Source organism: Shewanella algidipiscicola (assembly GCF_900380485.1).
Lineage (GTDB): Bacteria > Pseudomonadota > Gammaproteobacteria > Enterobacterales > Shewanellaceae > Shewanella > Shewanella algidipiscicola.
The window spans coordinates 1-57,671 of the sequence record NZ_OXJV01000021.1 but is presented as its reverse complement, the minus strand read 5'-3'; the positions used below and the strand labels follow the sequence as shown (position 1 = coordinate 57,671).

The following is a 57,671-nucleotide window of genomic DNA, read 5'->3' as shown; positions in this document are numbered from 1 at the left end:
CGAATCACGCAGGTCAAACACCTGAAACAGGCAAAAAGATAAGGTCGCCACACTGGCACCTAATAGAGCCTCATGTCGCATACGATTAGGACCTTTGCTGGGCGCAGTTGGCGCGGCTCTAGGGCTAACATCAGGAAACACCAGCATCATCAATAACGCTATCGCAATTGAGACGATATGTCCCCAAAAATTACAAAATACCAAATCGATTAAGTTTGTGTCTGGATAGCTGGCAAAATGCAGCATGATACTCAAACTAATGACGCCATTGGCACCAAACAGAAATAGGCTACCGCGCGACATACAGGCAAATCGATACAGAAATAACACGAAGGCCAGCAATGACATCACCACAGGTTGTCCGCCAAACACTCCTGCGATGAGGCTCACTTCAAGAATAGATAACACCGATGAGGCGATCACTTGGCGAGTCACATGCATCGACATGACAGGCACTAACCCCAGCAATAACATGGGCGTTACGGTAAAAAACACCCCATAATTAAAGCCCATCAGCTTGCTACATAAAAAGCCGAGACTGGCCCCTGTGGCGATACGTAAACATTGCTGCAGATCGTTGCTTGTCATCGGATGATGACGAATTAACTGCATAACCACCTCAATAAATATAGTGCAACAAGCTAATGAGCTTTATTTGCCCACTGGCCAACAAGCGATAGGCACCATTTTCTGGCTGCAGTTGCACTGTAGCTTTGGCACCTGCTGGTAAGGTATTGGGTTGTGATCCATTCATATCCAGGTGCAACCTAAAACGCTGCGCATCACGAACCCAGCGATTAGACTCTTCAGGTGTCGCTAAACGACCATCTGCAGCAAACTGCGCCACACTAACACCAGCATCAAGGCTACTGACTTTAGCCTCATAGACCTGACCAGGCTGACTATCAAAGGCCACCCACGCGTTGGCGCCGCGACTAACATGACGCAGGCTTTTCTCACGAAAATCGGCGATAACATCGACATCCTCAAGCACCAAGGCCATCACAGGCGAGCCATTATTGACCATGTTGCCAGACGCGAGCTGCACATTGGTAACGACCCCATCATGATCGGCGCGTATTTGGGTATAGCTCAGGGCTAAACGTGCTTTTTTGAGGTTATTGTGTGCTTGACGTAATTTAAGATTACTGTCTCCAGCATCGCCACGCAGCGTACTGACCTTGGCTAATTGTGCCTTAGCGGCGCGCAGCTGAGATAAACTGGCTTTCACTTGGGTCCGCGCTTGATCTATCATCTGTTGCGACACACTTTGCTGGGAATAAAGCGATTGTATGCGCTTAGCTTCGCGCTGCTTTAAGGCAAAGTTAATTTCACTGGCCGCCACATCTGCCTCTGCCACAGCCATAGCGGCATCGAGTTCGGCATTATCTTGCTTTGCTTGTTCAAGGGCCAACTCAGCCTGCTCTAACGCGAGTTGATATTCGGTAGGATCGAGCCTAAATAGCGGATCGCCTTGAGTCACTTGTTGATTATTATTCACATAGACCTGCACCACTCTACCGCTGATCTGCGGTGCTACTTGAGTTATGGTACGAGTCGCCATGGCCTGGGTCGTTAACGGCATTTTGATATCGGCAAGTAAAAAATAACTAAAAAGTAGCAAAAAGCCCACAATGGCAAATTTGACTAACCGCGTAAATTGTTGATCTGGCGTCATATACTCTAGATTACTCCTGTGCTTTAGTTGCGGTAGCCTCTAATCTAGCCGCCGCATTGTGACTAATTTGGTTAAGTGTTTGTTCAAACTGCGCTTGCATTTCAAGACTAACTCCTGACAGCAATTCGGCGCGTACCCGAATAATTTTAGCTTCCATTTGATCTACTACTGCAAGTCCCGCCTTGGTCAGTGCAACACGTCTGACACGTTTGTCATGCTCACAGCAGTGACGTATCACCAACCCCTGCTGTTCTAACTGGCCTAAAGTACGCATCAACGAAGCCAACTCAATTTCTAATGCCTCTGCGAGGTGCTTTTGGCTCACATCTTGACCGATACGGTACAGCTTCCACAACGCGGTCCAGCGAGAATGGGTTAACCCCAGCGGGGATAATTCGCCATCGGCAACCATTCGCCACAACCGATGCAAGCGGCCTAAACGTTCACCTAACGACAATTCTGAATGCTCGGCCATTGGCTGAGCAGAGTTTACATGTTCGCTTTCGGTCTTATTCACTGTACTCACCATTATTAAGTGGATGACAACTCATCCTCTGCATTATGTTGTTATCCGGCTGCATGTCGCCCAGCGCCAGTGTTATAGAGCATTAACCAGCCCTGAGATGAATTGTGCCTTTAAGGCAATATGACACCTACACACCATGTTGATATCCTTATGTCATGGGACTGGGCAGTCTTGAGGTTTTTTACTTAGCCTGCTAAGCATTATATTTACTTAGCAGGCTAAGTAAATAGGTGCGGTAAAAAATAATGCGGCGAGCATAAGCGTTACTGACAGGTGAAATACAACTGCAGCACATAAAGTGTGCGGCTTCGTCTATTGAGTCATTACAGATATGCCATAAGTACTGGATAACGTTATGAGCCCATTTGATTAGATGTTGGGGATGCGGCTCTGGGATATGACTTGAATAAAAACTGGAATCAAGCGTTTAAATAGAGAGCGTTAACACTAAGCTTGAAGCATGTTGCTTTATGCAAATAAGAGCCAAAAGAACACTCTAATGATCCAAGTTAAAAATAGATATTGATGTTGTAATAAACAAAGAAAAAGCGAGCATTGCTTAATACAATACTCGCCTTAGTTTCTTACCAAGAACGCTAATAGAGACAGTCTATCAACACCAACCCATAAAAACCTCTATTAACCCTGCAGAAGATACAGAGTGTCGCCCGATGCAACATATTCTGTAGCAGTGAGTTCAGTATAGACGCTACAGATAAAACGCCAATGCTCATTATAAAAAAATCTAAATGAGCACAGTTTTATGCCGTTTTTCTAATAACATACTAATGGCTTTATTGCTGCGCCACCACTAGGTCTGCAACAAAGGGATTAGCCTTAATCGGTTTAGCGTTCATCTTGTTGGCTTTGCTTTAAAGCCAACTTGTGTAAACGGCGCTGCTCTATCACAGAGTTAACGTCACTGCCGATATGAGTTTCACCGCGCGCTTTAGCCAGCTGAACTTGACGCTCTCGCTCAGCAAAACGCTCACGCTGCTTGTCTGATACTTTATCGACACAATATGGGCAGCTGATCCCTTTGACATAATGCTCACTGGCTTTATCAGCCTCGGTGATCGGTAAACGACAGGCATTACATTGATCGTATTCACCCTTTTCGAGTTGATGATTGACTGACACACGGTTATCGAAAACAAAACATTCACCCTGCCATAGGCTTTCTTCAGGCTGTACCTCTTCTAAGTATTTCAGCACGCCGCCTTCAAGGTGGTAGACCTCATCAAATCCCTGCTCTTTCAAATAAGCGGTCGACTTTTCACAGCGAATACCGCCAGTGCAGAACATGGCGACTTTTTTATGTTTAGCCGGATCAAGATTTTCCTTCACATAATCAGGAAACTCTCTAAAGGTTTGTGTCTTTGGGTCAACCGCATGCTTAAACGTACCAATGCTCACTTCGTAGTCATTACGGGTGTCGATAAGGAGGACGTCAGGATCTGAAATCAGTTGGTTCCAATCTTTTGGCTTGACATAGGTACCGACCACTTTGCGCGGATCGATCCCCTCAACGCCCATAGTGACAATCTCTTTTTTAAGCTTCACTTTGGTGCGATAAAAAGGCATTTCAGCATCAAATGATAACTTGTAGACAATATGGTCGAGCCCTGGCTGCTGTTCTAACCAGGCCAATAGTGAATCGATAGCCGCTTGGGTACCGGCAACAGTTCCGTTGATGCCTTCGCTGGCTAATAACAAGGTGCCTTTGATGCCCACTGATTCCATTTGAGCCAATAACGGCTGTTGGACTTCGGCAAAATGAGGCAGAGATACAAATTTATATAGCGCACAAACAACGACTTGAGACATACTTTCCTCTATATGCTGGCTGAGGCGTAATCCCCAGTGCATGTAAACCGCCTAAAAATGTGATTTCAGGCGCAAAATTGGAGCGTGATTCTACCTAAATCACACTCGAATAAACAGGCACAAAGAGTAAGGTTATTGCAAACAACCAGATCAAATCCGCAGGTTAACGACAAAGTGCACGCCCTCACCTTACCCCAAAAGTATTCCACCGTTATAAACGCCCCGCCCCTATTGGTCTATCGCCAGGGCCGACACCCAATGACAACCTCAGCCATAAACAATTGGGATTTTATTTGCGATCTGGCTCAAAACAGTGAAAATAGTCACTTAAGAAAGGAGAGAGTTATGCCCCGCGTCACCTTATATTCATTTCGTCGATGTCCTTACGCTATGCGCGCTAGACTCGGTATATGGCTTGCACAACATACAGTCGAGTTGCGTGAAATCATCTTAAAGCATAAGCCTCAGGCCATGCTTGAGGCCAGCCCCAAAGGCACTGTACCCGTGTTAATCCTGCAAGATGGCACTGTTATCGATGAAAGTCTCGATATTATCAAATGGGCATTACAGCATAACGATCCTTTAGATTTACGCCGTTTGGACCAACCAACACTACAGGCGTTGAATGAATCGCTTATCCAGCAAAACGATAATGACTTTAAGCCTTACTTAGACAAATACAAATACGCCGATCGTCACCCAGAGCAACAAGCAGAGGATTATCGGGAGCAAGGGGAGCATTTTATTGCCAGACTCGAACAGCAACTGCAAATCGGTCCCTATTTACTTGGCGAACGGTTGAGCCTCGCTGACATCGCTATTTTTCCGTTTATTCGTCAATTTGCCCATGTCGACCTACCTTGGTGGCAGCAAGCGCCCTACCCTAAGGTGCAAACTTGGTTGCAAACGCTGCTTAATAGCGAAATGTTTAACGCTATCATGGGCAAATACCCCACCTGGCTCGACAGTGGTGAGGCGGTTATGTTTACAGGTGATCCCTTGCTCTTAAAAAGTAAGACGCAATAAAAAGCCCAAATAAAGCATCCATTCACCCGCGATCCCTCGCTGACAATTATTCACATAGACGTCCCCCTGCTAATAAGGTTATATCGCTCACAAACCGTTAGCCAAATGGGGGCGCGATCTCGTACAATCAACCATCTTCCTCGATAACGCTTAACCAAGCGTTATCCGCTTCAATGTTAATTAATTTCGTATCACAAGAGGTATCAGTGAACACAGCGTCTGTCCCACCATCGCACGACAAGGCTTGCGTGACTCATTTAAATTTAGCGCTATTGATCCCCATGCTAGCGGCTATTGTTGCGATTACGCCGCTGGCTATCGACATGTATTTGCCGGCGATGGCAACCCTTGCATTGAGCTTTAATTCAAGCATTACCACAGTGCAGCAATCACTAAGCCTCTATCTGGCGGGTTATGCTCTTGGCATGCTCACCTTCGGCCCTATCGCCGACAAAGTAGGTCGTAAACCATTGGTGATTATCGGACTCAGTGGCTTTATGTTGGTGAGTCTTGGCTTAGCCTTTGTGACGAATGTCGAGCTGTTTTTAGGCTTACGCTTTTTACAAGCCTTTATTGGCGCAGCAGCAACGGTTGTAGTACCCGGTTATATTAAAGAGGTATATGGCAAAAATACTGCTAAAGGGATGTCGTATGTCAGCTTGATCATGATGTTAGCCCCACTTATCGCCCCCACGATAGGCAGTATTATTTTAGAGCTCGGAGACTGGCATTTAATCTTTTTTACGCTGAGCGGTTATGCGCTCTTATTGTTGCTCTTAGTGGTCACCAAACTCAAGATGCCCAGTGATGAGCGCGGCGCGCAGCGCAGTCAAAAAAGCTTCTTTGGCGCCTATGCTGTGGTGTTTACTAAGCCCGGGGTTAAACTCAATTTGGCCAGTGGGGTGCTCACCTCGTTTGCTTTTTTCTGTTATTTAACCGCCTCGCCCTTTGTCTATATGGAGGTGTTTGGCTTAGATAAGTCACTGTTTGCAATTCTCTTTAGCACTAATGTCGGCGCACTGATGTTAGCGAATGTGGTCAATAGCAAAATTGTGATGCAATATGGCTCACGACGTATGCTCAAAGTTGCCACCCTGCTGGCAAGCGTAGCTGGAGCTGCACTACTTAGCGTTAACTTAGCCGATTTAAGTTATCACTACACCGTCGCCATGTTGATCCCGTTAATGGGCTGCTTAGGCATAATGTCGGTTAATGCCGATGCCATAGTGCTGATGAAGTTTCAGCAAGAAACAGGCACGGCAACTGCGGTTATCGGCACCTTACGCTTTGGATGCGGCGCGTTAGCCGGTCCCTTGCTGGCGCTGTTTTATACAGGCACTGCGGTGCCCTTTGCTGCACTGATGTTAGCCGCTGTGATATTGGTGGGACTGTGCCAATTTTTAGCCCATCACATAAACCCAGCTTCCGATAAAGAACCAGAACAAGCTGAATAACTTAATCCCCTCAAGCTGGGGGGGATTCTGCCTATGAGCTTGGTGCATTATAGGCCTCAAACCATAGGTCCCAAATCATAGATCCCAGACCATAAGCTAAAAACCTTGCCCTAAAAACCATAGACCCCAAACCTTGCCCCTATTTAAAGTCAGGGGCAGCAATAACCGCCCCGCACGCAACCATAATGCAACAATTCACCTGATTTATTTCCATCTACCCAAAATATTTAAACAAAACGCTTGATTTAACAGCACTATTTTATATGATGAAATTCTGCTCAATAACGGCAGTCACTCAAGCTAACAAGCTAACACATTGATGTACGGGTGATTAACGAGTTTGAAGTACCCTTCAAACTTATCATTTCAAGCGATTACCGTCGCTGTAGCAAGATACTGCATACCGTAGCGGTAACTATTGAGGGATCAATAATGGAGAAGTTATCCGGCGCCAGCATGATCGTCCGTTCACTTATCGACGAAGGCGTTAAACACATTTTCGGCTACCCTGGTGGCTCTGTTCTCGACATCTATGATGCCTTGCATCAACAATCTGGTATCGAACATATCCTTGTTAGACACGAACAAGCCGCCGTGCATATGGCAGATGGCTACGCACGCGCAACGGGCGATGTGGGAGTGGTGCTGGTGACCTCCGGCCCAGGTGCAACTAATGCCATTACTGGTATTGCTACCGCTTACATGGACTCTATTCCATTGGTGGTGTTGTCAGGACAAGTGCCCAGTAACCTTATCGGTAATGATGCCTTTCAAGAGTGCGACATGATTGGTATTTCACGACCTGTGGTAAAACACAGTTTCTTAGTGACCGATGCTAAAGATATTCCAGAGATCATCAAAAAAGCCTTTTATATTGCCGCGACAGGCCGTCCAGGCCCCGTCGTCGTCGATATCCCCAAAGATTGCTTGAACCCACAGATATTGCATGACTATCAATATCCACAAGAGATCAACATGCGCTCCTACAATCCGACGACCTCGGGCCACAAAGGCCAAATTCGTCGCGGTTTACAAGCACTGCTAACGGCTAAAAAACCTGTGCTTTATGTTGGCGGAGGGGCGGTTACCGCTGGCTGCGATCAGCAAATTCTTACCCTATCTGAAAAACTGGGGATCCCAGTGGTGAGCACGCTAATGGGGCTGGGTGCCTTTCCTGGCACCCACGATAACAGCGTCGGCATGCTCGGTATGCATGGCTGCTACGAAGCGAATATGACCATGCATCATTCAGATTTAATCTTCGGCATTGGGGTGCGATTTGATGATCGCACCACTAACGCCGTTGAAAAATATTGCCCAAATGCCACGATTTTACACATCGACATCGATCCGTCCTCGATTTCTAAGACAGTACATGTGGACATCCCCATCGTCGGCTCGGCAGACAGTGTACTGGATAATATGCTAGCGCGTCTGGCAGAAGACAGTCAGCTTGATAACGATAAAACGGCGATTGACCAGTGGTGGAGCCAAATCAATCAATGGCGCTCACGGGACAGCTTAGCGTATGACAAAACCAGTGGCCGAATTAAGCCTCAACAAGTGATTGAAACTCTACATAAGTTAACCAATGGCGATGCCTACGTAACCTCAGATGTGGGTCAACACCAGATGTTTGCCGCGCTTTATTACCCCTTTAATAAACCACGTCGTTGGATAAACTCTGGCGGCTTGGGCACCATGGGATTTGGTTTGCCGGCGGCGATGGGCGTTAAAATGGCTATGCCCAATGAGACAGTGATCTGCGTGACAGGCGATGGGTCGATACAGATGAACATTCAAGAGCTATCCACCGCTTTGCAATACGATACGCCAGTTAAAATTATCAACTTAAACAATCGTTTTCTTGGCATGGTTAAGCAATGGCAAGATATGATCTACTCAGGACGTCACTCACACTCCTATATGGATTCGGTACCCAATTTTGCCAAAATTGCCGAAGCCTATGGCCATGTGGGCATGACCATTAGCGATCCCGCAGAGTTGGAGGCTGGCCTAGAAAAAGCGCTGGCGATGAAAGATAAACTGGTCTTTGTTGATATTAGTGTCGATGAAACTGAGCATGTTTACCCTATGCTTATTCGCGGCGGGGCGATGAATGAAATGTGGTTAAGCAAAACGGAGAAAAGCTAATGCGTCGTATTATTTCTGTGTTACTTGAAAACCAACCCGGCGCATTATCTCGTGTGGTCGGCTTGTTCTCCCAGCGTGGCTACAATATTGAGAGTTTAACCGTTGCACCGACTGATGATGTGACCCTATCGCGTTTAAACATCACAGTGGTGGCCGACGCAGCGGTGTTAGAACAGATAGAAAAACAGCTGCATAAACTTATCGACATCTTAAAGGTCGCTAATATCACTGAGTCCAGCCATATCGAACGCGAACTGGCGTTAGTGAAAGTTAAAGCCAAAGGCGCTGGACGCGCCGAAGTGAAGCGCACTGCCGATATTTTTCGTGGTCAGATAGTCGATGTCACCGCCGAGCTTTACACCATACAGATGACAGGCACCACAGAAAAACTGGACGCTTTTATCAGTGCTCTGGGCGAGGTTACCAAAGTGATTGAAGTCTCTCGCTCTGGTGTAGTGGGGTTATGTCGCGGCGAAAAGTCGATGCGTGCGTAGCACATTGCCCACAAAGCAAGCCATAAAAACGCCAGCAGAGTATTGCTGGCGTTTTGTATATAACAGATTTTGCGACACGCAAAAGATGATCAAATATCAATCCTAGATAATACGATTTTTGCTCAGCAATAAATCAGATCCATGGTATTAATATAGATACTTAATCGGTTAACTTAACCACTTCACCCGTTAGCGCCACACCAGCAATCAAAGCACCGGCACCACATTGAAATGTGGTTTCGCTTGAGGTCAGATTATTCTTGTAATTGGATTTAATCTTGACGACGGCGTTACCGCCGCGTTCAACGGCACTCTTTTTAAGCGCGATCATTGCAGAAAGAAATACCCATTCACAGGCTTCATTATCTGACTTATTAAAGGCATTCGTTTTTTTGTTTGTTCTAAGATCACCCAATTTTTGTATTGGCTCAGCATAAGCTTGTTCGCCAAAATAAAATTGCACATCGCTGCCTAGCTTGGCTTTCGCCGTTTCAGAGCTTAGTACTTTTGAAATAGAATAAGCACCAATATCATCCCTGGCAAAGGTAAGCGATGAGAAAAGCGTGAGGAAAGATAGACCTAGAATAACGATTTTTTTCATACTGACAACTTCCATTTTATGTCATATGACCATAGTAAAGGTCATAACAATTTGATCCAGTAAAGCCAGATCCTCCTATGGGCAGACAAGCTAATTAACAAGCCGCCCGCTTGTTACGGTTATGCTTTATGTTTGAGCTGCGGATATTGCGGATATAAAGTACGCTATAGCCCGACTCACCACACCATAAAAACCGATGGGTATAATACATATCTCAAGCCTTTTGGTAAATTCCATTTGTTAAGCGCAGCCTACAGAGCAGGTATTTAACAGATCGCCAGGTTTATTGCCTATATCGAAAGTCAGCAAAAATCGATATTATTCTTAACGTACTGACATCAAACGCTATTAGGAGCGGGGCATTGAAGCAATTTGATTTTAATTTACTTACGGTACTTGAGGTATTACTCGAGGAGCAAAGTGTCACCTCTGCTGCAGAGCGTCTCTATCTAAGTCAGTCCGCGGTGAGCAAACAACTCAATAAACTGAGGGAGTCTTTCGATGATCAGCTCTTTGAGCGCACCGCGCACGGCTTACGCCCAACGCCCAAGGCAAAACAATTGGGACCTGAAATTCGTCAAATATTAAATCAAGTAGAGCAATTAACTCGACCAAGCCATTTTGAGCCATCAAATAGTCGCCGTCGTTTTCGCATCGAGCTAGTAGAGACCGCCTATTCATTAACTTACCCATATTTTATGCCGCAATTACTCAAGCAAGCCCCCAATATCACGGTCGATAGCCATACATGGAACAGTGAAAGCATGGACCGATTATTGCGTTGTGATAATGATTTAGGCATAGCGTGCCGTGAATGGGATGACCGCTCTCAGTTACACATTAAAAACTTACCCGCCTCCTTAAATTATGCCGAACTAACCCGAGATCACTCGGTCTGCCTCGTCCGTGAAGGCCATCCACTACTCGATGAAGAGTGGAATGTAGAGACATTCTTAAAATATCGGCACCTGCAAGTCACGTTTGGCGGGATCGCCCATTGGTTACTCGATGATGTATTACAAATAAAACACCTGAAGCGCGATATTGCCGTTAATCTTACGGATTTTCATTGCGCAATGCAGCTATGTGAGCAAAGTGACCTCATTCTGTGTTCACCTGCCAAATATGCAAAAGAGATGCTACGCCATTTCAAGTTGATCACTCTTCCCGTTCCAACTGAATTAGTCCCTGGCACCTATGTGTTGTTATGGCACAAGCATTTTGACCTCGATCCCAGTCATCGCTGGTTACGAGAGATAATTATTGCCTCTACTCAAACCGCATATCGCCAACAGCTATGATATAGGCCATTTACTCATAAAGCATATTGCGAGATAAGTGGCACTATAAAACAATAGGCTTGCATCGATTGCCGACACTCATATCGAGACGGCAAAGCATTTAGGTGTACATGCAGTAACGGCGGATTTAAGCCCCTCATCATAAGCTAATTAAAAATAACCATACCAGCAAGTTTAGCTTGTTAGATTGAGATCCCCCTTCTGCAACCTAGATGGATAATGGGTCACTTAGCCTTGGTGCGACTGCTGCGCCCATTTGATTTTTTCCCGGCAAAGGTACTGGCTTTGGCTGAACTTGCCTTACCACGGCGCTTGATAAATTGGCCACTCGGGGCTTTAACCCCTTGCAGTGATGTGGGCAATTGAGCACCAGCTTGGGCAATTAACTGCTCGAGCGAGTCAATTAATGGCGTCATAAAACTCTGATACTTTGCCTCTTTACGACAAATGGCATCGAGATGACTTTCCCATAAGGCCGTCATATCGGGCGTTGTGGCTGAGGCGGGTAAACTGTTTATCAAGCCTTTGCCTACCTCGGTTGCGACAATCGATTTACCCTGGCGTTGTAAAAAGCCGCGTTTAAACAGCAACTCAATAATGCCTGCGCGAGTCGCCTCTGTGCCCAAGCCATCGGTATCTTTTAAAATTTTACGGATCTCAGGGTCGGTCACATAGCGGTTAATACCTGTCATCGCCGCCAGTAAGGTTGCATCCGAAAACGCTTTCGGGGCTTGGGTATTTTTCTCGACTAGCTCCGCCAGCCCCGAATGCAAGGTTTGCCCCTTAATCAAAGGTGGCAACTGCTGCAACGTATCGGCCTCATCCTGCGCTGCCGATTTGCTTGTCGATGTAGCGGGAAACAACTGTTTCCAACCAAGGGCACGGTCTTGCTTGGCTTTGGTGGTGAAGCGTCCCTTAACTATGTCCACTTCAACCTGAGTTTCATGGTACAGATAAGGTGGATAAAACTGGGCTAAATATTGCCTAGCCACATGCAGATAAATTTGTTGCTCCGCCTGATTCAAACTGCCTAAATTTGCGCGTTTTTCTGTTGGAATAATCGCATGGTGCGCATCGACCTTGCTGTCATTCCACGCCTTCGATTTTATTTTTGGATCGGGCGATTCAATGCCTTGGACTAACTCAGGTGCGCCGCCAATGATGGCTTTAATCACTCCGGGCGCCAACACCAACTGCTCTTTAGGTAAATGGCGACTGTCTGAACGCGGATAAGTGATCAGCTTGTGACGCTCATACAGCGACTGGCAAGTATCGAGCACCGCCTTTGCGCTCATACCAAAGCGTTTAGCCGCATCAATTTGAAGTGATGACAAGCTGTAAGGAAGCGGCTGATGTTGCTGTTTATCTTTACTGTTAAGCCTTGTAACTACAGCAGTTTGATGGCTTATACGACTGATCACATTTTGGGCTAAGCCTTTAGATAACACACGCCCTTCATCATCCATGTAGGGCAAGCAGGCTTCACTGGGTTGCCATTTAGCTTTAAAGCTCTGATCTTTGTCTGTGGTTAAATTAGCCAATACCTCATAAAAAGGTTTGCTGACAAATTGCGCTATTTCTGCATCACGGCGAACCACTAACCCTAGCAGTGGTGTTTGTACTCGACCAACCGATAACACGCCTTGATAGCCCACTTTGCGCCCTTGTAGGGTATAAGCTCGCGTCATGTTCATACCATAAAGCCAATCGGCACGTGAACGCGCTAATGCTGAAGTCGATAGCGGAATAAACTCGCGATTACTGCGTAACTGACCTAAGGCACGTTTAACTGCTTGCGGATTAAGGTCGCTCACTAATAATCGCATGGTCTGGTTAAGCTTATCGCCTTTGACCCCAAGATGCGCTATCACCTCATCCACCAGCAACTGCCCTTCACGGTCTGGGTCTCCGGCGTTAACTAACTGAGATGCTTGCTTTACCAGGCCGCGCAGCACGGTTAATTGACTGCGTGTCTTCGGCTTAGGTTTCATCTTCCATTGAGTAGGAATAATAGGTAAGTGTTCAAATTTCCATGATTTATATGCACTGTCATAGGTATCAGGCTCCGCTTGCTCAAGCAGATGGCCGATACACCAAGAGACACAATCCCCATTGGCGGCGGTAATGAAACCGTCGCCCTTTTTAAGCGGTTTGGGTAATACATCAGCAATGGCTCTGCCAAGGCTGGGTTTCTCGGCGATATATAAAATCATAGTACTCAGATAATCAGGGCTAACAACTGTATAAATTAACAGTAACTTTAACTCAGCTTACCTTATGCTGCAAACCTAAAACGCCGCTTTATTACTACGGCCATCAAGATTGTAAATTTAATTGAGAATGATTCTCACTTGGAGCTAGTATGGTGTACTTTCTTTGGGGGGCCTGATTATGAATACCAACACTATTACTCAATACCGATTAGACCAAGTACTTATCTACCAATTCCTCTTGGTAGCAGCATTACTGTTATTAGCCGCTCCGCTAGCGACAAAAACGTCAGGATTAGGGATGTTATGGATGTTTAGTCTACAGATCATACTGACCAGCATAGCCACCCTAGCGGCTATCATTATCAAACAACCTATTAACCGTATCTCGGTCACTGTTCTGTTTGGTATATGGTTACTGGTTTGGATTACACATTTGATGTGATAGCGATTAAGTACACTAAAAATAGCCAGCAGCTTGCAACAACTAGCTGTTAGTTATTATGAAAAGGCAGTACTGCGAGGTGTATTGCACTTACAAATGACGTTGTTCAAATGGCGTTAATGGTGCCATGAGCCATACAATCGTTAACGGTTAGGTCTCAAGAATGGGCGGCCAAATTACAATATCACTTGGCCGCCAAACTGAACAACTCAACCCTAGTTAGGTTTTAAGCTTACCTAATTGTTGATGTTGCTGCGCCACCAACTCTGCTAGGCTAACGCTACTTTGTTGGGCTTCATCCGCAAGACGAGCCAATTCGGCTGCAGAGTCAGAAATACCTGTGATGTTACGATTAACCTCTTCAGTCACCGCGCTTTGTTCTTCTGCGGCGGTAGCAATATGAGTCACTTGGCTCGAGACCTCTTCAATTTGCCCCACTATGGTATTGAGCGAGGATAAAGCGGACTCGGTTTGCTCTACGGCGCGCTGTGCTCCCTCAACACCTTGATCGATAATATGCGAGGCACTGTTTACTTCTTTCTGAAGCGAATCGATTAATTTACCAATGTCATCGGTCGAAGTTTGAGTTTTCGACGCCAACGCCCGCACTTCATCAGCCACCACAGCAAAACCTCGGCCCTGCTCGCCTGCTCGCGCCGCCTCAATGGCCGCGTTCAATGCCAGCAGATTAGTTTGCTCAGCAATGGCACTGATCACTTCCAAAATCTTACTGATATTGGTACTACTTTCGGCCACCTTACTTACCGCGTCCTTCGCTAATAACGACTCATGAGACATAGTCGTCACATAATTCATCGCTTGGCTGAGACTGTCTTCACCGGCTTTCACATTGGCACTCATCGCCTCTGTTTCCATCGCCGTTTGCTCTGAGGCTTTAGCCACTTCTAATGCGGTGGCGCTCATTTCATTTACCGCAGTGACGACACTTTCGATTTCGCTGTATTGACGATTAACACTCTCACGCGTCTGCTGCGCAATATTGGCAGTGGTTTGACTCTCTGCTTGTGAGCGTTCAGCCAACACTTTCATTTCGCCAATGAGTATACGTAACTTAGTAATGAAGCTATTGATACCGCCACCAAGGGCTATCAGTTCGGCGTGGGACTCTACATTAATAGTTTGAGTTAAATCACCTTCGGCACTGGCTAGGTTTTCGACCCGGCTTTGGATAACTTTTAATGGAGCAATAATATTGCGAATAACAAGGCTTATGGTCACCACGGCAATCACTGACACAATACTACCAATGATCAACAATAAGCTGCCAAGTGACGAGGCCATTTCTGTCATCGCGGTATCCATTGCGATGGCTTCTTTAAAGGCATCTTGTTTGGCCACTTCAATTAATAATGACCATTGTGCGTCAGCGAGCGGAATGTTAACGGGATAGGCGACCACAATATTATCCCCTACATCTAAATAGCCACCGTTACGATGTAAAGATTGATACTGTTTGGCTAGTGCGCTATCGATAGATTCTGCTAATGGACGCGCTTTTTTATTGTAATGACTAGCAGCTACCACTAACCCCTTGGCGCTGAGCAGTGTCACCTTAGCATTGCCCTTGTACAGTGTTTGCGACAACTCATCGATCATTGTTTGGAAAATGGGTAAGTTAACATCTGCTCCCACGACCCCTTTAAACTGATTATTGATAACCACAGGTACGATTAGCGATGTCATTAACTCGTTCTGACCAGGAGTTATCTCATAGAGGTAAGGCTCCATTAGGCAGGGTTTTTTAGTATCTCTTGCACATAGGTACCATTCGGCTTCTCTGAGGCCAAATTCGTTTAACGTGTCGATATATTTTTCATCGGCGTCGGTGACGGCTGAATGTTCTATACTGCCGCTATTGGTGCGGGTATAATAGATTTCCATGCTGCCAGCGTTGGGCACACTATGGCTAGCGCCTGCAAAGTATTCGCTGTCTTTAGTATCGTAGCCATTGGCTTCAAATTGAGCATACAAAGAGGACAATTGACGACTTTTTTCCAAAGAGCCCCTAATTGTCACTTCAACACCGTCGCGGCTTAGTGGAGTGAGCAAGGATGTTTGCTCTAACATGCCAGATAATGAATAAGGCACCCGGTAAGCCTCATTGATAAAAGCGGCCACCCGCTCTCCATATTCTCCAGCTCTTGCTGTCAGTTTAAAACGCGTTTCTTTTTGAATCGACTCCTGAACCTGATCGGCTAATACAGCATTTTTATCACTCAATGACCACCAGAGGCTCAATGATAGAATCGCCACAATGATTAAAAACAGTGCAGAGGTGATCCACAATAATTTGGTACTTATGGATAATTGCTTCATTCAGAGCTCCTAGGAAAAAGCATGTACATCATTAAATAAGGGCATAGGCTACCGATTAAAAATAGCACTATTGTTGTAAATGATCATAAAGATCGGGAATTTACTCATCCAATGAGAAAAAAACCGACTCACAAGGTAGTCGGTTTTAAATGGCACAGCTAAAGAGCATTATATGACTTGCTCATATTAAGGGTGACAAACATTATGCAGCTCGAGGTTTGTCCCTATATCTTTGATCCTATTTGCTTTTGCATCATCATTACGCAGTTGAGTCAGATGGTCTAAATAGGCTTGGTCGACATCATTGGTAATATAATGTCCATCAAAGACAGAGGTTTCGAAACGTGTGATATCAGGGTTTTGCTGACGCACAGCCGCAATTAAATCCTCGAGGTCTTGGAATATCATGCCATCGGCACCAATCAACTTAGTGATCTCTTCCACATCGCGACCATGGGCAATCAGCTCACTGGTGGTTGGCATATCTATGCCATACACGTTTGGAAAACGTATTTCTGGGGCGGCTGATGCAAAATAAACTTTTTTCGCGCCCGCTTCACGAGCCATCTCGATGATCTGCTCAGAAGTGGTACCACGTACAATTGAATCGTCAACCAGCAGTACATTTTTCCCTTCAAACTCGGCATTAATAGCGTTAAGTTTACGACGAACCGATTTTTTACGCTCTTGCTGACCAGGCATAATAAAGGTGCGGCCGATATAACGGTTTTTGACAAATCCCTGACGATAAGGCAGGTCTAAGTTACGTGCGATTTCAAGTGCGATATCGCATGACGTTTCAGGAATAGGGATCACTACATCAATGTCATGATCTTCCCACTGCTTCTTAATTTTTTCGCCAAGCATGGTGCCCATATTCACACGGCTGCCATAAACCGACACTTTATCTATAGTCGAATCAGGACGCGCAAAGTAAACATATTCAAAAATACAGGGAGAATAGCTCGGTGATGCCGCGCATTGACGCGTATATAATTGACCATCGAGCGAGATATAAATGGCTTCACCGGGGGCAACATCTCGCACCGTTTCAAAGCCAACGGCATCGAGTGCGACACTCTCAGAGGCAACCATATATTCGGTGCCCTGCTCCGTTTCATGCTTACCTAGCACTAATGGCCTGATGCCGAAAGGGTCTCTAAAAGCCACTAAGCCTTGACCAATAATCATCGCTGCTACCGCATAAGCCCCACGCGTCAACTGATGAACTTTGGTGATCGCTTGGAACACTTCATCCGCGGTGAGAAATTGGCTTTCGGTTGTTTGCAGCTCATCGGCCAGTAGATTGAGTAGAACTTCAGAATCTGAGGTGGTATTGACGTGACGGCGTTGCTTAAGCAAGCGTTCTTGTAACTCTAATGTATTGGTTAAATTACCATTATGAGCTAGAGAGATACCAAATGGAGAGTTAACATAAAACGGCTGTGCTTCTGAGGCACTCGAGCTACCAGCGGTAGGGTAACGAACATGCCCTATCCCTGCATTGCCTTGTAGACGTTGCATATGTTTGGGTTCAAAAACGTCTTTTACCAGACCGTTTGCTTTACGCAATCTAAATGCATGTCCATCAACAGTCACAATGCCGGCCGCATCTTGGCCACGATGTTGTAATACAGTTAACGCATCATAGATTGTCTGATTAACCGGTGTTCGGCCAACTATTCCGACGATACCACACATGGGTCGTTTTCCTCATTGTAAGATGTTCTAATCGTTATTATTGTCGAGCCCTGATCACATTGAATCACTGTGTCAGGTCACATATGCATTATTATATTTTGGGTACAAAGCTTGAGGTGTTTTCCACATAGTCAAAAAACCATTGGATAACCACGCCAAATTCGGGGACCAGTTGTGAACTGCGCCACCAATCGGTATTGGGTGCTCCGGTAAAAGCATCCATAAAAAACAGCAGCGCGCTAACAATTAAGGCGCCTCTTAACGCACCAAAACAGAGTCCTAATACCCTATCGGTACCGGATAAGCCCGTTTTGGCCACCAATTGGCCAATGATATAATTAACAAGCGCACCAAGAATTAAAGTCGAAATGAACAAGATAGCGATTGCAATACCGTTGCGGACTATCTCATCTTGTATTTGTGTGAGGTAAACGGCGAGGTCGGCATAAAACTGACTCGCGACGAAAAACGCTGCAAACCATACCACGAGTGACATAGCTTCTTTAACAAAACCACGGATAAGACTGATAACAGTCGATAATCCGATAACAGCAATAATGGCGTAATCGATCCAAACCATTGAATTAGGTGATCCAGCATTAGCATTAAGACGGCGCGATCTTACCAGAGACTGAAGACATTCTCACCCCCTAGCCTCATTTAAAAGCAATTAAGTTTATCCTGAATAAAAGACACTGAATTCACAAAAAAGTGACAAGGCTGTGTAGCCGCAAACCTAAGCCGTGACATATACAAAAACGCCGTCACATTAAGATGACGGCGTTTTATAAGTTGATTAACCGGGGCTATAAAAGACTTTACTTGACAATAAAATGCTGACAAATATAGGGATAAATACTGCCCTAGTCGCCTTACTCCACAGGGTTATAGCTCACCACAGCAGATTTAAGTTCCGTCAATTTATCCAACTCTTTTTGCAAGCGTTGCAACTTAGCTTTAGAGATGTCGGGGCCGACAAACACTTTCGTCAGTTCACCATCGACCGGCTTTTGCGGCAAGGTATAGGCTCTAAACCCTTTGTCTCTTAAACGTTTAACCAGCGCATTTACATTCGCCGCGTTTTTAAAGCTACCTAATTGCAAGGTATATGCGCCACTTGGCACGCTTTGCTCAACTTTTACTGGCTTAGGTGGTTTGGCCTGAGGTTCTGTAGCCGTAACGTTAGATGGAGTCGTATCGATGGGCGGAACCTCGGGTTCTGCAGCGGGTTCTGCAGCGCTAAATTGGGCAGCCTCATCGGTTAAATCAATAGCCTCAAAGTCCGATGATGTGTCGAGGTTAGCTTCAACAGCTGGTCGCAGTGGGATCTCACTAAATTGCTCTTCTTGCTGCTGTTTTTTTCCATCTAGAATATCGGGCAGAAAAATGACGCCCAGCGCTACCAGCACAATCACCCCAACCAGACGATTTTGAAACTGACTAGATAAGATTTTTTGTTTAACTTCTATTTCTTCGTCCACGTTGCTTTACCCAAGGTGTAAATGTTTAAACTCTGCCACAGTGTAAAAGGAGCCAAACACAATTACCACATCATCATCGCAGATATTAGCGTTGAGTGCTTTGTATGCTTGCTCAATTGATTCAAATGGATAGCCTTCACTCTCTGGCGATAAACAAGCCATTAACTGACTCGCCTTAGCACTACGCGGGCAATCTAAATCGGTAAAATACCACACATCAATCACTTCACTAAGGCTTGCAATAACCGCTTGGCAATCTTTATCTTTAAGCATGCCGCACAGGGCAACAATGCGCTTATCGCGATAAACCTCAAGTCTTTGCGCTAAATACCTCGCCGCATGGGGATTGTGCGCCACATCGAGCAATGTGATGGGTGCGTCACGAAATAACTCTAAGCGTCCGGTTAAACGCGCTTGTTGCAATCCGCTACATAGATGCGATTTATCTATCGTTGGTAATAGTTGCTCGACCACGGCCAGTGCGGTAGCGGCATTGGGTAATGGCAGCTGCACTGGCGGTAGGTTATCAAGTTGCCATTGCACGCCGCTGAAATGCCAGCCCTTATCGTCTTGATGATAATTAAAATCCTCACCGACGCGTATAAGCTGAGCGCCCATTCGGCTTGCGACCTCAATCACTGATGTGGGTAAATCAGCATCGCCCACCACCAATGGCCGCCCCGCTCGGCAGATACCGGCTTTTTCACGCCCAACCAGCTCACGGGTATCACCGAGGTACTCTTGATGATCGATATCGATTGAGGTGATAACGCTAATATCGGCATCAATAATGTTGGTTGCATCTAAGCGCCCGCCGAGCCCAACTTCAAGCAGCACCAGATCCAGCGCCGATTGTTTAAACAGATATAAACCTGCTAGCGTGGCATATTCAAAAAAGGTCAGCGAAATATCGCCTCTAGCACTATCGATAGCGCAAAAGGCATCAATCAAATCACGATCGCTAACGTCGACGCCAGCAATGCGCACTCGCTCGTTATATTTCAGCATGTGGGGCGAACTATACACGCCCACTTTCCATCCTGCCGCCGCCATCATCTGCTCAATCATCACGCACGTGGTGCCTTTGCCATTAGTACCGGCAACGGTCACGACTTTGGTATCACCTAACTGCGTTAAGCCCATGGCCTTAGCCACTTGCGACACGCGGCCTAATCCCATGTCGATTTCTGTCGGATGAATAGACAATAAGTGTGCTAGCCAAGACTCAAGGCTCGATTGCTGATTAGGTAACGCGATAGATGACATACAAGACTCTTACTGATTATTAAAAGATAAAGCGTCGTAATAACTTATGCGCCGCAAATCACAAGGATAAACCGCCATCACGATAGCCACGACGCAGCCAAAATACTTAATCGAGCATAAACAATGGCCCAAGTGCTAATTGAGGCAACTGATATGATTCAGGGTACGTCACATCGACTAAATACAAACCATTGGGTTTAGCGGTTGCCGCCGCTTGAGTACGATCTTTTAGCGCTAACAAGCCTTGAATCCAACCTATGGGTTGACGCCCGTACCCCACCTCAAGCAATGATCCGACAATATTACGCACCATATGATGTAAAAATGCGTTGGCTTTAATATCGACACAAATATACATACCTTGGCGGGTCACATTGACTTCATGCACGCAGCGAAATGGGGTATTAGACTGACATTGTATCGCCCTGAAACTGGTAAAATCTTGCTCGCCTAACAAGCTCTGCGCCGCTTGATGCATCTTATGTTCATCGATATCGCCTGGGTAATGACTCACGCCAGCACGCAAGATCCCAGGACGAAGCTGATGATTATAAATCATATAACGATATCGGCGCGCGGTTGCGCTAAAACGGGCATGAAACTCATCATCAACCTCTTGAGCCCAGCGCACGGCAATATCATCAGGCAAGTTAACGTTGACGCCCAAGGTCCAAGCACTGAGTTTACGGCTAGCATTGGTGTCAAAATGCACCACTTGCCCAGTGGCATGCACCCCGGCATCGGTACGGCCGGCACATTGAATCGCTATTGGCTCATTGGCAACGATTGAGAGTGCTCGTTCAAGTTGAGCCTGTACCGAATCAACTTCGGCTTGACGCTGCCAGCCAAAATAGCGACTGCCATCGTATTCGATACCTAATGCTACGCGCATGAAATACCAATCCTTATTTCAATTAAAATTGTGCTAGGCGCGCGATTCTAGCATACCGTGCTAACGAACTGGACAAATAACTCAAGCCGAACGAGTCAAGTATGGTGTCCTAGGCTAAAAACCTCCCTCTCTTTTCTGGACTTCACTAGTAATGCCCATGTACTGGCATAAAAAAACGGCGCTAGCGCCGTTTTTTTAGCGTGTTGGCATGACAGCAACACGCGAGTGATGGGGTTACTAACGCTTTAAAGATCGCTTAACAGATGTTTTGCTTCGCTTTGTTGGCGCTCATTACCATCAAGTTGAACCTCTTTGAGTAATGCCTTCGCGCTGTCCATATCATCTATCTCAATATAGGCACGGGCTAAGTCAAGTTTGGCATTAACCGAGTTTTCCTCATCATCGACATCGACCATGGTGGTAGTGCCCATCAAATCATCGAGTTCGCCCATATCGACATTTAACTCTTTGTATTGATCTATCTCGCTATGTTCTTCATCCGCTTCATTTAACAGCCTATCAATATCGATAAAGCCATTGTCTTGTTGGAATGCCGTCAGATCATGCTCAGCAACCGCTTGTGCTGGCTTACGTTGGCGCTCTTGTGCATCTAACGCCGCTAATGCTTCGTCAACGGTGAGGTTATCATCATCTTCTAGGGTTAATGACAATTCATCATCTGGTTTATCAGCTGCCTCATTATCCGCTTGGGCATCAACCTCTTGCTGCTCGGTGGCATTGTCCCATTCGAGAATGTTACCGGCAGAACGCTTATTGCCTTTTAAATCGTCAAAAAATCCCTGCTCATTTTTAACTTGACTCTCTTTGTTATCAACCGACTCGAGATCGGCAAGCAGATCATCGAGCGACACATCATCACTTGGGAGATCGAGCGCAATATCTGCATCTTCGTCAGCGCTATGAGTCGGTGTTTGCTCAATTGCAAATGATTCAAACTCTAACGGTGCTGCGGTGCTACCACGCTTAAGTGGTGCATTAGTATCATTAGCGTCTGCCTCAACGTCTGCCTCAACATCATCTGCCGCGTCATTGTCACTATTGGCTGCACGACCAAAACCAGCAAGTAAGGCATCAAGATCTTCTTCCTGGGTGTCGCTGAGATCATCTTCCGCTAGCTCCGCAGCGATTTGCTCGGCAATATCTTGTTCATCAGCCTCAAAAGCGACGTCTTCGATTAAGCTATCATTAGCGAACTCTTCAGCAACCAATGCAGCCGCGTTGGCTTCGTCACCGTCAGCGGTCTCTTGCTTGTCGGCATCGACTTGCTGCTCTGCCTCGAATGCCACCTCTTCGATTAAGCTGTCACTGGCTAAGGTTGCCGCGGCTAGCGCTTGTGCCGCCATTTCTGCGGTTTTAGCTTCATCACGGCCCGCCTCCCGAGCCTCTTGGATGACGGTATCATCTTGCTCAACCGAGTTGAAATTGACCTCTTCAATCAAGGCTTCTTCAGTTTTAGGGTCAACAGGCGCATCAAATTCCGCTAATAAACTGTCTAAGTCGGCTTCTTCGAAACTATCATCTTCGGCGTCTTGCTCCAATTCTTGAGCAATCTGTTGCGATAGATCTTCATTATCATCTTGCGCTTCACTTATTTCTGAAGCATCGAATTCAGCCAGTAATGCATCGAGATCTGCTTCTGTGTCGGTTGAAGACGCTATATCGGTTGTAGACTCTGTTTCATTGGCAACAGGTTCAGTGCTGTCCATATCGGCTAACAAGGAATCTAGATCGTCTTGCTCTATGACGCCGTTATAAGTTTCCTCTTCCTGTTCACCCATAGCTTCAGCCCAAAGATCATCCAGTGATTGCCCCTCATCCTCTTGGGGTTCGCTTGGCGAGCTATCGGTATCAATAAACATCTCTGGGGCCATATCGAGATTTTCAGAGTCGTCGCTGAAATCGTTCTCAGGTTGTAATCCGTCGTTATCGACACTCATCAAAGATTCGAGCGTATCGACTTCATCGTCAAGATGCACAGCATCGGACTCATCCTCAGCTTCATCGCTCGGGTCAATACGTTGGGTTGCAGCTATCTCTGCAGCATTCTGAGGTGATGCCTCCTCGCCTGCTGGAGTGTTTGCATCACTCGCGTTTCGACGCTTTAATACCAGTCCCGCAATCAGCAGTAGTAATAATAATGCAGGTATGGCAGCAACAAGCCCGATATATAACGGGTTACTCATGATGGTACGCCAACTATCGCCCGTTTCAGCAACGGGTTCTGACAGCTCAGCAGCGGTTAATTCTTGGTTGAGCTGCGTGACTTGATTACTTAGCTCTGCCTTTTGCTCTTTTTGGATAAGCAACGCTTCTTCTAATTCGGCGACTCTGGTTTCAAGTTGAGCAATTCGGTCTTGTAGTAGTTGATTATCATTGGCGGCAAGATTAAGTTTATCTTCTGCGCGAGCCAGTTCATCGGTTAATGATAAATTTTTTGCCTGTTGTGCTTCTAACTTTGCATTCAGAGGAGCCTGTTGCACTACATCAGCACTGCCCTTTGTGAGTTGGTCTACTTGAGCCGCTGGCTTAACCGTTTCAGCCACGCTTGTAGGTGTGCTATCAGGTTGACTCACAGGCTTTGCTGCAACAACTGTTGGCGGCTGCGTAGCTGTAGGCCGAGGTGGCATTGACTGTGCTTTAGTTGCTTGTGACTTACTCTGTTGCCAACCAGCATCGTTAGTCTGCGCCAGTTGCTTTGCTAAGCTCTTAGGAATAGCCGCCATCACGGCTTTGGATGGGATCAGCAGGATCATGCCTTTTTCAAGGCTATTATAATTATTGTTGGCAAACGCATGGGGGTTTGCCTCATAAATAGCCGCCATCACTTGATATACGGTAACACTGTCATCGGGACGCGTTTTTTGTGCGATGCTCCAAAAGGTATCAGCAGACGTCGTTGGACCATACTGACGGATAACCTGACGTTGCTCGCCATCGGGACCGGTAATTTTGAGAGGTTCAGCCGCCGATAATAAGCCCGATGCAGTAGTGAGAATAACAAGAGCACTGGCAATGATGCCAGTGAGGTGCGATGTGCGAAGGTTCATCCATTCTTCCCTTTCAAGCTTTATAATACTGCAAATTGGCAGCATGCTTTAGGCAATTGTATTTATTGAGATTACTATAAACCAGAATTTCATGCCCTGCTACTCTTCACGATTTAAAAACAAGTAGCAACAGCAAAAAAGCCTGCATATTGCAGGCTTTTTAAAGTAAACCTTAGAAAAGGTCCATAAATTAATAATAATCCCTGATCAACACCTCGGCGATCTGCACACTATTGAGTGCTGCGCCTTTTCTGATATTGTCAGAAACTATCCACATATTAATGCCATTAGGATGCGAAATATCTTTTCGTACTCGGCCAACATACACAGGATCACTGCCAGCCGAATCAGTTACTGCCGTTGGGTAGTCATCATCAGACTCAAACAATTCAATACCTGGAGCATCGCGTAATACCGCTTTAACCTCGTCGGCATCCACCGCTTGTACCGTTTCCAAGTGCACAGCTTCTGAGTGACCATAAAATACCGGTACCCGCACTGCGGTGGGGTTTACTTCAATTTGGGTATCACCGAATATTTTTTGTGTCTCCCACACCATTTTCATCTCTTCTTTGGTGTAGCCATTTTCCATAAACACATCAATTTGCGGCAATACGTTAAAGGCGATCTGTTTAGAATACGCCAGTGGTTCAACAGGCAAGCCTTGCAGTAACTTAGCACATTGGTTAGCTAACTCTTCAATGGCTTGCTTACCAGAACCCGACACGGATTGATACGTCGCAACGTTAATACGTGAAATACCAAAGGCATCGTAAATGGGCTTAAGTGCTACTAACATCTGAATGGTAGAACAGTTAGGGTTAGCAATAATATTGCGATTACGGAAATCGGCAATCGCCTGCGGATTAACCTCGGGGACCACTAACGGCACATCGATGTCATAGCGAAAATGTGAGGTGTTATCAATTACAACACACCCTTGCTCGGCAGCAATGGGGGCCCATTTAGCAGAGACATCACCGCCAGCAGAGAAAAAGCCTATTTGCGCTTGCGACCAGTCGAAGGTATCAACATCTAAAATTTCGACCTGTTTACCGTGGAATGTTACCGTATCACCAGCGCTGCGGCGGCTGGCTAATGGGTACAAATTCGCGACGGGAAAGTTGCGTTCTTCGAGGATCTCAATCATTGTTTGACCCACGGCACCCGATGCACCTAATACGACTACGTTATATTCCTGCGACATAATTACAGACCGACTCCTGAAAAACCTAATTTGAGCACCCAATCTACATCAGAACCAGCATGATTGGCTAGCCTTAACGCACTAAATTCACGTCTATGTTTATGATTTTTTCTCATCAGGTCAAAGCCATTATGATTAAGGAAGCGGTTGCGAAAAACCAGATCGTCATCACGTAGGTCATAAACCAGCCTAACTAGGCTCAATAATGCGTTTTCATCGGGGACTGACGCTGGGTTTAATTGCTGACTCCACAAGGGGGGCAGCAGCTCATCCATCGACTTATGGGCAGTTAACCCTAAATGTGCCATTAACGCTTCATAAAGCATAAAAGTGCCGCGGGCCTTACCTTCGAGGCTGTAACCTGCAATGTGCGGGGTAGCAATATCAACATAAGGCACCAGCTCTGCCATTGGGTGGGGCTCACCCTCCCATACATCGAGCACCAATTTGAGATCATCACGCAGCTGTTTAACCGCGAACAATGCACGATTATCAATCACCTCACCACGGCAACAATTTAGTAACCAACAATCGGGGCGAAGACTGGCTAATCGCGCCTCATCAAACAGGTACCAAGTAGGATGCGCACCACTTTTGGTCAATGGCACATGCAATGAAATCACATCACAACGGGTAATTAGCTCATCTAAGGCGACAAAGTTACGTGGATCATCAGATGTGGCTAACAGTGGATCATGCAGTAGTACCTTGACGCCATACGCCTGCAGGCACTTTTGCAGCGCCGAGCCAGTATTACCAGCGCCAATAATGCCAACCGTCTTATTTTTTAACGGCTGTTCAAAACGTCTCGCCAGTTCAAGCATGGCAATAAAAGCATATTCCCCGACAGCTGTGGCATTGCACCCTGGCGCATTGGTATAACATATATTGCGTTCAGTTAAATAGACTTGATCGATATGATCCATACCGATGGTGGCGCTGCCAACAAATTGGAGTTGTGTATTCAGGGTTAACAACTGCCGATTAACTTGGGTCACGGAGCGCACCAGCAGCACATCGGCATCACGCACCTGCTCAGGCGTGAGTTTACGTCCATCTACGCGCACCACCTCACCTACATCGGCAAACAAGGCTTCAACATAAGGCATGTTTTCATCGGCTAGGATTTTCATCGATATCTCATCTACTTGTTAAACATGGGGGGAACTGCATTGCTGCCGTTAAACTCTTTCTTAGATAGATTGTCATCACAACCAATCACATCGAGCTTATTTTGCCTTAAAAACCACAGACAAAAAAGGAGCCACTTAGGCTCCTTTTTTGCATTATGCAACACGCTCAAATTAACGAGTACGTGGGCAAAGTTCTTCAGTGCTGAAGAAGTATGCAATTTCACGCTCAGCAGATGCTACTGAATCTGAACCGTGAGCCGCATTCTCGTCAATGCTTTCAGCGAAATCAGCGCGGATAGTACCAGGCGCAGCTTCTGCTGGGTTGGTCGCACCTAAGATTTCACGGTGAGCTAGCACTGCGTTTTCGCCTTCTAGTACTTGTACTACGATTGGACCAGAAGTCATGAATTCAACTAGCGCACCAAAGAAAGGACGCTCGCTGTGCTCAGCGTAAAAGCCTTCAGCTTGTTCTTTGCTTAGGTGAACCATTTTAGAAGCGATGATTTTAAGGCCAGCTGTTTCAAAACGGTTATAGATAGCGCCGATGTGGTTTTTAGCAACTGCATCAGGCTTAATGATAGAAAAAGTACGTTCGATAGCCATGTCTAGCTTCCTTTAATAAACAGGTTTAAAAAAATTCGCGCGGATTATACGAAATTAATCGACAAAAACCTACCTTTAAATAACAAGATTATTCAAGCAATAAGCTAATTACGGCTACATAGCACCTCTATTAATACGAGATGACCCTAATCAGCAATTTCATTGGAAAAGGCAGCCCTAAGCTCTAGAAGCAAGACGCTGAAAACACCTGCTTAATCGTATTCGTTAATCCAGCAGCGCTGTATTGCTTCTAAAATACGTTCATTACAATGGGCTGGGTCATCGTCGAAATCATCAAGTTCTAGTACCCATTGGCGTAAATCGGTAAACCTAATCTGTTGCGGGTCGACATCTGGATGCGCTTCTAAAAGCGATAAGGCGATGTCGAGAGAGTCTATCCACTGCATAAATATGCTCCTATAAAACCATAATGTTAGAAGCATAGTCGCTATCTTATACCAAGCCCATTAAAAATCTGCCCTTTGAGCTTTGAGCTTTGAGTAAGTATGTTAAATCCTCAGCTGAAGGCATTATTGATACCTGTCATATCGACATCACCATATAGCCATATATTTAGCCAAAGGTTAATTAAAGCCGACCACATGAAGAATAAATAGCATCAGAGAACATAAAAAAGCCAGTCAAAAGACTGGCTTTACATAAACTAGCTGACGAGTCGGTAGTAAACGTAACTAACCTTCGCTGACCATATTAATGGTGTACTTAGGAATATCCACCACAAGATCGCAGTCAGGCACGCGAGACTGGCAAGAGAGGCGGCTCTCTGGTTCAAGCCCCCAAGCTTTATCTAACATGTCATCTTCAAGCTCATCGCTTTCTTCAAGTTGATCAAAACCTTCACGGATGATCACGTGACAAGTTGTGCACGCACAAGACTTTTCACACGCATGTTCAATATGAATACCGTTACGTAATGCAACGTCTAATACGGTTTCACCTTGTTGTGCTTCGACAACCGCCCCATCAGGACATAACTCTTCGTGGGGTAAAAAAACTATTTGCGGCATACTCTTACCTATATATTGTCAACCGACTGGCCCTTAAGTGCCAATCGAATAGAATTATCCATACGTTTTGCTGCGAAAGTTTGACTTGCATTATCTAATGCTTCAATCGCTTTTTCGATAGCATCTGCATCGCCCTGCGCCGCAGTTTGTACCAAATGAGCCATACCTTGCTCGATGGCATTGGCTTCTTCAGCGGATAACAGATAACTGTCTTTGGCCAGTGCTGCCGAAAGTGATTCTAACACCCGCGCGGCTTCAACTTGTTGTTCTGCCGCCATACGACGTTCTATATCTTCTTTCGCATGGGCCATTGAATCTTTGAGCATCGAACCAATTTCTTCATCGGTCAACCCGAATGAAGGTTTGACTTGAATCGTTGCTTGCACCCCTGATGACTTTTCCATTGCTGTAACACTGAGTAACCCGTCGGCATCCACTTGAAAAGTAACCCGAATGTGCGCTGCACCAGCAGCCATTGGCGGTATACCTTTTAAGGTAAAGCGCGCAAGTGAGCGGCAATCGGCCACTAATTCACGTTCGCCCTGCACGACATGAAATGCCATCGCGGTTTGGCCATCTTTAAAGGTGGTGAACTCTTGTGCCCTGGCCACTGGAATGGTGGTATTACGTGAAACGACCTTTTCAACCAATCCGCCCATGGTTTCGATACCCAGCGACAGGGGTAATACATCAAGCAATAATAGATCGGAGTCAGGTTTATTACCCACCAAAATATCGGCTTGTATCGCGGCACCAACGGCAACGACGCGATCAGGATCGATAGAGGTTAAAGGCGGACGACCAAAAAACTCGGCCACACGTTGACGCACTAGCGGGACACGTGTCGAGCCACCGACCATGACGGTTTCAAGCACTTCATCGGCTTTGATGCCCGCATCGCGCAAAGCTCGGCGGCAACTGGCGATGGTCTTTTTAACGAACGGCTCAATGAGTGTATCAAACTGTGCTTTAGTCACTGTTTGTTGTAACTGACGTCCATCAGCAAGTTGTAAATGCGCGAGCGTACTATCGTCTTCTGTCAACGCCTCTTTGACGCGACGGCTTTCAATTAATAGTGCACGACGCTCTTGCGCCGTCAGGCTGCTTAATTGCCAATGCTCTTGCAGATGTTGCGCTAATGCGTGGTCAAAATCGTCGCCACCCAGCGCAGAGTCACCACCTGTCGCCATCACTTCAAACACGCCTTTATTGAGGCGTAAAATCGAAATATCGAAGGTGCCACCACCTAAATCATAAATGGCAATCATCCCCTCTTGGCCAGAATCTAAGCCATAGGCGATCGCCGCTGCAGTTGGCTCATTAAGTAGACGTAGTACTTTTACACCAAGCAGACCGGCAGCATCTTTAGTGCCTTGACGCTGTGCATCATCGAAATATGCTGGCACAGTGATCACCACACCCTCAAGCGTTCCACCTAAGGTTTTTTCGGCACGTTCAACTAATGGCCTTAAAATTTCTGCTGAAATTTGAATCGGATTATGCTGTCCACCGGCGGTATTAAATAATGGTAGACCATTGGTACTGGCAGAAAATTGATAAGGTAACGATTGGTCTTGCGCTTGAATATCATCCAAGCTCCGTCCCATGAAACGCTTAACGGAGACAACCGTATTGAGCGGGTCTTGGGCTGAGTATCGCTCGGCTTCAACACCGACTTGCACGCCCTCTTGAGTAAAACGCACCACAGAGGCCAGTGCATGACGCCCGGTTTCATCGGCAAGCGTGTCTGCTACGCCGCTTCGAACCGCGGCGACTAAAGAATTGGTGGTGCCTAGATCGATCCCCACAGCTAGCCTATGTTGATGAGGAGCTGCGCTTTGTCCGGGTTCAGCTATCTGCAAAAGTGCCATATCTATCCAACTTAAAAAAATAAAGGCTCAATAGATATTGAGCCAATCAACAATTATTCGCCTCTAAAAAAGCGCATCTTCGGCTCTAGCGAGTTCATCTTGCAATTTCGCCATGAACTTGAGTTTGCGGATCAGATCGGCCGCGTCCAGCAAGGCTTGTTGATCATCACTACCGACCAGCTGACTCATTTGCGCCGTGATCTGCTCTCGATAGTCGGCAAACGAGTGATGTAATTGATCAATCAACTTATCGGGATCATCACAATGCTTGATCGCTTCGAGTGATTCACGCCATTCCATCTGCTGCATTAAAAACTGCGTGTCTTTAACTGTGGTGGACTCGTGGCTCAGATCGATCCCTTTTAAGCTCAGCATATGTTCGGCACGCAAAATAGGATGCTTTAACGTGTTATACCCATCGTTTACCTGCGCAGTGCGCTGCACGGCTATGCGTTTATCTTGCTCACTGGCATTAGCAAACTTATCGGGATGCACTGTCCGCTGCAGATCGCGGTAACGTTCTGCAAGCAAGGCAGTGTCGAGGTCATATACAGGCGATAAACTAAACAACTCAAAGTAGTTCATGTATTAGATTCGGTAGTTAGACTGTGAAGCTTTCGCCGCAGCCACACTCCCCTTTTGCGTTAGGGTTATTAAACTGAAATCCTTCATTGAGTCCTTCTTTAATGAAGTCTAACTCGATACCTTGAAGGTAGATAAAGCTTTTTGCATCGATGATAATTTTGACCCCATCGATATCAAAAACTTCATCATCGGCATTCAGATCATCAACAAACTCAAGTACGTAAGCCATACCTGAACATCCTGAGGTTTTAAGCCCCAAACGTAATCCAATACCTTTCCCGCGACTGGCCAAAAAGCTTTTCACCCTTTCGGCAGCCGCTGGAGTCATCGTTATTGCCATGTTAACTCCGAATATTACTTCTGATGCTTAGACTTGTAGTCTTCTAACGCCGCTTTAATCGCATCTTCTGCCAAAATTGAGCAGTGGATTTTAACAGGCGGTAATGCAAGCTCTTCAGCAATATCCGTATTTTTAATCGCTTGCGCTTGTTCAATAGTTTTACCTTTTACCCACTCGGTCACTAATGAACTTGACGCAATCGCACTGCCACAACCATAAGTTTTAAACTTTGCATCTTCGATAATACCGTTATCGTCGATTTTAAGTTGTAACTTCATCACGTCACCACAGGCAGGTGCACCGACCATACCGGTCACCACTGATGGGTCGTTTTTGTCGAATGAACCAACGTTACGCGGGTTCTCATAATGATCTATTACTTTTTCACTGTAAGCCATGATTCTGCTCCAATCGCTCTATTCGTTTATTAGCCAGATTAATGATGTGCCCATTCAACCTGAGACAGGTCAACGCCATCTTTAAACATCTCCCACAATGGAGACATCTCCCTTAGGTGACCAATAGACTTGTTAATGGTCTCTATCGCGTGGTCAATCTCTTCTTCTGTGGTGAAACGACCAATTGAGAAACGGATTGAGCTGTGCGCCATTTCATCGTTTAGTCCTAACGCTCGAAGCACATAACTTGGCTCCAAGCTTGCTGATGTACAGGCAGAACCTGACGAAACAGCCAAATCTTTCAGTGCCATCATCAATGACTCACCTTCAACAAAGTTAAAGCTGACGTTAAAGATGCCGCAGTACCCTTGTTCTACATCACCGTTAATATAGGTTTCTTCGATATGTTTGATACCATTCCACAATCTGTCACGTAAGCGACGAATGCGTGCGGTATCGGCTTCCATATCCGTTTTAGCTACGGCAGCCGCTTCACCCATACCGACAATTTGATGTGTTGCTAAGGTACCACTACGCATACCACGCTCATGTCCACCACCATGCATCATGGCTTCTAGACGGATACGGGGCTTACGACGGACATAAAGAACACCAATACCTTTGGGACCGTACATTTTATGACCTGAAATCGCCATTAAATCGACTTTGGTTTTCTGTAAATCGATAGGCAATTTACCCGCGCTCTGCGCGGCATCAACGTGGAAAATCACCTTCTTTGCCCGGCACAGTTCGCCAATAGCGTCGATATCATGGATGACACCAAGTTCGTTATTGACGTGCATTAGACTGAGCAAAATAGTGTCTTCACGCATCGCTGCTTCAATTTTTTCAAGCGGGATTATACCGTTAGCGCCAGGCTCTAGGTAAGTCACTTCATACCCTTCACGCTCTAGCTGACGACAGGTATCGAGTACCGCTTTATGTTCAGTCTTACTGGTGATGATGTGCTTACCCTTTTTATGGTAAAAATGGGCTACACCTTTGATGGCTAAGTTGTCAGATTCTGTCGCGCCAGAGGTAAACACTATCTCACGCGGATCGGCATTAATTAACTCAGCAATCTGGTTACGAGCAATATCAACCGCTTCTTCGGCTTGCCAGCCATAGCGATGCGAACGTGATGCTGGGTTGCCAAAAATGCCATCCATCGTCAGGCATTGCATCATTTTTTCTGCAACACGAGGATCGACTGGCGTTGTTGCAGCATAATCTAAATAGATAGGAAGCTTCATCTCACACTCCGTACTTAGCGGGCCAAAACAGACCGCTTACCACGTACAAAAAATAAATATTAGTCAAATAACAAAGTTAACTTAAGCAGTTACTCTTTGTTCCTGTTGTATTTTGTCCTGTTTAATTGAGATAAATTGAACATCTCGCTTGTTCATCAATCCGGCAAGACTAATGCCATTTAAAAAATCTGAAATTTGTTTGCTTAAATCACCCCAAAGTGAATGGGTTAGACAGCGAGTTCCACTTTGGCAATTTCCCAAACCTTGGCAACGGGTGGCATCAACAGATTCATCCACCGCTCTGACGACCATACCGACCGATATTTCACCGGCGTCAAATCCCAAACGATAACCACCGCCAGGGCCTCTTACGCTCGAGACTAATCCATGTTTACGTAATTTAGCGAAGAGTTGCTCAAGATAGGATAGGGAAATTCCCTGACGTTCGGAGATGTCAGCTAACGGCACTGGGCCAGATGTAGAATGCATAGCAACGTCTAACATTGCCGTTACTGCATAGCGCCCTTTTGAAGTAAGTTTCATAGCTACCACTGCTCTCTAAAATGCTTAGGTCAATTCAACCATACTTGAGTAATTTAGTCAAGTATAAAACCTAGCAATTTAGTCAGGTATTAAAGATGATAACGAAACAGATAAAATACCCTGATTCATTAGTGGGGTATTTAACCTGTTTCGCTTGCAAGATTCAATGTCACGAGGCAATTAATCTGATTTTTCTTAAATTATGGGATCAAACTCATCAATCGCATGTTGGCGCTTTTCCGCAGCAGCTTGTTCTACATCACTAAACTCATCAACATCTAGTTCAGGCAGGCGCTCGGTGCAGACACTGCCTCCCATACTTTGCACGGCTTGGCACACCTCTTGTACTTTAGAGTCCATTAGGTGCATATGATCGAGCATCTGGCCGATAGCATTGGCAACTGGATCTGGGTTATCAGGTGACACTGCATAAGCATCAAAGCCATACTTTTTGGCCATTTCGGTGCGGCGCTGGGCATGTTCTTTAGACTTTTCCGTCGGTTTAGCCACGACTCTTGCAGGGATCCCCACCACAGTCGTGTCTTTAGCCACTTCTTTGACCACCACAGAATTTGACCCCACGCGAGCACCATCGTGCATAGTGATAGGTCCCAGAATCTTGGCACCGGCACCAATCACCACATTGTCGCCCAAGGTCGGGTGACGCTTACCCGCTTGCCATGTTGTGCCCCCTAAGGTCACACCATGATAAAGGGTACAATCATTACCAATTTCAGCCGTTTCCCCTATCACAACGCCCATACCATGATCGATAAAAAACCGATCTCCTATGGTCGCGCCGGGATGGATCTCGACACCAGTTAACCAGCGAGAAAAAGTCGATATCGCTCGAGCCGTTAGGCGCCATTTGCGTTTCCATAATTTATGACTCAGGCGATGTATCCAAATTGCTTGCATACCTGGGTAGTTCATCAATATCTCTAAGGTGCTATTTGCCGCAGGGTCTCTGTGATAAATAGACTCGATATCATCTTTAATTCTGGATATGACGCCCATGGACTTAATCTTCCTTTTTAACTGCTGGGTCGTATTGCGCTTGTTGCGCGTTATCGGCCAAGGTCACTTTTTTATCAACAGAGGTTAAAATACCACGCAAGATATTCATCTCTTGGCTTTCAATTCTGGCACGACTAAACAGACGACGCAGTTTAGTCATCACCTGCCCTGGGTGCTGTTTAACAATAAAGCCTGTCGACAATAGGGTGTTTTCTAAATGATTAAAAAAGTTCTCTTGCTCTTTTGCTAAAGGGTATTCAACGGTTTCAACCACCTCAGGCGACTGATTAAGGAAAGCAACACGCGCTTCATAACAGATGATTTGCACCGCTTGCGCTAAGTTCAGTGAGGTGTATTCAGGATTGGCCGGAATCGCCACATGATAGTTACACTTTTGTAGCTCTTCGTTAGAGAGACCATTATTTTCACGACCAAATACAATAGCCACTGGCCCATTAACTGCTGAGGCCACCAGCTTTTCTCCAGCCTGACGCGGATCAAGCATTGGCCAATCAAGGGTGCGACTACGGGCACTTGTCGCAATGACTAAGCTGCAATCTGCAATCGCATCGGCAAGCGAATCTACCGTCACCGCATGCTTTAAGATATCTGATGCCCCAGCTGCCAGAGCAACAGAGTGGCCATCTGGCGCCACTTTAGGTTCGGCTAAATACAGGGTCGATAATCCCATGGTCTTCATCGCACGAGCGGTAGAGCCAATATTACCAGGATGGGAGGTTCCTACGAGAACTACACGAATATTGCTAAGCATGAAACTTTTAATTTCTATCTATAGAACAGTACCCTTGATGGTATCACAGCGAAGTCAGATCCCTTATATAAAAATCTCTATTTGATATAACCGTAAAATCTCGTATAATGTGCGCCGATTATTTATATCTGTTCTTTAACATCCAGGGGATTGTAATGCATCCGATGCAGACTATTGCTGTGCGCGCCGCTCGCGCTGCCGGCCAAACGATTATGCGCGCCTACACCGAACTTGACCGTGTAGAAATTAGCGCAAAAGGTATCAATGACTACGTAACAAACGTGGATAAAGAAGCAGAAGCGGCAATTACATATCAAATTCGCAAGTCATACCCAGACCACACTATCGTTGCCGAAGAAGGTGGCGAAAACAAGGGCGACAATAAAGACTATATGTGGATTGTTGATCCCTTGGATGGCACCAACAACTTTGTTAGGGGCATTCCTCATTTCTCGGTATCCATTGCCGTACAATACAAAGGCAAAACCGAAGTCGCTGTCGTTTACGATCCTGTTCGTGACGAGCTATTTACCGCTGTGCGTGGTAAAGGCGCAAAATTAAACGATTTTCGTTTGCGCGTAAGTAAAACTAACGACTTGAATGAAACAATTATTGCTACAGGTTTCCCGTTCAAAGCCAAACAACATTCTGAAACTTACATGAAGCTATTTGCTGAAACTTTCAGCATGTGTGCCGATTTGCGTCGTGCTGGCTCAGCGGCTCTCGATTTAGCCTATGTGGCTGCTGGCCGTATGGATGCGTTTTTTGAAATAGGTCTTAAACCATGGGATATCGCTGCTGGTGACCTTATCGTGCGAGAAGCCGGTGGTACCGTAACCGACTTTACCGGTAACCATGGGTATATGAGTTCAGGTAACATCATTGCTGGCACGCCTAAGGTGACAGGATTATTGGTTAAAAGTTTCCGTCCATTACTCAGTGAAGCACTCAAGCGTTGATTCTAAGGTCACTTTACCTCGATAACGTGCGATAACGTAACAATTTAAAACCGCTCTTGATGAGCGGTTTTTTTATATTTGTCCTTGTTCCCCTTCATGCACTAATCTGCGAATGGCAATCCATCAATACCGCTGATTAACGCTATTACTCATATTCTTGAAGCATTACGAACATTACTGATAATTCGTATTGCACCGAAAAATAGTAAGCCTTTACCGTTCAACCATATCCAAGACTGAAGATACACGTCACTATTTTCAAAGCTAGTGTTCAAAGTTTAAGCACCATTGAATCCCTTACCCGACAGACTCAACATAACATTGAGATTCAATCACACCTTATCTGGGACATTAATGCATCACTTTGTGAATAAAATCACAAACATCTGCTAGCGCAATACGTAATTGTTGATACCATCTATAAAAACACTAATGAGAGTTGTTTATGGGAAAGCTTTATATTCGCTATGGTTCAAAAAGCATCAAGGCTATTGAGTACTTCGTCTTAATCATTATCGCCATTGCCACTATGGTGGCGATTGGACAAGAGGTCGTACACATCATAATCATGCGCAAAGTGGCGTTAGAAGATCTATTACTGCTGTTTATCTATCTCGAAGTATTAGCCATGGTGGCTAATTACGCTGAGTCAGGAAAACTGCCAGTACGAATGCCACTGTATATCGCCATTGTTGCACTCGCTCGATATCTGATTTTAGATATGAAGAGCATGGACGACTGGCGTATTTTTGCGATTGCCGTTTCAACATTAGTCCTCGCCGGCACTGTGATCGTCATTCGTTGGGGTCAACTTAAATTGCCCTATCCTCGTAATAGCGATGACTTATAATTACTTGCTTATCAAACCATAACGGCGCTTTTTCAGCGCCGTTTGTTTCACTATGGCTTCCCACCCAAATTGTGCTAGCTTTAACCCATTGGACTATCTCAACCTAGCAAGGAATATCAATGAACCTACAGCAAGAGCTTGATGAACGTCGTCAATCATTACGGGTAGACATGGAGTCGGAGCGAATTAAGATTGCTTGGACAGATGCCAGTGGCGAGACTAAATATGATGATGCCTTGTGTGCCGACCTTTCCCGCCGGGGCATTCTCATCGAATATCACCTACCTTTTACCTTAGGCGAATTACTCGATATCACCTTCAACCACAATACCGACAAACAAAATGCAATTAAGGCTCAAGTGTGCCGCTGCCAACAACAAAATAGCGAAAACTATCGCACCGCGTTGCAGATTATTTAGTCATTTCAGTGAGCTAATCTATACTAAAAAACACTTATGTAATGCTAAGTAATCCAATGCTCGACTTGATGGAGAGACACTCATGATTTTGCTTGTAGGCGGTGAAAAAGGAGGCGCAGGAAAAAGCTGTATGGCGCAAAACATTGCTGTTCATATCACTCAAAAACATAACGCGAATGTGTTAATGGTAGATTGTGACCCACAGCGCACCACTTCAGATTGGATCCAAGCTCGTAATGAAGATCCCAACCTCCCAACCATCAACTGCATTCAGCTATACGGTAAAATCCGTAACGATTTACTCGGGCTCGATCAACGCTTTGATTATGTGATTGTTGATTGTGGCGGCCAAGACAACCTCGCCATGCGTGCTGCCATGTCGGTAGCCACCTATGTGCTATTACCACTGCGGCCTAAACGCCGCGATCTCAAAACCCTACCCCATATGGAAGATATGCTCAGTACCTGTAAGATGGTCAATCCCAAAATGGTCGCTGCTGTGATTATAACTCAATGCCCATCATTGCCTAATCAGTATAAGCGCATCCTAGAAGCCAAAGAGGTGGTCGAATCCTTTGGACTAAGGGCATTAAATGCAGTCACTTTCAGCCGCAATATCTATGACGATAGCGAAGAGCAAGGCTCATCGGTACTTGAAATTGAGCCCGACGGTAAAGCCGCCATCGAAATACGTGCTATTTGCGATGAACTACTCGCCATACCACCTGAAAATTCTTATGAGCTTAACTGATCTTAAGCGGCGTAAGCCTAAGCCGCGCAAGGAACTCTCGCTCGAAGAGTTTATCGAAGATGCCAATAACTATGCATTTGGCCAACCCAGCCTATCTCAACGCACGAAGAAGAAACACAAAGCCAAGCAAACGGTTAGCCTTAAAAAGCAATCTAGTAAAATTTTTCGCCACGCCACCTTCACCCTTACCGAAAACAGTATCGCACAGCTCAATCAACTGGCCAGTGACGCAAAAATTGCCAAGTCCCGACTTATCCGGTTGATGATAAAAGATTTTGCCGACAAGTCACCACAAGCCATACAACAACTTATTGATGAAAGCCAAGACTAACTCGATAGACGTAAGTGATGTGGTAGGACAGCGTATACTGACGCCGCCCTATCGCTGCAATGGCTAATGATGACAAATCTTATCGGCAGCGGTCTCAATCCCCATTGATGACTCAGTAAACTTACCTTTACGCTCCAAAAAAGCAATCAGTTGCTCAGCCGACATCTCTGTTGCCGAACACGTATGATATGTGGCCTGTTCACCAAAATGAGTCGCCATTAATTTAATAAGTTCTGTTTTCGATATAGCGCCGCCTAATGACAGCATGAGTTGCATCACTTGATGACCATGAATTGAGTCTGACATCTTAACCTCAAAAAAGATTTAATTAATACGCATGTTATAACTTATAATTGATAGTAAAACCATGCGCTATAGCGCAAAGTGAACTGTTGTGCTCTCTTAAGAGCTAGTGCTATGCTCCTCAAGAGTCCCTTTCAAGCACTCTGCCAAAGGCTTGGCCCATGCCATAATAGGAACACTTCTTTTTTATGTCGCTCATTTTATGGCTAACTTAACAGATGTGTTTATTTCTGCACCTACAGGCTTACTTAGCAAGTTAACGGGCTTTAATATTAACATCTTCTTAAGAATTATTGCTGTTCATGTCGGTAGGATTAACCATGGCGCTAATCGTGCCGAGCGCACATTCACTATTACTTGGCTTTGCAGCAAGCGATTTTTCAACTTTAATGCCAATGATATGCCACTGTTGCCTGTCCTGTGGATGAGCACAGTGGTATTAAGCTTCCAGCTCAACTCGACGTCCTTAGACGCTGGCCTAGCGATGACGCTATCAACGATTGCCGGTGTGGTGTCAACTCTAGTTATCACCGCACTTATCATGTTGAAAAAAGTAAATTTAAGGATGAAGATGGAACGTCTATGGCTGAAAATACCTAATCATGGACCAGTCACCTTGCAAAACGGTAAAAAGCCAGTCTTGAGACTGGCTTTTTTAGCACTCAACATATAAGTAAGTACTACTCTTTTAGCACCTCGGGAACGATCTGCACACTGCCAAGATCATTAGACATCCAAATTTCGCCTTCGCTAATGTTAAATTGCACTATCATGCTGCGACTTACCAGCTCCCCCATGGCTTTTACCGCTTCTTCGGGGATATTCCACACTTTCAAATTCTGATAACGTGCAAACGCTTGTTGATTTTGTTGCCACCATATCGGTACGCTGCGTCCACCGTAAGCAAATAACTGCACCTGTTTTGAACGGCCACAGGCTTTTCGAACCCATTTTTCATCACTTTGACCAAACTCAACCCAGAGTTCTATTTCGTCGCTTAATGATTTTTGCCATAACTCTGGCTCATCTTCAACACATAAACCTTTGCTAAACTGCAAGCTATCGCTGGCATTAAGGGCAAATGCCAGTAGGCGCAACATCATGCGAGCATCGGTTTCTGATGGATGCTGTGCGAGGGTAAGGTTATGATCATGGTAATATCCACGATCCATATCGGCTATCTGTAGGTGGGCTTTGTAAACCGTTGCTTTAGGGGCCATATTAATCAAAATTGTGAATGATATGGCTAGTTTACCTTAATTACGCCAAGCAACACACAGTCGGTACTGTGGAAATGCGTACAATTGCGCTATAGCGACCCACCGCGCAACCACTTCGCCATGGGAAAATGAGCCACCAGCCTTGAAATCGTCGCCACCTGCGCATACAGCAACACTCGCTCACCTTTTGCATACTGGGCATTGATAACGCTCAGAGAAGGTATACTCGCTCGCGACGCATCACGGCGGACTAATTCAACTAAATCGCTAGGCAGCGCAATATCGCTACAAAGTGTGTCTATTCGCTGTAATAAGGGCATGGCTGCAATCGGTAGCAGCTCAACTTTGGTTTGATCGTCAATCAATAAAATCTCCCCCTCACTCGATAGCTGCCTAAACGCATTTTCATAGCGCCTAGGCGTATCAGCATCAAACTTATCGCCGTTACTAATAAAAAACTGCTCCCAAAATAGCTTACGCAGCCTAAAGTCAGGCAAACGTTGCTGCACCTCGACTCGCCTCTCGGCAATAAAATCAAACAGTTCACTGAGTGAATTAGGCAACCAATTTTCTAAACGTGAACGTAGCTCGCGCGCAAATACTGGGGCAGCACCCGCTGTGCTTATGGCCACCTGAAGGCGGCCTCTGTCAACAATCGATGGCGTAATAAAACTGCACAAATCAGGTGAATCAACCACATTGACCCAGATCCCCTGCGCGGTCGCGTGTCGTGCCATATCACGGTTAAATATATCATCGCCCGTCGCTAGGTATACAAGATCGACATTTACGATGTCATCAATGTTGGCCGCTCGCTGGTGCAGCCTGATCCGACCTTGTCTGGCATAAGAGCGCACCTCATCACAAATGTCGGGGGCAATCACCTCAATTTCGGCCAAGGTTCGACTCAGCAGATCCAATTTGCGACTGGCCACTTCACCGGCACCAATAATTAAAACCCGTAGGGATTGAGTATCAACAAATAGAGGAAAATACTGCATAAGGAGGCGCTCTCTTTAGCTAAAGCCGAGGACAAAATAGTAAGCAAATAATAGCATTAGCACACAAACAAGGCGACTGGCACGGTAGACTCACATCCACTAAAGCTGAGTCTTTTTTATCATATGACATACTTAGAATAATCATATGACATACGTAGAGGTGAGGTTATATGCTGAGACGATGACGTAAGAGACGCTCGATAAACATAACAACTAGCGGGTAAAAATAGATTAAGCTAATTAAACTGACTCATCAAACCTGTAATCGCTTAATCACAGCATTAACTGAGCCGTTCGCTACGTTCGGCACTACAGTGCCAACACAGTTCAAAACTGCCTTCATTCATCTCATGGCACTTAAGGCACTGCCATTGCGGACTATCAGTATTTAAGGTTTCAAGCTGCGCTCTTGCCGCCTCATATTGAGATTCGCTGACCCAAAGTTCAACATCTTGCAGATCGGCAGGCAGCTCTCCTACCCCACCTAGCAGTGCTTCACCACGCAGTTCAACCTCAATACCGCAAGCTTCAAGCATCCCTTTCCAGCTATGGGCTTGTAACAAGTTGCCGCCGGCGACTAATCTAGTACGATCTTCCATGTGTATTCTCCTACTGCAACAATTCAGACTGCGAACGGTTAGGCCTATCAAATAGCCGCCAACATCCTAGCGTCAATAGGGGTTGTTTGTCGAGGATAAATACGATCAAAAAATCAACATTTTAATGTAAAAAAAGCCACAACATGTGGCTTTTTGACTTAAACATCATGATTAATGACATTAAACTGTAGTAAGCAGAACGATAAATGACGTTATCGCCCATGCTTATCTTTGTTTAAGGCATTAACGCATCTTGGTCAGCGCCTTCTTTTTCAATCTCAACAGGCATCATGTGCTCGCGGTTGATCCCCAATTTCACAGCGAGGAAACTCGCTACGTAAATCGATGAGAAAGTACCCACAAAAATCCCCATCAGCAAGGCTGTCGCAAAACCATGGATCATGGTGCCGCCCTTAAGAAATAGCGCCACAACAACCACCAAGGTGGTACCTGTGGTAATAATGGTACGGCTCATGGTTTGAGTGATTGAGGTATTGACAATATCTTCAGGGGTGCCTTTACGCATCTTGAGGAAATTCTCACGAATACGGTCAAATACCACGATAGTGTCGTTAAGTGAATAACCGACAACTGTGAGTAAACCCGCCAGCACGGTTAAGTCGAATTCCAGTTGGAAGAACGAAAATACCCCTAAGGTCACAATCACATCGTGAGCCAGTGCGGCCACCGACCCCATGGCTAAACGCCACTCAAAGCGGAAAGAGACATAGATGAGGATACAGATCAACGCAACAAGTACCGCCAAACCGCCTTGCTCAGCAAGTTCCTTACCCACTTGCGGACCAACAAACTCGACACGCTTTTGCACCACACTAGGATCGATAGCACTCGCGGCTTCCATCACGTGTTCCACTTGCGTATCACTCTTGATATCCGCTCTCACCGGTAAACGCACCAACACATCGCGGCTCGAACCAAAGTTCTGCACCACGGCGCCATCGGTCGCATCTGACGTCAACACACTGCGTAACTGGTTAAGATCAACCGGTTGAGAAAACTCCATCTCAACCACTGTACCACCAGTAAAATCTAACCCCCAGTTAATGCCTTTAAACGTTAACGAGGCCAATGAACCTACCACTAAGATCAGTGACAAGATGCTGATCGGCAACGCATGGCGTAAGAAGTTGATCGTGCCTTTTATTGATAAAATCTGGAACATAGTCAACTTCCCCTTAAATAGACAGTTTCTTCACGCGCTTACCACCCCAAATCGCATTCACAATAGAGCGAGTGCCGACAATTGCGGTAAACATCGACGTGGCAATACCTATCATCAGTGTCACCGCGAAGCCTTTAACGGCACCAGTACCCACGGCAAATAGAATTAACGCTGTCATAAAGGTGGTGATGTTCGCATCGGCAATGGTTGAAAACGCATTACCATAGCCTTCGTGTATCGCTTGTTGCACACTGCGCCCCGCGCGAAGTTCTTCACGAATACGCTCATAAATCAGCACGTTACCATCAACCGCCATCCCCACAGTTAACACCATACCGGCAATACCAGGTAAGGTTAATACCGCGCCTGGGATCATCGACATAACGCCAACCACCATCACGAGGTTAGCGGTTAACGCAAGGTTGGCTATCAAGCCAAAGCCACGGTAATAGACCAGCATGAAGATAAGCACAACCGCCATACCCCATACCATTGCCTGAACACCGTTTTCGATGTTTTCAGCACCAAGGCTTGGACCAATCGTACGCTCTTCAACAATCGATACAGGAGCAATTAACGCACCAGCACGTAGCAGCAAGGCTAGGTTTTGCGCTTCAGCATGATCTAGGCCTGTGATGACGAAGTTACGCCCCAAACGCGCTTGAATGGTCGCCACTGAGATCACTTCCTCAATTTTGTCCATCTTTACGCTGCCGTCAGGGTTTTTCTCGCCGTTATCTTTATACTCAATGAACAAGGTCGCCATCGGCTTGCCGATGTTGTCTTTGGTCACATTTGAGAAGATAGTTCCACCTTTAGCATCGAGGTTAATCGACACTTGTGGACGGCTGTACTCATCAAAACTAGGTTGAGCACCTTGAATATGATCACCGGTTAGCATGACCGCTTTTTGCAGCACCACTTGACCGCCTTGGCGACGATTGTAGACTTGCGAACCTGCAGAGATACGCCCACTGGCAATCGCAGCCGCATCGGCTTTTTCGTCAACCATATGGAACTCAATTGACGCCGTTGCACCTAAAATATCTTTGGCACGTGCGGTATCTTGAACACCAGGCAATTCGACGATGATGCGTTCAGCCCCTTGGCGCTGAACCACAGGTTCTGCCACACCCAACTCGTTAACACGATTACGCAATGTAGTGATGTTTTGCTGCAGTGCTTCTTCCTTAATTTGCTTAAGGTAAGTTTCACTCATGTTCGCTAGTAACAAATAGTTGTCATTCGATGAGATATCGCTGAACACCATGTCGTTACTGCGCGTCTTAAGAAAACGTTCAGCTTTAGCAAGGCTATCGGCATCACGGAATTTAATCTCAATGCCTTTAGCGCTATTACGGATACCGGCATAACGAATTTTTTCGCTGCGAAGATCGGTTCTAAAATCGGCGATTTTAGCCTCGGTCATCTTACGAATCGCTTCGCTCATGTCCACTTCCATTAAGAAGTGCACACCACCACGTAAATCAAGACCTAGCTTCATTGGACTACCGCCCAGTGACTCTAACCACTTTGGCGTTGCCGGGGCTAAGTTGAGCGCGACAACATACTTATCACCGAGTGAGTCCGCAATGGCCTCTTTAGCGAGTAATTGTTGATCCGCATTAGCCACACGCACTAACAGTTGACCATTTTCCAGCTCAGAGCGCTTAACTTCGATGCCTTTTGTCGACAATAACTCATTGACTTGTGTCTGAGTCGATACGCTAACTTCGGCACCACGTGTCGCGACCACTTGCACTGCATGGTCTTCACCAAATAAATTTGGTATTGCGTAGAAAGCACCTATGGCGATGATGAACATCACCATTAGGTTTTTCCACATTGGGTATTTATTTAACACACCATCGCCCTCTTGGCTTAAAGTGACTTATTGTTACAACTTAAAGTGACTTAATTGACCCTTTAGGCAAAACAGCCGCAATGTAATCCTTTTTAATTGTGATTTCGCTGGTTTCATTGATGGTAAGTAACACATAATCATTGTCATCACTGATTTTCGCGATCTTACCTAAGATCCCACCGCTGGTTAACACTTCGTCACCTTTGCTTAATGAGCTCATTAGGTTCTTATGTTCTTTAACGCGCTTTGATTGTGGGCGGAAAATCATAAAGTAAAAAATCAAGCCAAAAATGACCAACATGAAAATCAGTTCCATGGTGCCACCACCTGCTGGTGCGCCTGCTGCGTTTGCATATGCATTTGAAATGAACATAGTTCTCTCTTCTTATTAGCTGTAAGTATTAATCGGATAACTTAGGAACTTCACGACCTTGACTGGTATAGAACTCCTCAACAAAGGCGTCTAATGTACCTGTCTCAATTGCGCCACGCAAACCTTCCATCAACATTTGGTAGTAACGTAAGTTGTGGATGGTATTTAAACGTGCTCCTAAAATTTCATTGCAACGATCTAAATGATACAGGTACGCCCGTGAGTAATTCTTACAGGTATAACAATCACATTTAGTATCAAGTGGTGAAGTGTCATCACGATGACGCGCATTGCGGATCTTGATAACGCCTTCACTGGTAAACAGATGACCATTGCGAGCATTGCGAGTTGGCATAACACAGTCAAACATATCTACGCCTCGACGTACGCCCTCAACTAAATCTTCTGGCTTACCGACCCCCATCAAGTAACGTGGCTTATCGGTTGGAATTTTAGGACACACATGCTCCAAAATACGGTGCATATCTTCCTTTGGCTCGCCAACCGCTAAACCACCGATGGCATAACCATCAAAACCAATGTTAACTAGCCCATCTAGGCTTTCATCACGTAAATCTTCGTATACACCGCCTTGGATAATACCAAAGAGGGAATTGGGGTTTTCCAATCTATCGAACTCATCACGTGAACGCTGAGCCCAACGCAAAGACATCTGCATTGACTTACGCGCTTCATCTTCAGTTGCAGGATATGGCGTACATTCGTCAAAAATCATCACCACATCACTGCCAAGCGAATCTTGAATTTGCATCGACTTTTCAGGGTCGAGGAAAATCTTTTCACCATTGATTGGCGAACGGAAATGCACCCCCTCTTCGGTGATCTTACGAATATCACCCAAACTAAAGACTTGGAACCCGCCAGAATCGGTCAAAATTGGACGTTGCCAGTTCATAAAATCATGTAAGTCACCATGCTTGCGCATGATCTCTTCCCCTGGTCGTAACCAAAGGTGGAAGGTATTTCCCAGCAGAATATCGGCACCAGTGGCACGCACTTCTTCTGGCGTCATCCCTTTCACAGTACCGTAGGTACCAACAGGCATAAACGCAGGTGTTTCGACAGTACCACGCTCGAAGACTAAACGACCGCGACGAGCTCGACCATCGGTTGTATCTAATTCAAATTTCATAATTAACCTCGCCAGAGAAACAGTCTGACACCAATATTGTGCCTATGGTTTTAGACACGAATGAACAATAGAGATAAGGGCAAACAATTGAGTATCAACCCTTAACCTGAAAAAACATAAAAAAATACCCACTCTAAATAGTGGGTAGGTATTTTAAAGCAAAATCACTTATGAGTTCGGTTTTTTAGTCACAAACATGGCATCACCATAGCTAAAAAAGCGGTATTTTTGAGCGATCGCGTGCTGATAGGCGTTTTTGACCTCATCGAAACCGGCAAATGCACTAATCAACATAATCAAAGTCGACTCTGGCAGATGAAAATTGGTGACAATGGCATCAACAATTTGAAACTCATAACCTGGATAAATAAAGATATCGGTATCACTGCTAAAAGGCTGCAGTTCACCTTGGCTGGCTTTCGCTGCACTTTCCAGTGAACGTACTGACGTGGTGCCCACGGCTATCACGCGTTTACCCGCCGCTTTGGTGGCCGTGATTTGATCAACCACTTGCTGCGAAACCTCAGCCCACTCCGAATGCATTTTATGTTCGAGAATATTATCCACCCGCACAGGTTGGAAGGTGCCAGCGCCGACATGTAAAGTCACAAAGGCGATATTGACGCCCTTATCCTTTAAAGCCGCAAGCAAGGCATCATCAAAATGCAATCCCGCGGTAGGCGCCGCCACCGCGCCTGGATTTTGATTGTAAACCGTTTGGTAGCGCTCTTTGTCGGCATCTTCGTCTGGGCGATCGATATAAGGCGGTAGTGGCATGTGCCCTACCTCTTCGAGCACCTCTAAAATGGTCTTGTCACTGTTAAGCCCAAGCTCAAACAGCGTATCATGACGCGCTATCATGGTCATGTCATAGCCGCCATCGAGGCACACTATGCTACCTGGCTTGGGCGATTTTGAACTGCGAACATGGGCTAAAATGCGTTTGTCGTCGAGCATACGCTCAACCAATATCTCTAATTTGCCGCCAGTTTGCTTTTGACCGAATAGGCGTGCGGGGATCACTCGGGTATTGTTAAACACCATTAGATCGCCTGGATTCACCATCTGTAAAATATCGGTAAACTGTTTATCCGCTATCTCGCCGCTGGCACCATCGAGGGCCAATAGACGCGAACTACTGCGATCGGGCATAGGATACCTAGCGATCAGTTCGTCAGGAAGGTCAAAACAAAAATCGGCAACACGCATAGTTAGTCTCTGTTTAACATAAATCGGCCGCTAGTCTATTGGCAGAAACAGAGAAGATCAAGGCTAACCCACTAGTTAGTGCTTTCATCCTCTTTAACGCTAACTTGGCGAGGTTTGACGTCAAAAAAAGCTTTGCGATAACTATGCTGTTCTATCGGAATATCAACCTGCACGCGTTTACGTTGCGATTGTTGTTTTTTACCTAATAGCTTTGAAAACCAGTTAAACATCATCCATGATCCTTAAAACCGATAATAGTTTATATGAAGGGAAACTCACTGGGCGCACATCCTTAAGTTGCCTATGATTGCATCGTACGCTCACTCTGCATAAAATAAAGGTTCCTTAGCACCGGCGGGCATGATAACGTGAAAACCCTGCTTTAACAAAGAAAATACATCATATCTAATGAACTTTTTGGCTCATCTCCATCTCGCAGACAACAGTAAAACCTCTCTAGGCGCTAACTTGGCAGGTGACTTTGCTAAAGGCAAGATCAGCGATCATCCAAAGCCATTACAACAAGGTATTTGGTTGCACAGACAGATTAATTCTCTCACCGACAGTCACGAGCTGACCAAAGAGCTTCGAGCCGCATTTCCGGCGCAACTGCAACGAGCTGCGCCGATATTAATCGATTTAGCCTTCGATCATATGCTGGCTAAATATTGGGATGAGTATCATAACCAATCCTTAAGTCAGTTTGCCGATCACGCTTATACAACACTAGAAGCCACGCCGCACCTGCCACAAAATCTGCTTGATATTATCCCCGCTATGCGCCAGCAAAATTGGCTTGTGGCATACGAAGCTCAAGACGGGTTACATCAAGCGATAAACTCGGTTGCCAAGCGCGTATCAAAACCTGATATTTTTGACGGGGCGGTAGACACAGTGATCAAAATGGATATCGACATCGAAATTGCTTTTCGCACTTTTTATCCGCAGCTGATGGCCTATAGCCGTATCTGGACCAGACAGACCCCGAGCGATTATCTTTAACTCACTTAATGTCATCGTCGATACATCTGATTGCCTGCAGTGTGCGCCAAGCCGCCAACAAATACCAAGGCAACGGCAACCCCCCCCCTTCAATGACATGGTACCAACCAACAGAACAAATAAGATCAACAGCATCATTGCCATAGGCCGCACTAAATTGTCGATGTTGTCCACCCAATGGTTGCCTATAAATGTGAGGATAAACACTGAGGACATCCACTAGACTTTATGTCTGGCAACACAAGGCTGCCTTACCTTTAAGCTATTGATAAATAGTTTTAAGTAACGTTAACTTATCCGCAGCAGACTCACCCACTATCGCCAGTTTTTCGCTAGGGTGTATCTTAACTTTTTGGCCAAAACCTGCGCCATAGGTTTCATCAACTCCAACCCGTAAAGTCCACTGATAATCGGGATAACTAGGACTTTCCCGATGACTCGCACTTTATCTGTGTCAACTTGAGCAATGGTCCTACTGTGATCGCCAGCAAAACCTACCCGCATAAATATATCGGCGGCCTTTTTGCCCAAATTGCGCTCAATATAAAATTGTGGCATCAATCGACCCGATGTAGAACCTTTAGAACCAAAGGTAAATGTGTAACCATTTAAATTAGGAAAAATGATCAGTTGGCATTAATGGCACTGAATGATGGGCAATAAAATAACTTTTAAACGATTGATCTTCAAAGCCTTGGGCAATGACCTTCGAACTAGGCACTAAGCGTCTAGCTTGTACACCCGACAACCCACCAAACCAAGCTAACTGTACTTGATTATTTCTAAAGGCTGTAACCGCAGCCGCATAAGACTTAACCCGGAATATAGTTAACCTTGACCCCAAGCTCAGCTTCTAAATAACGCGCCACCTTGTGAAAACGAGTTTGTCATTGACTCACATCTTCATCAGGAATGGCGGTAAACGTAAAACCCGCCGCCCATGTAGTAGGTAAACATCAACACGCGAACAATATAACAACGGCTTTAGTTCATAGCATACCATAGTCCTTTTATTTAATATGAACGCGATTCTACCCATTACCCCCCAATTTCTAGATAATACAACGCTTAGTCGCCAAGGCGATCGATAATATAAAATTAGTCGCTGCAAGTTAAGTCAGCAACGGTTAAGTTAAACGGTTATAAACTAATGGCTTTAACGGCTTAGCTCAATTGGCACCAGCAAGAGAAGTGGTTACACTAAAATAAACTCCCCCATAAAATTAAGGCATACGCGAATGAGAATTTTGATTGTTGAAGATGACCCTATCTTATCCCATCACCTCAAAGTACAACTGAGTGATTTAGGCAATAAGGTACAAGTTGCGCTCACTGCCAAGGAGGGGTTTTATCAAGCAACTAATTATCCTATCGATGTGGCCATTGTCGATTTAGGCTTACCCGACCAAGATGGCATTAGTCTTATTAACACCTTAAGACAAGCAGGACTTAAAGCGCCTATCCTTATTTTGACCGCACGGGTAAACTGGCAAGATAAAGTCGAGGGCTTAAATGCAGGCGCCGATGACTATCTGGTTAAACCTTTTCAAAAAGAGGAGTTAGTCGCACGTTTAGATGCGCTCGTACGCCGCAGTGCTGGCTTTGTTAAACCCCAAATAACCAGTGGCCCATTGCTACTGGACCTAGCCGCTAAACAAGTCACTCTCAATGGTGAGCCGATGGAGGTGACCGCATTTGAATATCAAATATTAGAATACCTCATGCGTCATTGTCATGAAGTTGTGGCCAAGCAGCGCCTGCTGGATGTCATCTATGGCGATAAAGAGGGGGACCCGAACACCATTGAAGTGATGGTCAGCCGCCTACGAAAAAAACTTGCCAAGAGCGACTTAGACAACCCCATCGCCACCATCCGTGGCCAAGGCTATAAGTTTAATCTCGTATGCAGTTAAAGTTCAAATTCAAACGCCGCCTGCTGACGCGGTTATTTCTGACCTCACTCTCCATTATTGCTTTAGTAGGCTTTGGCTTAGCTTGGCTGGTCAATATTCTCTATGCCCAAAATAATTATAATGAAGAGACTGCGCAGCTGATCGCAGAGATCCCCAAAGTCGCCGCAGAATTAAAAGAAAACAACCTGATCCCAGATGACAGCCAATGGCTGACAGAAAATAACACCCCAAAGCGTTATATCATCGCCAGTTGTAATGAAGCCTTCACACAGATTTGGACCTCATCATTGGCTGCCGATCGTGGCTTATTCGACACCTGTGAGCGTTTTAACCAAATTAGGACAGACGCCCCACCTTACTATTTAACCTTAGCCGATAATAAAAATTACTTTGTCTATCTGTTGTCAGTCGAAATCGCCAAAAATAAATACAACTTATTGGTGATGAAAGATGCACAGAAATTAGAGCAAGAACTAAATAAATTCAGTCATCGTACTTATTGGCGCCTCGCCATGGTATTGGGTTTAGCATTCGTATTGTTGATCAGTGCAGCTTATTGGGGGATGCGACCATTGGTACGTCTGCGCAACGAGTTGCAACAAGTCAGCAGTGGTAAGGCCAAGGCATTATCCAACGATTATCCGGTTGAACTTGAAGGTGTGACACAAGCACTTAATCAACTGTTGCAGCAATCGAGCGCCCAGCAAGAGCGTTACCAAAATGCGATGAATGACTTAGCCCACAGCCTTAAAACTCGCTTAGCCGCTGTACACGCCATTACCGATGATTCAAGCCTGGATAAAAACAGCGCTAGCGAAAAAATCATGCAGCAAGTTAGCCAAATGGATCTACTGGTAAAATATCAATTAAAACGCGCGATGCTCGGACGAAAAGGGCTGAAACAACAGCAAACTTCAGTTGCTCCATTAGTTGAGCAACTCGCGCAAATGCTATTTAAGGTCTACCGCGATAAACAAGTTAACTTTAGCGCTAATATCCCCCAAGAGCAGGTGTTTCCTGGCGATAAAGGCGATTTAATGGAGCTGTGTGGCAACTTAATGGAAAATGCCTTTAAGATGTGTATCAGCCAAGTGGCGGTCAGTGCCTATTACAGCGACAACGGTGAGTTTGTGTTGATCGTTGAAGATGATGGCCCAGGTGTTGTCGACATTATCCGCCAACGTATTGTCGAGAGAGGCGTACGCGCTGATACACAAAAACCGGGTCAAGGGATCGGCCTCGCGGTCTGTCATGAAATCGTCATCAGCTATAACGGCCATATGGCAATTGAAACATCAGACCTTGAAGGTGCCAAATTTATTATCACCATCCCAATTTAACCGCCTCCAGTCTGGTTGCGTAATACAACTCCCCCCTTCAGTCGCAATCTACTATTGTATCTGAAGGGCATGTTGTTACTGCAACAGAGCCCTGTGACCAATCACCACGACCACAGAGTTACAACTTAACTTAATAACACAGCAATTAAGGCCATTTCTCTCTCATCCGTGTGATAACACTCTCTGTTTCTGAATTTTTTGACTATATCTATGCTGACAACTCGCTTAACGAATTGTAAAGCTTGATACTTGATATAAAATACTCAGCCGTATTTAGATAAATTACATATCACATGAGCAAAAGCTGCAAGGTTAATGTTAATCAATTGCAAACAGGCAATTTTGTGAGATTACCTATCTCATGGAAAGAGCACCCTTTCCTGTTTAACTCATTTAAGATAAAACAAAAAACACAAATTGAATTGATTAAAAACTTAGGCATCGAATTTGTATTTGTCGACTTAGAGAAAAGCAGTGTACCGCCATTAAGCAAAGTCGTAATCGAAAAGGTTGACGACGCGGCACCCAATGCAAATCTTGATGTGCTAAGCGCACAGATGAGCGAAAATAAGTTAAATCGAATTGAATACCTGCAAAGGCTCAGACGCGATCTACAAAAAACCGAACAACAGTTCGGCCGCTCAGTCGCCATGATGCGTAGTCTCATTAGCAAATTGCAACTTCGCCCGCTCAACGCCATTAATGATGCACAAGAGCTGGTGAGTGATATGGCAGAACAACTTCTCAACTCAGACAACTTAGTCTTACACCTCATGGCCGATGCTAAAGATGATGACGGCATCTATCATCACTCACTCAATGTGGCCTTACTCTCTATGATGGTTGCGAAGGAGTTAGAGTGGTCTCGAAACGATATAGAAGCAGTAGGCCTAGGTGCATTGTTTCATGACACCGGTAAGCTAAAAGTACCAACCCAATTGATGCGCAAGAAAACCCCGCTGACTCAACCTGAAATGAATTTCATTAAACAGCACCCGACAATGGGTGTAGGGCTATTAAGATTAGCGGATAATTTTCCGAGTAGTGCATTGGATATCGTACGCGATCACCATGAATTACTGGATGGCTCGGGCTATCCACGCGGACTAACAGAGGAAGGAATAGGCCTGCCGACACAGTTGGTCGCAGCGGTTAATCTCTATGATCAACTCTGTCACCCAGATGGACAAATAAAGGCTCGCACCCCTTATGCAGCCTTAGCGCATATATATAAAAACTACAAACAAAAGCTTAATCAAGCTGCCATTGGTAAGTTGATCAAAATGCTCGGTATCTACCCTCCCGGCAGCATAGTTGAACTGTCTAGCGGACAATTTGCCATGGTCATGGCAGTCAATTTAGAGAAAATCTTATTTCCAAGAATTTTAGTTTATGACGCCCAAGTTCCTAAAGATCAAGCTCCTATCGTCGATTTAGAAACCGAGGGTTTAACCATTGTACGTTGTATAGCACCATCGGCATTGCCAGAAAAAATCCATAATTATCTAAGTCCACGAGAAAGGGTAAGCTATTACTTTGGCAACTCAGCTAAACCATAAACTCACAACTTCCCCGTCCTTGGGATACACCTAAGTCTCGGAGACCACCTTACCTTTATTGACTATCTACTACTAGAATAAAAGCATGATTAGTCCAGTGCTGAGCACTAAATACAAGGTAAAGGTTACGCTAATATGGTTGAACTTCCAGATTTTGATAGTTTGCGCTGGCTGGCACAACATGCGCCAGAGCAATTGACTGCGCTGCAACATAATCTAAATCAAGCGCTTATTGCTGAAGCTGCGCCCAATACACGTGCGCAGCTTAGATCGATGCAACATCATCTCACCTTACAAATGTCGCGTTGCACTAGCCCTTATGCAAGATGTTTTTTGACATTAAGGTTAATGAATGACAAGTTCATCTCGCTTAATGAACTGATATCGGATCCACAAACCTATCGCGATAATAAAGCCCAAGTGTTGCAATTTAAGCAAATTAAAATGAGTAAAATCAACTCTTAGCCACTAGGGTTAGCCATTAATATATGGCCAAGGTCATCGTTAACACCATAATCAAGAACACTCAAACAGCGAACAATCCGTTCAACTGATAAAAACAACTTAATTGAGCAAATATGCTTAATTTAGTCATCCCCAAATGAAAAAAAGCTTAAGGTTTAACTACCTCACCAGCGGATATAACCGCCACTGGCTATAGCCAGCCCTTACGCTTAAAGAAGAAGTAAGTTGATGCGGCACTTCCAAACATCATCAAAATCGCCATAGGATAACCCCACTGCCAACTCAATTCAGGCATATTGGTAAAGTTCATACCATAAGCACTCGCTATCACGGTCGGCGGCAGAAAAATCACCGCAGCAACTGAGAAAATCTTAATAATCTTATTTTGCTGTAAACCACTAAAGCCCATGGCTGCATCAAGTAAAAAGTTTAACTTATCGAAAATAAATTGACTGTGTGGCATCAGAGACTCGATGTCAGACAACATTTCGCGCAGATCTTTTAAATCATCATCTGTGAGTTTGCCACGATAATAACGTTGCATGTATCTCAATGAGCGCTGAGTATCGAGCAAACTGAGGCGGATTTTACCGTTAGAGTCTTCCTGCAAGGTGATTAATTTAAACACATCGTCGAGTTCGTCACTTTCAAACACTCTATCGCCAACATTTTCGAGAACAGAGTACACATCTTCAATTAAATCAGATAAGTAGTCGACTTTTAAATTGAATAGTTCTAAAAATAACGCTTGTGGGGTTTTAACATCTAACCGGCCCAAACGCAGGTAATTTCGCAGTAAACGAATAAGGCCGACATCGTCTTCACGTAACGTCACCAAAAAATGACTACGAAGGTTAAATGAAATGTTGACACCTTTTACATCTTGTCCAACACGCTGGGGAAATAAAGAGTTGATATGTAATCCATCTTTGTTTTGATAAAAACGCGCAGAAGCCTCAATCTCGTTAATGTCTTCCTCTTCAGGCAATTCTTCAGATGAATAGCCTCTTAGCCACTCACGTTCGTCATCTTCAGGTTTGAAAAGATCTAGCCATAATGTCCCCTCAGGTACGCTATCTTGTACATTCAATTCAACAATAGATAACTTATTCTCTTCATAGACATAAGCTGTGATCATATGACCTCCTGAAAAAGACACTCTGATGAAAGGTAAGCCACCAAAGCGCAGGGTAAAATAGAGCTTTATTGTACCGAATTAAGTTCAATTGGCTAGTATTTAGGGTAAAGCTAGCGACATCTGCGATAGCTTAAATATAAATAATTGCCCAGAAGAGTTATTTCATATCAACTTAATAACAAATAGAGTGTCTTATTTAGCGTCAGTTGGCGCAATAATGATCCGCTCTTGAATCGACAAACGGATCTTAATACCCTCGACCGTTGTGAACTCATTTTCACTAATATCCCTCTTATGGACTTGATAGATATTAACTTTATTATCTAGTGGCGAAACAATGCTAACACTAACAATCTGCTCTCCATCTTGCCATGTCCAGTACCAATACACGGCACTACCGAACAATGCCAGCACCACAAAACCCATGGCAACATAGCGAAATAACAGTCGCTGGCCAAACTGAGTAGCGGTTTCCGTCTGATCTGAACGCGCCGGTTTGCGAACATAAAATAATGCACCAGCAATAATTAACAAGGTCACCAATATTTTAGTCAGCACAACACTCTCCATCATTAAACCAAGATAAATTATACCCCTAGCGCTGCTAAATTACTGTTATTAATCCCTCACACCAAACAAATTGTTGTCTATGAGTTTAACCGTCATTTTCAAAACCTGACTTAAGTGCTATATAATTGTGGGCTGATCATTATCTGAGTTTTATATGAAAATACCGTATCCTTTACTTTCTAAATTTGGGCTTATCAGCGCGATGTTCATGGCGCCGACAACGCTTGCAGCAATCAGCGTCAGCTTACCCGTGAATACCGAACCCTTGTTATTCAATACCCAAGAAACTGACGCAACCCGTTTAACGGCAGAAGATGGTCAACAGCAAATAGTGTTCAAATACCTAGCCAACTTCCGCCATCAAGGACAACGCCAACGCTTTATATCGGAAGCTGTCATTGTGACCTTTACGGGGCAAAATGCACAATACAGCATAACTTTACCCAAAATTAATTCTGCTAGTGATGCAGATAGATTTAATCAACGTCCAAGTGTCAGCATCATCGACGACAATGGCCAGCAAGTCGACTACCGTATCGATACCCTAACTAAAGATGGCATCCAAATAGGTCGTAATTACCGGGAAGAAATTAATCAATATAACCTCAGCGCCGCACCTGCAGCCATCAAGAGGCAACCACCAGCTATGGCAACGTATTTAGCCTCGAGCACGACCTCACAGGTTGCTGCAACTGGTAGCCCAGATAATGCAACTCAGATTAATGTTGGTCAAATGCTTGATTTTTGGTATCAACAAGCCGATGAAAAAACACGTCAAGCATTTAAAGCTAAAATCAATGCAGCCGATTCAGAAAAATCCAAATAAAAACTTTCGCTATATGACATCTCAACACAGATAGTAAGCTAAACCTAGTTACCACATGGATGTGGTGAATATTAAAAGTCAAAAAGAGCATCCTACCTAATTAACATCAAGCTCTGCTTGATGTGTGCAAACGCCTCTCCTACTCCCCATGTTCGAGTGGTTATCTCCAGGCTAAAACGAAAAAAGCCCGTTGCATTAGCAACGGGCTTTATCGTATTAGGCGTCTGGAAATGACCTACTCTCACATGGGGAGACCCCACACTACCATCGGCGCGATTGCGTTTCACTTCTGAGTTCGGGATGGGATCAGGTGGTACCACAATGCTATGGTTTCCAGACAAATTCTTACTGGTTAATTGTCCGTCTGACGGCATTGTTTCCTCGCTACAGTGCTCATGTACTAAAGTACACTCCGCGCTTCGCTCGTTACGGCTTTGTCAGCCAAACAATTACCTGCGTAATTAACCAAAATTATAAATTTAGAAAGCCGTTCTCTTTATACAAGAGTTAAATTTGAGTCACACTAAATCAAGTGGCGGTATTCTTTCGCTAAAGTTAACCATTATCGCGACCTCCATGGATGGAGGAAGTACTTTCAACGTCTGGAACGTTTCAAGTAAAACCCTTTTGGGTTGTATGGTTAAGCCTCACGGGTCATTAGTACAAGTTAGCTCAACGCCTCACAACGCTTACACACCTTGCCTATCAACGTAGTAGTCTCCTACGGCCCTTTAGAGGACTTAAAGTCCTAGGGATGACTCATCTTAGGGCTCGCTTCCCGCTTAGATGCTTTCAGCGGTTATCGATTCCGAACGTAGCTACCGGGCAATGCCATTGGCATGACAACCCGAACACCAGCGGTTCGTCCACTCCGGTCCTCTCGTACTAGGAGCAGCTCCCTTCAATCATCCAACGCCCACGGCAGATAGGGACCGAACTGTCTCACGACGTTCTGAACCCAGCTCGCGTACCACTTTAAATGGCGAACAGCCATACCCTTGGGACCGACTTCAGCCCCAGGATGTGATGAGCCGACATCGAGGTGCCAAACACCGCCGTCGATATGAACTCTTGGGCGGTATCAGCCTGTTATCCCCGGAGTACCTTTTATCCGTTGAGCGATGGCCCTTCCATTCAGAACCACCGGATCACTATGACCTGCTTTCGCACCTGCTCGACGTGTATGTCTCGCAGTTAAGCTGGCTTATGCCATTGCACTAACCGTACGATGTCCGACCGTACTTAGCCAACCTTCGTGCTCCTCCGTTACTCTTTGGGAGGAGACCGCCCCAGTCAAACTACCCACCAGGCACTGTCCTCAACCCCGATTCAGGGGCCAGAGTTAGAACATCAACACTACAAGGGTGGTATTTCAAGGTTGACTCCACAAGAACTGGCGTTCCTGCTTCAAAGTCTCCCACCTATCCTACAC

At 45.3% G+C, this 57,671-nt stretch carries 55 protein-coding genes, 2 rRNA genes and 2 pseudogenes (1 of these 59 running past the window's edge); 18 read left to right on the top strand and 41 right to left on the bottom strand.

What is annotated here, in order from left to right; genetic code table 11:
• From DN599_RS17550 to trhO, 4 genes are all read right to left on the bottom strand, one after another.
• On the bottom strand, nt 1-612 hold the 5' portion of the coding sequence (locus tag DN599_RS17550) for a DUF2955 domain-containing protein (protein WP_110458898.1). 420 nt of this gene lie to the left of the window's left edge; only the first 612 of its 1,032 coding nucleotides appear in the window; it begins with the start codon at nt 610-612; its stop codon lies beyond the left edge, outside the window.
• A 7-nt stretch (nt 613-619) separates the two neighbouring features.
• On the bottom strand, nt 620-1,678 hold the full coding sequence (locus DN599_RS17545) for an HlyD family secretion protein (RefSeq protein WP_110458897.1): 1,059 nt from the start codon (nt 1,676-1,678) through the stop codon (nt 620-622).
• A 10-nt stretch (nt 1,679-1,688) separates the two neighbouring features.
• Nucleotides 1,689-2,153 carry a transcriptional regulator SlyA gene (gene slyA / locus DN599_RS17540; protein WP_110458982.1) on the bottom strand — a complete coding sequence of 155 codons (465 nt, stop codon included), beginning with the start codon at nt 2,151-2,153 and terminating at the stop codon, nt 1,689-1,691.
• 897 nt (nt 2,154-3,050) lie between these two features.
• A complete protein-coding gene (gene trhO / locus DN599_RS17535; RefSeq protein ID WP_110458981.1) occupies nt 3,051-4,031 on the bottom strand; it encodes an oxygen-dependent tRNA uridine(34) hydroxylase TrhO in 981 nt (326 codons plus the stop codon).
• A gap of 345 nt (nt 4,032-4,376) precedes the next feature.
• Between trhO and DN599_RS17530 the strand changes: the two genes are divergently transcribed.
• From DN599_RS17530 to ilvN, 4 genes are all read left to right on the top strand, one after another.
• Nucleotides 4,377-5,057 carry a glutathione S-transferase gene (locus DN599_RS17530; protein ID WP_110458896.1) on the top strand — a complete coding sequence of 227 codons (681 nt, stop codon included), beginning with the start codon at nt 4,377-4,379 and terminating at the stop codon, nt 5,055-5,057.
• A gap of 206 nt (nt 5,058-5,263) precedes the next feature.
• Nucleotides 5,264-6,511 carry a multidrug effflux MFS transporter gene (locus DN599_RS17525; protein ID WP_239473341.1) on the top strand — a complete coding sequence of 416 codons (1,248 nt, stop codon included), beginning with the start codon at nt 5,264-5,266 and terminating at the stop codon, nt 6,509-6,511.
• A 432-nt stretch (nt 6,512-6,943) separates the two neighbouring features.
• On the top strand, nt 6,944-8,665 hold the full coding sequence (locus DN599_RS17520; protein WP_110458894.1) for an acetolactate synthase 3 large subunit: 1,722 nt from the start codon (nt 6,944-6,946) through the stop codon (nt 8,663-8,665).
• A complete protein-coding gene (gene ilvN, locus DN599_RS17515; RefSeq protein WP_110458893.1) occupies nt 8,665-9,159 on the top strand; it encodes an acetolactate synthase small subunit in 495 nt (164 codons plus the stop codon). Before DN599_RS17520 ends, ilvN begins: the two co-directional genes overlap by 1 nt.
• Before the next feature lie 160 nt (nt 9,160-9,319).
• On the opposite strand, the gene DN599_RS17510 is transcribed toward ilvN, so the two are convergent.
• Nucleotides 9,320-9,760, bottom strand: coding sequence for an excinuclease (locus DN599_RS17510; RefSeq protein ID WP_110458892.1), 441 nt, complete (start codon nt 9,758-9,760; stop codon nt 9,320-9,322).
• Between the two features lie 362 nt (nt 9,761-10,122).
• Between DN599_RS17510 and DN599_RS17505 the strand changes: the two genes are divergently transcribed.
• The gene (locus tag DN599_RS17505; RefSeq protein ID WP_110458891.1) at nt 10,123-11,061 is read left to right on the top strand and encodes a LysR family transcriptional regulator; all 939 of its coding nucleotides are present in this window, start codon (nt 10,123-10,125) and stop codon (nt 11,059-11,061) included.
• 224 nt (nt 11,062-11,285) lie between these two features.
• Here DN599_RS17505 and DN599_RS17500 read toward each other — a convergent pair whose 3' ends face one another.
• Nucleotides 11,286-13,274, bottom strand: a complete 1,989-nt coding sequence (locus DN599_RS17500; RefSeq protein ID WP_110458890.1) for a DNA topoisomerase III — start codon at nt 13,272-13,274, stop codon at nt 11,286-11,288.
• A 178-nt stretch (nt 13,275-13,452) separates the two neighbouring features.
• Between DN599_RS17500 and DN599_RS17495 the strand changes: the two genes are divergently transcribed.
• Entirely contained in the window at nt 13,453-13,716 is a 264-nt protein-coding gene (locus DN599_RS17495; protein ID WP_110458889.1) for a hypothetical protein, read from the top strand.
• A 219-nt stretch (nt 13,717-13,935) separates the two neighbouring features.
• Here the strand turns inward: DN599_RS17495 and DN599_RS17490 are convergent, their stop codons facing one another.
• The 20 genes from DN599_RS17490 to trmJ form a co-directional block, all read right to left on the bottom strand.
• Nucleotides 13,936-16,053, bottom strand: coding sequence for a methyl-accepting chemotaxis protein (locus DN599_RS17490; protein WP_110458888.1), 2,118 nt, complete (start codon nt 16,051-16,053; stop codon nt 13,936-13,938).
• Nucleotides 16,054-16,239: 186 nt separating this feature from the next.
• Nucleotides 16,240-17,754, bottom strand: coding sequence for an amidophosphoribosyltransferase (purF, locus tag DN599_RS17485; protein ID WP_110458887.1), 1,515 nt, complete (start codon nt 17,752-17,754; stop codon nt 16,240-16,242).
• A 91-nt stretch (nt 17,755-17,845) separates the two neighbouring features.
• Nucleotides 17,846-18,334 (bottom strand): CvpA family protein, encoded by a 489-nt coding sequence (locus tag DN599_RS17480; RefSeq protein WP_110458886.1) that lies wholly within the window; start codon nt 18,332-18,334, stop codon nt 17,846-17,848.
• Nucleotides 18,335-18,626: 292 nt separating this feature from the next.
• Nucleotides 18,627-19,235, bottom strand: a complete 609-nt coding sequence (locus DN599_RS17475) for an SPOR domain-containing protein (protein ID WP_110458885.1) — start codon at nt 19,233-19,235, stop codon at nt 18,627-18,629.
• Nucleotides 19,236-19,241: 6 nt separating this feature from the next.
• On the bottom strand, nt 19,242-20,501 hold the full coding sequence (folC, locus tag DN599_RS17470; RefSeq protein WP_110458884.1) for a bifunctional tetrahydrofolate synthase/dihydrofolate synthase: 1,260 nt from the start codon (nt 20,499-20,501) through the stop codon (nt 19,242-19,244).
• A gap of 106 nt (nt 20,502-20,607) precedes the next feature.
• A complete protein-coding gene (gene truA, locus DN599_RS17465; protein ID WP_110458883.1) occupies nt 20,608-21,393 on the bottom strand; it encodes a tRNA pseudouridine(38-40) synthase TruA in 786 nt (261 codons plus the stop codon).
• A 245-nt stretch (nt 21,394-21,638) separates the two neighbouring features.
• Entirely contained in the window at nt 21,639-24,461 is a 2,823-nt protein-coding gene (locus DN599_RS17460) for a FimV/HubP family polar landmark protein (RefSeq protein ID WP_110458882.1), read from the bottom strand.
• A 190-nt stretch (nt 24,462-24,651) separates the two neighbouring features.
• Nucleotides 24,652-25,668: an aspartate-semialdehyde dehydrogenase gene (locus tag DN599_RS17455; RefSeq protein WP_110458881.1), complete on the bottom strand. Its 1,017-nt coding sequence runs from the start codon at nt 25,666-25,668 to the stop codon at nt 24,652-24,654.
• Between the two features lie 2 nt (nt 25,669-25,670).
• Complete coding sequence (locus tag DN599_RS17450) at nt 25,671-26,801, bottom strand: 4-phosphoerythronate dehydrogenase (protein ID WP_110458880.1); 1,131 nt, start codon at nt 26,799-26,801, stop codon at nt 25,671-25,673.
• A 171-nt stretch (nt 26,802-26,972) separates the two neighbouring features.
• Complete coding sequence (ndk, locus tag DN599_RS17445) at nt 26,973-27,404, bottom strand: nucleoside-diphosphate kinase (protein ID WP_110458879.1); 432 nt, start codon at nt 27,402-27,404, stop codon at nt 26,973-26,975.
• Nucleotides 27,405-27,616: 212 nt separating this feature from the next.
• Complete coding sequence (gene iscX / locus DN599_RS17440) at nt 27,617-27,817, bottom strand: Fe-S cluster assembly protein IscX (protein WP_110458980.1); 201 nt, start codon at nt 27,815-27,817, stop codon at nt 27,617-27,619.
• Nucleotides 27,818-28,096: 279 nt separating this feature from the next.
• Nucleotides 28,097-28,432, bottom strand: coding sequence for an ISC system 2Fe-2S type ferredoxin (gene fdx / locus DN599_RS17435; protein WP_110458878.1), 336 nt, complete (start codon nt 28,430-28,432; stop codon nt 28,097-28,099).
• Between the two features lie 8 nt (nt 28,433-28,440).
• Complete coding sequence (gene hscA, locus DN599_RS17430) at nt 28,441-30,303, bottom strand: Fe-S protein assembly chaperone HscA (protein ID WP_110458877.1); 1,863 nt, start codon at nt 30,301-30,303, stop codon at nt 28,441-28,443.
• Between the two features lie 63 nt (nt 30,304-30,366).
• Nucleotides 30,367-30,888, bottom strand: a complete 522-nt coding sequence (gene hscB / locus DN599_RS17425) for a co-chaperone HscB (RefSeq protein ID WP_110458876.1) — start codon at nt 30,886-30,888, stop codon at nt 30,367-30,369.
• Nucleotides 30,889-30,904: 16 nt separating this feature from the next.
• Nucleotides 30,905-31,228: an iron-sulfur cluster assembly protein IscA gene (gene iscA, locus DN599_RS17420; RefSeq protein WP_110458875.1), complete on the bottom strand. Its 324-nt coding sequence runs from the start codon at nt 31,226-31,228 to the stop codon at nt 30,905-30,907.
• 14 nt (nt 31,229-31,242) lie between these two features.
• Nucleotides 31,243-31,626, bottom strand: a complete 384-nt coding sequence (gene iscU, locus DN599_RS17415; protein ID WP_110458874.1) for a Fe-S cluster assembly scaffold IscU — start codon at nt 31,624-31,626, stop codon at nt 31,243-31,245.
• 38 nt (nt 31,627-31,664) lie between these two features.
• The gene (locus DN599_RS17410; protein WP_110458873.1) at nt 31,665-32,879 is read right to left on the bottom strand and encodes an IscS subfamily cysteine desulfurase; all 1,215 of its coding nucleotides are present in this window, start codon (nt 32,877-32,879) and stop codon (nt 31,665-31,667) included.
• An 81-nt stretch (nt 32,880-32,960) separates the two neighbouring features.
• Nucleotides 32,961-33,422, bottom strand: a complete 462-nt coding sequence (iscR, locus tag DN599_RS17405) for a Fe-S cluster assembly transcriptional regulator IscR (protein WP_110458872.1) — start codon at nt 33,420-33,422, stop codon at nt 32,961-32,963.
• 195 nt (nt 33,423-33,617) lie between these two features.
• Nucleotides 33,618-34,439, bottom strand: coding sequence for a serine O-acetyltransferase (cysE, locus tag DN599_RS17400; protein WP_110458871.1), 822 nt, complete (start codon nt 34,437-34,439; stop codon nt 33,618-33,620).
• Between the two features lie 4 nt (nt 34,440-34,443).
• A complete protein-coding gene (trmJ, locus tag DN599_RS17395; RefSeq protein WP_110458870.1) occupies nt 34,444-35,211 on the bottom strand; it encodes a tRNA (cytosine(32)/uridine(32)-2'-O)-methyltransferase TrmJ in 768 nt (255 codons plus the stop codon).
• 155 nt (nt 35,212-35,366) lie between these two features.
• Between trmJ and suhB the strand changes: the two genes are divergently transcribed.
• From suhB to DN599_RS17370, 5 genes are all read left to right on the top strand, one after another.
• Nucleotides 35,367-36,170 carry an inositol-1-monophosphatase gene (gene suhB, locus DN599_RS17390; protein WP_110458869.1) on the top strand — a complete coding sequence of 268 codons (804 nt, stop codon included), beginning with the start codon at nt 35,367-35,369 and terminating at the stop codon, nt 36,168-36,170.
• Nucleotides 36,171-36,615: 445 nt separating this feature from the next.
• Complete coding sequence (locus DN599_RS17385) at nt 36,616-37,020, top strand: phosphate-starvation-inducible protein PsiE (RefSeq protein WP_110458868.1); 405 nt, start codon at nt 36,616-36,618, stop codon at nt 37,018-37,020.
• Between the two features lie 119 nt (nt 37,021-37,139).
• Nucleotides 37,140-37,439, top strand: a complete 300-nt coding sequence (locus DN599_RS17380) for a PilZ domain-containing protein (protein WP_110458867.1) — start codon at nt 37,140-37,142, stop codon at nt 37,437-37,439.
• Between the two features lie 82 nt (nt 37,440-37,521).
• Entirely contained in the window at nt 37,522-38,190 is a 669-nt protein-coding gene (locus DN599_RS17375) for an AAA family ATPase (RefSeq protein WP_110458866.1), read from the top strand.
• Complete coding sequence (locus DN599_RS17370; RefSeq protein ID WP_110458865.1) at nt 38,177-38,521, top strand: replication protein RepA; 345 nt, start codon at nt 38,177-38,179, stop codon at nt 38,519-38,521. Before DN599_RS17375 ends, DN599_RS17370 begins: the two co-directional genes overlap by 14 nt.
• Nucleotides 38,522-38,584: 63 nt before the next feature.
• Here the strand turns inward: DN599_RS17370 and DN599_RS17365 are convergent, their stop codons facing one another.
• Nucleotides 38,585-38,827: a YecH family metal-binding protein gene (locus DN599_RS17365; RefSeq protein WP_110458864.1), complete on the bottom strand. Its 243-nt coding sequence runs from the start codon at nt 38,825-38,827 to the stop codon at nt 38,585-38,587.
• Nucleotides 38,828-39,245: 418 nt separating this feature from the next.
• Here DN599_RS17365 and DN599_RS19115 point away from each other — a divergent pair.
• A pseudogene (locus DN599_RS19115) lies at nt 39,246-39,497 on the top strand (hypothetical protein); the annotation flags it as partial.
• A gap of 7 nt (nt 39,498-39,504) precedes the next feature.
• Here the strand turns inward: DN599_RS19115 and DN599_RS17355 are convergent.
• The 9 genes from DN599_RS17355 to DN599_RS18670 all read right to left on the bottom strand — a co-directional run bounded on the left by DN599_RS17355 (nt 39,505) and on the right by DN599_RS18670 (nt 47,659).
• Nucleotides 39,505-40,044, bottom strand: a complete 540-nt coding sequence (locus tag DN599_RS17355; RefSeq protein ID WP_110458862.1) for a YaeQ family protein — start codon at nt 40,042-40,044, stop codon at nt 39,505-39,507.
• Nucleotides 40,045-40,133: 89 nt separating this feature from the next.
• A complete protein-coding gene (locus DN599_RS17350) occupies nt 40,134-41,045 on the bottom strand; it encodes a precorrin-2 dehydrogenase/sirohydrochlorin ferrochelatase family protein (RefSeq protein WP_110458861.1) in 912 nt (303 codons plus the stop codon).
• A gap of 281 nt (nt 41,046-41,326) precedes the next feature.
• A complete protein-coding gene (locus DN599_RS17345; RefSeq protein ID WP_110458860.1) occupies nt 41,327-41,644 on the bottom strand; it encodes a putative signal transducing protein in 318 nt (105 codons plus the stop codon).
• A gap of 235 nt (nt 41,645-41,879) precedes the next feature.
• Nucleotides 41,880-42,827: a protein translocase subunit SecF gene (gene secF, locus DN599_RS17340; RefSeq protein ID WP_110458859.1), complete on the bottom strand. Its 948-nt coding sequence runs from the start codon at nt 42,825-42,827 to the stop codon at nt 41,880-41,882.
• 13 nt (nt 42,828-42,840) lie between these two features.
• Nucleotides 42,841-44,691, bottom strand: a complete 1,851-nt coding sequence (gene secD, locus DN599_RS17335; protein WP_110458858.1) for a protein translocase subunit SecD — start codon at nt 44,689-44,691, stop codon at nt 42,841-42,843.
• 40 nt (nt 44,692-44,731) lie between these two features.
• On the bottom strand, nt 44,732-45,064 hold the full coding sequence (gene yajC, locus DN599_RS17330; protein WP_110458857.1) for a preprotein translocase subunit YajC: 333 nt from the start codon (nt 45,062-45,064) through the stop codon (nt 44,732-44,734).
• A gap of 28 nt (nt 45,065-45,092) precedes the next feature.
• On the bottom strand, nt 45,093-46,217 hold the full coding sequence (gene tgt / locus DN599_RS17325; protein ID WP_110458856.1) for a tRNA guanosine(34) transglycosylase Tgt: 1,125 nt from the start codon (nt 46,215-46,217) through the stop codon (nt 45,093-45,095).
• 168 nt (nt 46,218-46,385) lie between these two features.
• Complete coding sequence (queA, locus tag DN599_RS17320; protein ID WP_110458855.1) at nt 46,386-47,426, bottom strand: tRNA preQ1(34) S-adenosylmethionine ribosyltransferase-isomerase QueA; 1,041 nt, start codon at nt 47,424-47,426, stop codon at nt 46,386-46,388.
• Between the two features lie 71 nt (nt 47,427-47,497).
• On the bottom strand, nt 47,498-47,659 hold the full coding sequence (locus DN599_RS18670; RefSeq protein ID WP_162599240.1) for a hypothetical protein: 162 nt from the start codon (nt 47,657-47,659) through the stop codon (nt 47,498-47,500).
• Nucleotides 47,660-47,834: 175 nt separating this feature from the next.
• Here DN599_RS18670 and DN599_RS17315 point away from each other — a divergent pair, with 175 nt between their 5' ends.
• The gene (locus DN599_RS17315; protein ID WP_110458854.1) at nt 47,835-48,428 is read left to right on the top strand and encodes an acyl carrier protein phosphodiesterase; all 594 of its coding nucleotides are present in this window, start codon (nt 47,835-47,837) and stop codon (nt 48,426-48,428) included.
• A gap of 346 nt (nt 48,429-48,774) precedes the next feature.
• On the opposite strand, the pseudogene DN599_RS17310 reads toward DN599_RS17315, so the two are convergent.
• Nucleotides 48,775-49,375: pseudogene (locus tag DN599_RS17310) on the bottom strand (PhnD/SsuA/transferrin family substrate-binding protein); the annotation flags it as partial.
• Nucleotides 49,376-49,666: 291 nt separating this feature from the next.
• Here DN599_RS17310 and DN599_RS17305 point away from each other — a divergent pair.
• The 4 genes from DN599_RS17305 (at nt 49,667) to DN599_RS17290 (ending at nt 53,705) form a co-directional block, all read left to right on the top strand.
• Nucleotides 49,667-50,341 (top strand): response regulator, encoded by a 675-nt coding sequence (locus tag DN599_RS17305; RefSeq protein WP_110458853.1) that lies wholly within the window; start codon nt 49,667-49,669, stop codon nt 50,339-50,341.
• Nucleotides 50,332-51,681: an ATP-binding protein gene (locus tag DN599_RS17300; protein ID WP_110458852.1), complete on the top strand. Its 1,350-nt coding sequence runs from the start codon at nt 50,332-50,334 to the stop codon at nt 51,679-51,681. Before DN599_RS17305 ends, DN599_RS17300 begins: the two co-directional genes overlap by 10 nt.
• A 293-nt stretch (nt 51,682-51,974) precedes the next feature.
• Nucleotides 51,975-53,240, top strand: coding sequence for an HD-GYP domain-containing protein (locus DN599_RS17295; protein ID WP_110458851.1), 1,266 nt, complete (start codon nt 51,975-51,977; stop codon nt 53,238-53,240).
• Nucleotides 53,241-53,375: 135 nt separating this feature from the next.
• Complete coding sequence (locus DN599_RS17290; protein ID WP_110458850.1) at nt 53,376-53,705, top strand: DUF3135 domain-containing protein; 330 nt, start codon at nt 53,376-53,378, stop codon at nt 53,703-53,705.
• A gap of 190 nt (nt 53,706-53,895) precedes the next feature.
• Here DN599_RS17290 and corA read toward each other — a convergent pair whose 3' ends face one another.
• Together corA and DN599_RS17280 are read right to left on the bottom strand one after the other, a co-directional pair.
• Nucleotides 53,896-54,843, bottom strand: coding sequence for a magnesium/cobalt transporter CorA (gene corA / locus DN599_RS17285; RefSeq protein ID WP_110458849.1), 948 nt, complete (start codon nt 54,841-54,843; stop codon nt 53,896-53,898).
• A gap of 192 nt (nt 54,844-55,035) precedes the next feature.
• On the bottom strand, nt 55,036-55,401 hold the full coding sequence (locus DN599_RS17280) for a hypothetical protein (RefSeq protein WP_110458979.1): 366 nt from the start codon (nt 55,399-55,401) through the stop codon (nt 55,036-55,038).
• A 166-nt stretch (nt 55,402-55,567) separates the two neighbouring features.
• Between DN599_RS17280 and DN599_RS17275 the strand changes: the two genes are divergently transcribed.
• The gene (locus DN599_RS17275) at nt 55,568-56,239 is read left to right on the top strand and encodes a YccT family protein (protein WP_110458848.1); all 672 of its coding nucleotides are present in this window, start codon (nt 55,568-55,570) and stop codon (nt 56,237-56,239) included.
• A gap of 222 nt (nt 56,240-56,461) precedes the next feature.
• Here DN599_RS17275 and rrf read toward each other — a convergent pair.
• Together rrf and DN599_RS17265 are read right to left on the bottom strand one after the other, a co-directional pair.
• Nucleotides 56,462-56,577: ribosomal RNA gene (gene rrf, locus DN599_RS17270) — 5S ribosomal RNA — on the bottom strand.
• A 298-nt stretch (nt 56,578-56,875) separates the two neighbouring features.
• A 23S ribosomal RNA gene (locus DN599_RS17265) occupies nt 56,876-57,671 on the bottom strand; the annotation flags it as partial.

Excerpts from the sequence above, each read along its gene's own strand:
- DN599_RS17370 (WP_110458865.1), top strand. The coding sequence starts at position 38,177 with ATGAGCTTAACTGATCTTAAGCGGCGTAAGCCTAAGCCGCGCAAGGAA.
- DN599_RS17350 (WP_110458861.1), bottom strand. The coding sequence starts at position 41,045 with ATGCAGTATTTTCCTCTATTTGTTGATACTCAATCCCTACGGGTTTTA.
- ilvN (WP_110458893.1), top strand. The coding sequence starts at position 8,665 with ATGCGTCGTATTATTTCTGTGTTACTTGAAAACCAACCCGGCGCATTA.
- DN599_RS17530 (WP_110458896.1), top strand. The coding sequence starts at position 4,377 with ATGCCCCGCGTCACCTTATATTCATTTCGTCGATGTCCTTACGCTATG.
- DN599_RS17365 (WP_110458864.1), bottom strand. The coding sequence starts at position 38,827 with ATGTCAGACTCAATTCATGGTCATCAAGTGATGCAACTCATGCTGTCA.
- iscU (WP_110458874.1), bottom strand. The coding sequence starts at position 31,626 with ATGGCTTACAGTGAAAAAGTAATAGATCATTATGAGAACCCGCGTAAC.
- corA (WP_110458849.1), bottom strand. The coding sequence starts at position 54,843 with ATGATCACAGCTTATGTCTATGAAGAGAATAAGTTATCTATTGTTGAA.
- DN599_RS17455 (WP_110458881.1), bottom strand. The coding sequence starts at position 25,668 with ATGTCGCAGGAATATAACGTAGTCGTATTAGGTGCATCGGGTGCCGTG.
- DN599_RS17490 (WP_110458888.1), bottom strand. The coding sequence starts at position 16,053 with ATGAAGCAATTATCCATAAGTACCAAATTATTGTGGATCACCTCTGCA.
- fdx (WP_110458878.1), bottom strand. The coding sequence starts at position 28,432 with ATGCCGCAAATAGTTTTTTTACCCCACGAAGAGTTATGTCCTGATGGG.
- DN599_RS17295 (WP_110458851.1), top strand. The coding sequence starts at position 51,975 with ATGAGCAAAAGCTGCAAGGTTAATGTTAATCAATTGCAAACAGGCAAT.
- cysE (WP_110458871.1), bottom strand. The coding sequence starts at position 34,439 with ATGGGCGTCATATCCAGAATTAAAGATGATATCGAGTCTATTTATCAC.
- secF (WP_110458859.1), bottom strand. The coding sequence starts at position 42,827 with ATGTTCCAGATTTTATCAATAAAAGGCACGATCAACTTCTTACGCCAT.
- truA (WP_110458883.1), bottom strand. The coding sequence starts at position 21,393 with ATGCGCGTAGCATTAGGTATCGAATACGATGGCAGTCGCTATTTTGGC.
- DN599_RS17480 (WP_110458886.1), bottom strand. The coding sequence starts at position 18,334 with ATGGTTTGGATCGATTACGCCATTATTGCTGTTATCGGATTATCGACT.
- iscR (WP_110458872.1), bottom strand. The coding sequence starts at position 33,422 with ATGAAACTTACTTCAAAAGGGCGCTATGCAGTAACGGCAATGTTAGAC.
- DN599_RS17385 (WP_110458868.1), top strand. The coding sequence starts at position 36,616 with ATGGGAAAGCTTTATATTCGCTATGGTTCAAAAAGCATCAAGGCTATT.
- DN599_RS17450 (WP_110458880.1), bottom strand. The coding sequence starts at position 26,801 with ATGAAAATCCTAGCCGATGAAAACATGCCTTATGTTGAAGCCTTGTTT.
- DN599_RS17275 (WP_110458848.1), top strand. The coding sequence starts at position 55,568 with ATGAAAATACCGTATCCTTTACTTTCTAAATTTGGGCTTATCAGCGCG.
- iscA (WP_110458875.1), bottom strand. The coding sequence starts at position 31,228 with ATGGCAATAACGATGACTCCAGCGGCTGCCGAAAGGGTGAAAAGCTTT.
- tgt (WP_110458856.1), bottom strand. The coding sequence starts at position 46,217 with ATGAAATTTGAATTAGATACAACCGATGGTCGAGCTCGTCGCGGTCGT.
- hscB (WP_110458876.1), bottom strand. The coding sequence starts at position 30,888 with ATGAACTACTTTGAGTTGTTTAGTTTATCGCCTGTATATGACCTCGAC.
- DN599_RS17495 (WP_110458889.1), top strand. The coding sequence starts at position 13,453 with ATGAATACCAACACTATTACTCAATACCGATTAGACCAAGTACTTATC.
- DN599_RS17380 (WP_110458867.1), top strand. The coding sequence starts at position 37,140 with ATGAACCTACAGCAAGAGCTTGATGAACGTCGTCAATCATTACGGGTA.
- DN599_RS17460 (WP_110458882.1), bottom strand. The coding sequence starts at position 24,461 with ATGAACCTTCGCACATCGCACCTCACTGGCATCATTGCCAGTGCTCTT.
- trhO (WP_110458981.1), bottom strand. The coding sequence starts at position 4,031 with ATGTCTCAAGTCGTTGTTTGTGCGCTATATAAATTTGTATCTCTGCCT.
- DN599_RS17290 (WP_110458850.1), top strand. The coding sequence starts at position 53,376 with ATGGTTGAACTTCCAGATTTTGATAGTTTGCGCTGGCTGGCACAACAT.
- DN599_RS17355 (WP_110458862.1), bottom strand. The coding sequence starts at position 40,044 with ATGGCCCCTAAAGCAACGGTTTACAAAGCCCACCTACAGATAGCCGAT.
- DN599_RS17315 (WP_110458854.1), top strand. The coding sequence starts at position 47,835 with ATGAACTTTTTGGCTCATCTCCATCTCGCAGACAACAGTAAAACCTCT.
- DN599_RS17305 (WP_110458853.1), top strand. The coding sequence starts at position 49,667 with ATGAGAATTTTGATTGTTGAAGATGACCCTATCTTATCCCATCACCTC.
- suhB (WP_110458869.1), top strand. The coding sequence starts at position 35,367 with ATGCATCCGATGCAGACTATTGCTGTGCGCGCCGCTCGCGCTGCCGGC.
- ndk (WP_110458879.1), bottom strand. The coding sequence starts at position 27,404 with ATGGCTATCGAACGTACTTTTTCTATCATTAAGCCTGATGCAGTTGCT.
- DN599_RS17410 (WP_110458873.1), bottom strand. The coding sequence starts at position 32,879 with ATGAAGCTTCCTATCTATTTAGATTATGCTGCAACAACGCCAGTCGAT.
- slyA (WP_110458982.1), bottom strand. The coding sequence starts at position 2,153 with ATGGCCGAGCATTCAGAATTGTCGTTAGGTGAACGTTTAGGCCGCTTG.
- DN599_RS17545 (WP_110458897.1), bottom strand. The coding sequence starts at position 1,678 with ATGACGCCAGATCAACAATTTACGCGGTTAGTCAAATTTGCCATTGTG.
- folC (WP_110458884.1), bottom strand. The coding sequence starts at position 20,501 with ATGTCATCTATCGCGTTACCTAATCAGCAATCGAGCCTTGAGTCTTGG.
- DN599_RS17375 (WP_110458866.1), top strand. The coding sequence starts at position 37,522 with ATGATTTTGCTTGTAGGCGGTGAAAAAGGAGGCGCAGGAAAAAGCTGT.
- DN599_RS17510 (WP_110458892.1), bottom strand. The coding sequence starts at position 9,760 with ATGAAAAAAATCGTTATTCTAGGTCTATCTTTCCTCACGCTTTTCTCA.
- queA (WP_110458855.1), bottom strand. The coding sequence starts at position 47,426 with ATGCGTGTTGCCGATTTTTGTTTTGACCTTCCTGACGAACTGATCGCT.
- DN599_RS17345 (WP_110458860.1), bottom strand. The coding sequence starts at position 41,644 with ATGGAAGATCGTACTAGATTAGTCGCCGGCGGCAACTTGTTACAAGCC.
- DN599_RS17300 (WP_110458852.1), top strand. The coding sequence starts at position 50,332 with ATGCAGTTAAAGTTCAAATTCAAACGCCGCCTGCTGACGCGGTTATTT.
- hscA (WP_110458877.1), bottom strand. The coding sequence starts at position 30,303 with ATGGCACTTTTGCAGATAGCTGAACCCGGACAAAGCGCAGCTCCTCAT.
- trmJ (WP_110458870.1), bottom strand. The coding sequence starts at position 35,211 with ATGCTTAGCAATATTCGTGTAGTTCTCGTAGGAACCTCCCATCCTGGT.
- DN599_RS17500 (WP_110458890.1), bottom strand. The coding sequence starts at position 13,274 with ATGATTTTATATATCGCCGAGAAACCCAGCCTTGGCAGAGCCATTGCT.
- yajC (WP_110458857.1), bottom strand. The coding sequence starts at position 45,064 with ATGTTCATTTCAAATGCATATGCAAACGCAGCAGGCGCACCAGCAGGT.
- DN599_RS18670 (WP_162599240.1), bottom strand. The coding sequence starts at position 47,659 with ATGATGTTTAACTGGTTTTCAAAGCTATTAGGTAAAAAACAACAATCG.
- purF (WP_110458887.1), bottom strand. The coding sequence starts at position 17,754 with ATGTGTGGTATCGTCGGAATAGTTGGCCGAACACCGGTTAATCAGACA.
- DN599_RS17520 (WP_110458894.1), top strand. The coding sequence starts at position 6,944 with ATGGAGAAGTTATCCGGCGCCAGCATGATCGTCCGTTCACTTATCGAC.